Annotated in this window: 44 protein-coding genes and 1 tRNA gene (1 of these 45 running past the window's edge); 27 read left to right on the top strand and 18 right to left on the bottom strand. The window is 66.2% G+C overall.

Annotated features, from left to right (window positions below; translation table 11 throughout):
- Together ACTIFJ_RS02295 and ACTIFJ_RS02290 are read left to right on the top strand one after the other, a co-directional pair.
- Positions 1–1,553, top strand: partial view of a ribonuclease J gene (locus ACTIFJ_RS02295; RefSeq protein ID WP_439532466.1) — the 3' portion only. The gene continues 142 nt to the left of window position 1, outside the view; the window shows 1,553 of its 1,695 coding nt (coding positions 143–1,695); the start codon falls outside the window, past its left edge; it ends in the stop codon at positions 1,551–1,553.
- A 13-nt stretch (positions 1,554–1,566) separates the two neighbouring features.
- Positions 1,567–1,827 (top strand): DUF1467 family protein, encoded by a 261-nt coding sequence (locus ACTIFJ_RS02290; RefSeq protein WP_439532465.1) that lies wholly within the window; start codon positions 1,567–1,569, stop codon positions 1,825–1,827.
- A 6-nt stretch (positions 1,828–1,833) separates the two neighbouring features.
- Here ACTIFJ_RS02290 and ACTIFJ_RS02285 read toward each other — a convergent pair whose 3' ends face one another.
- Positions 1,834–3,969 carry a hypothetical protein gene (locus tag ACTIFJ_RS02285; protein WP_439532464.1) on the bottom strand — a complete coding sequence of 712 codons (2,136 nt, stop codon included), beginning with the start codon at positions 3,967–3,969 and terminating at the stop codon, positions 1,834–1,836.
- Between the two features lie 5 nt (positions 3,970–3,974).
- Entirely contained in the window at positions 3,975–4,814 is an 840-nt protein-coding gene (locus tag ACTIFJ_RS02280; RefSeq protein WP_439532463.1) for a CDP-alcohol phosphatidyltransferase family protein, read from the bottom strand.
- A gap of 100 nt (positions 4,815–4,914) precedes the next feature.
- Here ACTIFJ_RS02280 and ACTIFJ_RS02275 point away from each other — a divergent pair, with 100 nt between their 5' ends.
- The 3 genes from ACTIFJ_RS02275 (at position 4,915) to ACTIFJ_RS02265 (ending at position 8,120) form a co-directional block, all read left to right on the top strand.
- Entirely contained in the window at positions 4,915–6,249 is a 1,335-nt protein-coding gene (locus ACTIFJ_RS02275) for a CDP-alcohol phosphatidyltransferase family protein (RefSeq protein WP_439532462.1), read from the top strand.
- Positions 6,250–6,316: 67 nt separating this feature from the next.
- On the top strand, positions 6,317–7,423 hold the full coding sequence (locus ACTIFJ_RS02270) for an inositol-3-phosphate synthase (RefSeq protein ID WP_439532461.1): 1,107 nt from the start codon (positions 6,317–6,319) through the stop codon (positions 7,421–7,423).
- Positions 7,424–7,436: 13 nt separating this feature from the next.
- Positions 7,437–8,120 (top strand): NTP transferase domain-containing protein, encoded by a 684-nt coding sequence (locus ACTIFJ_RS02265; protein WP_439532460.1) that lies wholly within the window; start codon positions 7,437–7,439, stop codon positions 8,118–8,120.
- A 34-nt stretch (positions 8,121–8,154) separates the two neighbouring features.
- Here the strand turns inward: ACTIFJ_RS02265 and ACTIFJ_RS02260 are convergent, their stop codons facing one another.
- Genes ACTIFJ_RS02260 through gltX form a run of 3 tightly spaced genes read right to left on the bottom strand, consistent with a single transcriptional unit; the run spans position 8,155 to position 12,506 of the window.
- Positions 8,155–9,726: a capsule assembly Wzi family protein gene (locus ACTIFJ_RS02260; protein ID WP_439532459.1), complete on the bottom strand. Its 1,572-nt coding sequence runs from the start codon at positions 9,724–9,726 to the stop codon at positions 8,155–8,157.
- Between the two features lie 17 nt (positions 9,727–9,743).
- Positions 9,744–11,027 (bottom strand): citrate synthase, encoded by a 1,284-nt coding sequence (locus tag ACTIFJ_RS02255; protein ID WP_439532458.1) that lies wholly within the window; start codon positions 11,025–11,027, stop codon positions 9,744–9,746.
- A gap of 24 nt (positions 11,028–11,051) precedes the next feature.
- Positions 11,052–12,506 carry a glutamate--tRNA ligase gene (gene gltX, locus ACTIFJ_RS02250; RefSeq protein WP_439532457.1) on the bottom strand — a complete coding sequence of 485 codons (1,455 nt, stop codon included), beginning with the start codon at positions 12,504–12,506 and terminating at the stop codon, positions 11,052–11,054.
- A gap of 121 nt (positions 12,507–12,627) precedes the next feature.
- Here gltX and ACTIFJ_RS02245 point away from each other — a divergent pair, with 121 nt between their 5' ends.
- Positions 12,628–14,718 carry a ComEC/Rec2 family competence protein gene (locus tag ACTIFJ_RS02245; protein ID WP_439532456.1) on the top strand — a complete coding sequence of 697 codons (2,091 nt, stop codon included), beginning with the start codon at positions 12,628–12,630 and terminating at the stop codon, positions 14,716–14,718.
- Between the two features lie 3 nt (positions 14,719–14,721).
- On the opposite strand, the gene lexA is transcribed toward ACTIFJ_RS02245, so the two are convergent.
- The 9 genes from lexA to ACTIFJ_RS02200 are packed head-to-tail and all read right to left on the bottom strand — an operon-like array spanning position 14,722 to position 23,227.
- Positions 14,722–15,375, bottom strand: coding sequence for a transcriptional repressor LexA (gene lexA / locus ACTIFJ_RS02240; RefSeq protein WP_439532455.1), 654 nt, complete (start codon positions 15,373–15,375; stop codon positions 14,722–14,724).
- 35 nt (positions 15,376–15,410) lie between these two features.
- On the bottom strand, positions 15,411–16,616 hold the full coding sequence (locus tag ACTIFJ_RS02235) for a molybdopterin molybdotransferase MoeA (protein WP_439532454.1): 1,206 nt from the start codon (positions 16,614–16,616) through the stop codon (positions 15,411–15,413).
- On the bottom strand, positions 16,613–17,083 hold the full coding sequence (gene moaC, locus ACTIFJ_RS02230; protein ID WP_439532453.1) for a cyclic pyranopterin monophosphate synthase MoaC: 471 nt from the start codon (positions 17,081–17,083) through the stop codon (positions 16,613–16,615). The genes ACTIFJ_RS02235 and moaC overlap by 4 nt, the downstream gene beginning before the upstream one ends.
- Positions 17,080–17,874 (bottom strand): indole-3-glycerol phosphate synthase TrpC, encoded by a 795-nt coding sequence (gene trpC, locus ACTIFJ_RS02225; RefSeq protein WP_439532452.1) that lies wholly within the window; start codon positions 17,872–17,874, stop codon positions 17,080–17,082. The genes moaC and trpC overlap by 4 nt, the downstream gene beginning before the upstream one ends.
- The gene (trpD, locus tag ACTIFJ_RS02220) at positions 17,871–18,857 is read right to left on the bottom strand and encodes an anthranilate phosphoribosyltransferase (protein ID WP_439532451.1); all 987 of its coding nucleotides are present in this window, start codon (positions 18,855–18,857) and stop codon (positions 17,871–17,873) included. Before trpD ends, trpC begins: the two co-directional genes overlap by 4 nt.
- On the bottom strand, positions 18,854–19,447 hold the full coding sequence (locus ACTIFJ_RS02215; protein WP_439532450.1) for an anthranilate synthase component II: 594 nt from the start codon (positions 19,445–19,447) through the stop codon (positions 18,854–18,856). Before ACTIFJ_RS02215 ends, trpD begins: the two co-directional genes overlap by 4 nt.
- Positions 19,448–19,453: 6 nt before the next feature.
- Entirely contained in the window at positions 19,454–19,738 is a 285-nt protein-coding gene (locus ACTIFJ_RS02210) for a DUF427 domain-containing protein (RefSeq protein WP_439532449.1), read from the bottom strand.
- A 2-nt stretch (positions 19,739–19,740) separates the two neighbouring features.
- Positions 19,741–21,315 carry an anthranilate synthase component I family protein gene (locus tag ACTIFJ_RS02205; protein WP_439532448.1) on the bottom strand — a complete coding sequence of 525 codons (1,575 nt, stop codon included), beginning with the start codon at positions 21,313–21,315 and terminating at the stop codon, positions 19,741–19,743.
- A gap of 1 nt (position 21,316) precedes the next feature.
- Positions 21,317–23,227 (bottom strand): SurA N-terminal domain-containing protein, encoded by a 1,911-nt coding sequence (locus ACTIFJ_RS02200; protein WP_439532447.1) that lies wholly within the window; start codon positions 23,225–23,227, stop codon positions 21,317–21,319.
- Positions 23,228–23,327: 100 nt separating this feature from the next.
- Here ACTIFJ_RS02200 and tpiA point away from each other — a divergent pair, with 100 nt between their 5' ends.
- The 6 genes from tpiA (at position 23,328) to ACTIFJ_RS02170 (ending at position 28,164) form a co-directional block, all read left to right on the top strand.
- Positions 23,328–24,053, top strand: coding sequence for a triose-phosphate isomerase (gene tpiA, locus ACTIFJ_RS02195; RefSeq protein ID WP_439532446.1), 726 nt, complete (start codon positions 23,328–23,330; stop codon positions 24,051–24,053).
- Positions 24,054–24,119: 66 nt separating this feature from the next.
- On the top strand, positions 24,120–24,497 hold the full coding sequence (gene secG / locus ACTIFJ_RS02190) for a preprotein translocase subunit SecG (RefSeq protein WP_439532445.1): 378 nt from the start codon (positions 24,120–24,122) through the stop codon (positions 24,495–24,497).
- 9 nt (positions 24,498–24,506) lie between these two features.
- On the top strand, positions 24,507–25,781 hold the full coding sequence (locus tag ACTIFJ_RS02185; RefSeq protein ID WP_439532444.1) for an MFS transporter: 1,275 nt from the start codon (positions 24,507–24,509) through the stop codon (positions 25,779–25,781).
- A gap of 71 nt (positions 25,782–25,852) precedes the next feature.
- A complete protein-coding gene (locus tag ACTIFJ_RS02180) occupies positions 25,853–27,481 on the top strand; it encodes a CTP synthase (protein WP_439532443.1) in 1,629 nt (542 codons plus the stop codon).
- A gap of 251 nt (positions 27,482–27,732) precedes the next feature.
- Complete coding sequence (locus ACTIFJ_RS02175) at positions 27,733–27,885, top strand: light-harvesting protein (protein ID WP_439532442.1); 153 nt, start codon at positions 27,733–27,735, stop codon at positions 27,883–27,885.
- Between the two features lie 15 nt (positions 27,886–27,900).
- The gene (locus ACTIFJ_RS02170; RefSeq protein WP_439532441.1) at positions 27,901–28,164 is read left to right on the top strand and encodes a light-harvesting protein; all 264 of its coding nucleotides are present in this window, start codon (positions 27,901–27,903) and stop codon (positions 28,162–28,164) included.
- A gap of 61 nt (positions 28,165–28,225) precedes the next feature.
- On the opposite strand, the gene ACTIFJ_RS02165 is transcribed toward ACTIFJ_RS02170, so the two are convergent.
- Positions 28,226–29,632, bottom strand: a complete 1,407-nt coding sequence (locus ACTIFJ_RS02165) for a PucC family protein (protein ID WP_439532440.1) — start codon at positions 29,630–29,632, stop codon at positions 28,226–28,228.
- Between the two features lie 161 nt (positions 29,633–29,793).
- Here ACTIFJ_RS02165 and ACTIFJ_RS02160 point away from each other — a divergent pair.
- Together ACTIFJ_RS02160 and ACTIFJ_RS02155 are read left to right on the top strand one after the other, a co-directional pair.
- Positions 29,794–29,870: transfer RNA gene (locus ACTIFJ_RS02160), tRNA-Pro, on the top strand.
- A 175-nt stretch (positions 29,871–30,045) separates the two neighbouring features.
- Entirely contained in the window at positions 30,046–31,446 is a 1,401-nt protein-coding gene (locus ACTIFJ_RS02155; protein WP_439532439.1) for an MmgE/PrpD family protein, read from the top strand.
- Here the strand turns inward: ACTIFJ_RS02155 and ACTIFJ_RS02150 are convergent.
- Positions 31,385–32,374, bottom strand: a complete 990-nt coding sequence (locus ACTIFJ_RS02150) for a LysR family transcriptional regulator (protein ID WP_439532438.1) — start codon at positions 32,372–32,374, stop codon at positions 31,385–31,387. The two genes, ACTIFJ_RS02155 and ACTIFJ_RS02150, sit on opposite strands and share 62 nt — an antisense overlap.
- Positions 32,375–32,485: 111 nt before the next feature.
- On the opposite strand from ACTIFJ_RS02150, the gene ACTIFJ_RS02145 reads away from it, so the two are divergent.
- From ACTIFJ_RS02145 to ACTIFJ_RS02095, 11 genes are all read left to right on the top strand, one after another.
- A complete protein-coding gene (locus ACTIFJ_RS02145; RefSeq protein ID WP_439532437.1) occupies positions 32,486–33,292 on the top strand; it encodes a cupin domain-containing protein in 807 nt (268 codons plus the stop codon).
- 53 nt (positions 33,293–33,345) lie between these two features.
- Positions 33,346–34,317: a LysR family transcriptional regulator gene (locus tag ACTIFJ_RS02140; protein ID WP_439532436.1), complete on the top strand. Its 972-nt coding sequence runs from the start codon at positions 33,346–33,348 to the stop codon at positions 34,315–34,317.
- Positions 34,318–34,454: 137 nt separating this feature from the next.
- Complete coding sequence (locus ACTIFJ_RS02135; protein ID WP_439532435.1) at positions 34,455–36,875, top strand: TonB-dependent receptor; 2,421 nt, start codon at positions 34,455–34,457, stop codon at positions 36,873–36,875.
- The gene (locus ACTIFJ_RS02130) at positions 36,872–38,230 is read left to right on the top strand and encodes a spinster family MFS transporter (RefSeq protein WP_439532434.1); all 1,359 of its coding nucleotides are present in this window, start codon (positions 36,872–36,874) and stop codon (positions 38,228–38,230) included. The genes ACTIFJ_RS02135 and ACTIFJ_RS02130 overlap by 4 nt, the downstream gene beginning before the upstream one ends.
- Before the next feature lie 76 nt (positions 38,231–38,306).
- Positions 38,307–39,332 carry a zinc-binding dehydrogenase gene (locus tag ACTIFJ_RS02125; RefSeq protein WP_439532433.1) on the top strand — a complete coding sequence of 342 codons (1,026 nt, stop codon included), beginning with the start codon at positions 38,307–38,309 and terminating at the stop codon, positions 39,330–39,332.
- 251 nt (positions 39,333–39,583) lie between these two features.
- A complete protein-coding gene (locus ACTIFJ_RS02120) occupies positions 39,584–42,100 on the top strand; it encodes a TonB-dependent receptor (protein WP_439532432.1) in 2,517 nt (838 codons plus the stop codon).
- Positions 42,097–43,938 carry a phosphodiester glycosidase family protein gene (locus tag ACTIFJ_RS02115; RefSeq protein ID WP_439532431.1) on the top strand — a complete coding sequence of 614 codons (1,842 nt, stop codon included), beginning with the start codon at positions 42,097–42,099 and terminating at the stop codon, positions 43,936–43,938. Before ACTIFJ_RS02120 ends, ACTIFJ_RS02115 begins: the two co-directional genes overlap by 4 nt.
- A gap of 153 nt (positions 43,939–44,091) precedes the next feature.
- Positions 44,092–44,787 (top strand): ImuA family protein, encoded by a 696-nt coding sequence (locus ACTIFJ_RS02110; protein ID WP_439532430.1) that lies wholly within the window; start codon positions 44,092–44,094, stop codon positions 44,785–44,787.
- The gene (locus ACTIFJ_RS02105; RefSeq protein ID WP_439532429.1) at positions 44,681–46,243 is read left to right on the top strand and encodes a Y-family DNA polymerase; all 1,563 of its coding nucleotides are present in this window, start codon (positions 44,681–44,683) and stop codon (positions 46,241–46,243) included. Before ACTIFJ_RS02110 ends, ACTIFJ_RS02105 begins: the two co-directional genes overlap by 107 nt.
- A complete protein-coding gene (locus ACTIFJ_RS02100; protein WP_439532428.1) occupies positions 46,240–49,476 on the top strand; it encodes an error-prone DNA polymerase in 3,237 nt (1,078 codons plus the stop codon). The genes ACTIFJ_RS02105 and ACTIFJ_RS02100 overlap by 4 nt, the downstream gene beginning before the upstream one ends.
- An 82-nt stretch (positions 49,477–49,558) precedes the next feature.
- Positions 49,559–50,251, top strand: a complete 693-nt coding sequence (locus ACTIFJ_RS02095; protein WP_439532427.1) for a hypothetical protein — start codon at positions 49,559–49,561, stop codon at positions 50,249–50,251.
- Here the strand turns inward: ACTIFJ_RS02095 and ACTIFJ_RS02090 are convergent.
- Entirely contained in the window at positions 50,248–51,936 is a 1,689-nt protein-coding gene (locus ACTIFJ_RS02090; RefSeq protein ID WP_439532426.1) for an amidohydrolase, read from the bottom strand. The genes ACTIFJ_RS02095 and ACTIFJ_RS02090 overlap by 4 nt on opposite strands.
- Positions 51,937–52,126: 190 nt before the next feature.
- A complete protein-coding gene (locus ACTIFJ_RS02085) occupies positions 52,127–54,286 on the bottom strand; it encodes a DPP IV N-terminal domain-containing protein (protein ID WP_439532425.1) in 2,160 nt (719 codons plus the stop codon).
- A gap of 171 nt (positions 54,287–54,457) precedes the next feature.
- Between ACTIFJ_RS02085 and ACTIFJ_RS02080 the strand changes: the two genes are divergently transcribed.
- On the top strand, positions 54,458–56,059 hold the full coding sequence (locus ACTIFJ_RS02080) for an MFS transporter (protein WP_439532424.1): 1,602 nt from the start codon (positions 54,458–54,460) through the stop codon (positions 56,057–56,059).
- Between the two features lie 205 nt (positions 56,060–56,264).
- Positions 56,265–57,671, top strand: a 1,407-nt coding sequence (locus ACTIFJ_RS02075; RefSeq protein WP_439532423.1) for an LON peptidase substrate-binding domain-containing protein, incomplete at its 3' end; no start/stop codon positions are given.

The raw sequence follows: 57,671 nt of genomic DNA, 5'->3' as shown, positions 1-57,671 counted from the left end.
TCGATCTGGTACTGCCAGACCTCGCCTTCATCGAGGAGCGTGCCGACGATTTGCTCGGCATCGTCCTCACCCATGGCCATGAAGACCATATCGGCGCGATCCCCTATCTCGCCGCCGACCTCGGCGTGCCGCTCTATGCGACGCCGTTCACCGCCGGCCTGATCCGCAAGAAGCTGGAGGAGGAAGGGCTGACCCGCGAGGTCAAGCTCAACATCGTGCCGCTCGGCGGCAGCCTGCAGCTTGGGCCGTTCGGCTTCCGCTATGTGGCGCTGGCGCATTCGATTCCCGAAGGCAATGCGCTGATCATCGACACCCCCTATGGCCGGGTGTTCCACACCGGCGACTGGAAGCTCGACGACCAGCCGTTGATGGGCACGCCGGCAAGCGCGGCGATGCTGACCGAAATCGGCGATTCGGGCGTGCTGGCGATGGTCGGCGACTCCACCAACGTCTTCAACACCGAGGCCTCGGGCAGCGAAGGCGATGTCCGCGCCGGGCTGCTCCAGGTGGTCAAGAGCCGCAAGCGCGGCCGCGTCGTGGTGACCAGCTTCGCCTCCAATGCGGCGCGCATCGCCACGCTCGGCCATGTCGCCAAGGAGACCGGGCGTCATCTGGTGCTGGCCGGTCGGTCGATGGACCGGATTACCGAAGTCGCCAAGGCCACCGGCTATCTGAAGGACCTTCCGCCTGTCCTGAGTTGGGACCAGGCCAGCGGCATGGCGCCCGAGAAGCTGCTTATCCTGTGCACCGGTGCGCAGGGCGAGCCGGCGGCGGCGCTTTCCCGCATCGCCGATGGCAGTCATCCGGCCCTGAAACTGGAGCCCGGCGATCTCGTCGTCTATTCGTCCAAGCAAATCCCCGGCAACGAGCTGGCGATCGGGCGGGTGCAGAACAAGCTGGCGACGCGCGGCATCGAGGTGGTGACCGAGCGGCAGGCGCATGTCCATGTCTCCGGCCATCCAGGCCGGCCCGAGCTGGAGGCCATGTACGAGTGGATCCGGCCCGAGATCGCCATCCCCGTGCACGGCGAACGCCGGCACATGGAGGAACATGCCCGGATTGCCAAGGCCTGCGGCGTCAAGCGGGCCATGGTGCCGATCAACGGCAGCGCCATCAGGCTGGCACCGAACGGCCCGCACCTGCTCGGCCATGAGAAGGCTGGGCGGCTGCTGCTCGACGGTGATGTCATCTTGCCGGCCGATGGCGCCACCATCGTCGAACGCCGGCGGTTGCTGATGAACGGCGTGATGGCGGTGGCCGTGGTGCTCGACGGGCAGGGTCGGCTGGCGGCGACGCCGGTGGTCAATGCCCAGGGCGTGCCGGTGGAAGCCGACAAGGACGCCTTCCTCGCCGAATGCGCCGAGGCCGCGGCCAAGGCCGTGCGCGGCGCCGGCGCCAATGGCGCGGCCCGGGGCGGCAAGGCCCGCAAGCCCCAGGCCAATGGCGGCGGCGATAAGCTGGAAGATGATGTCCGCGTGGCGGTCCGCCGCGTGGTGCGCGAATGGACCGGCAAGAAGCCGGTCACCGAAGTGCAGATCGTCCGCCTGACCTAGGAGTGTTGCTGCCGTGAAGCCGGTTTCGCTCGCCGCTATCTACCTGCTGTTCTGGACCCTGACCCTGTTCGCGGTGCTGCCCTTCGGGGTTCGTACCAGCCGCGAAGAGGGCCAGGAGCCGGTGCCCGGTGAAGCGGATTCGGCACCGGCCAATCCGCAGCTGGGCAAGAAGCTGCTGTGGACGACATTGATCTCGGCCGTGCTGTTCGGCCTGTTCTGGGCCAATTATGTGTTCGGCTGGCTGGAAGTCGCCGATGTCCCCGGCTGGGGCTGAGCGCCGTCAGGTCGGATCGGGTTGGGCCAGGGCGATGTATAGCTTGCCGGGGTCCGAAGCGAGCAGCGTGGCGGCCAGGGTACGGCCCTGCCGATCCTGCATGACATGGGCGATCAGCGCCTCGAAATCCTCGACATAGCGCGCCGCTTCGGTGCGGAAGGCGCGGTCATGGACGAGATGGCGGCTGATGGCGCGGCCGACGTTGCCAGAGCCATCTTCGCCGATGCCGAGTGCAAGGTGGCGCAAGAAGCGGCTGCGGTCGCCGTCCAGCCAGGCGTCATAGGCCTGGTCCTCGATGTCCAGGGCCAGCAACCGGGCCAGATCGATCGACTGGGATTGCAGGGCGGTGAGCAGGCCGGTGGCGCGCTTGACCAGGTCCATGCGGTCCCGGATGTCCAGCTCGGTCTGGCGCTTGTCGAAATGATGCTCGATGCTGCTGACCGTGCCCGTGAGGCTGAGCAGCCGCTCGCTGACACGTTCGGCTGCGGCCTGGGCGGCAGCGGCTGCCCGCGTCTGCGCCGCCTCCAGCGCCGCCAGCTCGCTGCGGATCGGCATCCCAAAGGCGGTGGCGGCGCGGGTGGTGCCGGCGCGGTCGAGCGCCGCTTCAGCCTCGGCGACGACCCCGGACAGGGTTTCGCGCATCGTCCCGGCCGCCTGGGCAGCAATCTCGCGAACCTGGCCGAAGCTGTCGATCAACTGGGTGGTGGCGGCCAGTGCCTCGTCCTCGGTGGTGCGGGTGATGCCGTTCAGGCTGGCCTCGGCACGGGCGAGATGGTCGGCAAGCTGAGCGGTCGCGGCGTCGAGCGCCGCAGCGGCGATTTCCATCCGGTGCTGCGCCGACGCCAGGGTATCGGCATTCGCTTCGATCGGCGCGGCGAGGGCGGCGGCGTCGTCATGCAGCCGGGCAAGGCGCTGGCCAAGATCATCGAGGCCAGGCTGGGCAGCGGGAAGTTGCTCGTCGAGCCGGCCGAACAACTGGCCGACATGGCTGTCGAGCGTGGCGATACGGTCGGTAATGCCAGCCAGCGCCGTATCATTATGGGCAACCGGGTCAGCGAGGCTGTCGAGCGCGGCGCGGGCATCGGCAAGACCGCCGGTCAGGGCGGTGAGGCTTTCGGTTCCGAGCGTCGTGCTGCCAGCCAGTTGGGTGTCGAACGCCTGGACCCTTTCGGCAAGCTGACCGACGAGATGACCGGCACGCTCCGCCTGACGGTCGAGGCTGGCGGCGAGCGCGGCAAGCGTCTCGGTCAGTTCGGCCAAACGGGCGGCGATGGCGCGGGCCGATTCGCCGCCGATATCGTCGATGCTGACACGGGCTTGATCGACACTGGCCAGCATGGCGCCGGCCTGCGCATTGACCCCGTCACGCGTGGCATCAAGGGCTTCGGCCGTGCGCAGCAACGCCTCGTCGACCCCGTGCCGAAGCGCTGCCAGCGGTGCCCCAAGGGCATTCTGTGCGGCCGTCGTCGCGTCGGTGATCGCCACGATGTGCGTGGCCGCTTCCGAGCCGGCGGCGGCAGCCTGGTTGCGCGCTTCGGCAAGTCGGGCGGCGAGATTAGCCAGCATGGCATCGGCATCGGCGATCTGCCCGGCCAAGGCTTGCCGAGACTGGTCGAGAAGCGCGGTCAGATGTTCGGCGGCATTGGCGGCGGCCGGCGTTTCGCTGCTCAGACGGGCGGTCGCGGCTTCGGTATGGCGGGTGGCGGCGTCGAGGCCGGTGGCGGCGGCTTCCAGACCGGCGATGCTGATCCCAAGCGCCTGGTGCTGCCGCTCCACGGGACGGGCCATGGCAGTCAACTGGCCGGCCAGATCGGCCAGCCTTCTCTCGAGGCTGGCGAGGGCTTCGGCGCCGATGTCGATTCGCTGGGCGGCGAGGCGGCTGTGCTCCTCCAGCAGCGCGGCGCGGGCGCCGCGGCGGGCGCCGGTATCGCGCAGCCGGCTGGCCACCAGCCAGAGAATGGCCAGCGGCGCGACGAAATTGAGCAGAATCCCGGCGCCCAGCGCCAGCGGGTCGAGGATTTCGGGCAGACCTATCGGCAGCAGCGGCGACATCGCGACAAAGGCCAGCACTGCCCACAACAGGCTCGCGACGCCGGCGATGACATAGGGCCAGCGCGGCGGGGTTGTCGGTTCAGGCTCCATTGGTATCAGCGTCCCCCAGATGGACCGTCTAGCATCATCGGCCCGGCCGTGGCGAGGGCGGCTTCGCGGCGGCGGATGCGGACGGCCATGATGATCGCGATCGGGGTGAGGGCGCCCAGTTCCCAATACCAGTAGAGCCGCGGGTCGCCGGCGAGGCATGCCAGGGCAATCAGGATGGTGCGGTTGTTGGCCGACAGAATGCAGAGCTGGCGGACCAGCGGCGCACTCGCCGCGAGATAGGCCGGCAGCAGGGCCGGATCGGCGGCCAGCGCATGGTCGATCTGACGTGGGCCGGCGACCTTGGCCTCGAACCAGTGATAGGGCGCTGCGATCGCCGGGCCGTGTGGCCTTGGGATCGTGACAAAAATGCCAGCCGCGCGACGCTTCCACGCGTCGCGCTCGGCCTCGTAGAATATCGATTGCATGGCGTGAGCCCCGCCGGAGACCAGCGCCAGGCTCAGTACTTCGGGCCAGTTGGGAAAGCTGAGCGCAATCGGCACTAGAACGAGGATGAAAGCGAGATAATCGCAGACCCCGTCAATAACGCGTCCGAGCGGACTGGCCTTGCCGGACGCGCGGGCGAGTTTGCCGTCAAGCCCGTCGAACACATGCCAGGCGACCATCAGCGCAAAGCCGGCGAGCACGAATCCCGGCTCCTGCCAATGCCAATAGCAGAGGCCGGCCAGGGCCCCGCAGCCCATGCCAGCAAAGGAAACCGTGTTGGGATGGATATCCAGCCGCAGTGCCAGGGGCAGTAGCCGCCACGACAGCGGATGCACGAACCACAGGTTGCTGGGATCTTCGATGGCCTCGGGGCGGGCGATATCTATGGCACTTTTATGCACGGTGCTTTTGCTATGCGCTGGCAGGATGATTTGGCAAGCGGCCTTGGCAAGCCGCCGTAACTCGCCATATGAGGCTGCGGCTGTTCGGCCAAGGAGCATAATGCACAAGATTGGCATTCTACTGGCACCGGCGGCTGATGTGGCAGGGTTGGTCGTGGCAGGTCTGTCGCTGGTCGAGCGGCAGGCGCGAACGCTGGTGCGCGCCGGTTGCGCACCTGTGCTGCTGGTCGGCGCCGAGCCGCTGACGCCGATTCCGGATGGGGTCGAAGCGGTGTCGACGCACGCATTGCATGCCCGGCTGGCGCAGGACTCGACGGCGCTGGCCCTGGTCATCGCGCCTGGCCTGGTGATCGATGAGCGCGCCGTCGCCGCCGTCATGGCGGCCGGCGCGCCGGCGATTCTGGTCAGCGATGGCACGCGTGTCACGCCACCGGGCGTCGAGCGGCTCGATGCCCATGACCTTGCCGTGGGCATTATGGCGATTCCGGTGCGGCAGCTGACCGAGGTTGTCGCCACGATCGGCGACTGGGACCTGGGGTCGACGCTGATACGGACGCTGGCCGCCGACACAAATGTGGAGCGGGTCAGGCTGGAATCGATCACGCTCTATGCACGGGATCGCCGCCGCGAAGTGCCCATGCTGTGGATGCGGCCAATGGATAACGCCAGCGCGCGGCAGGCGGGCAATTTCGTGGTTGCGCAGGCGCAGAAGGGCTGCCTCGATTGGCCGGCCCGATTCATCCATCCGTGGGTCGAAGACGCACTTGTGCGCCTGCTGGCGCCGACGCCGATCACGCCGAACATGGTCACTCTGTTCACCGCGATACTGGGGATCGCGGCCGGGGTGGCGCTGGCCACCGGTGCCTTATGGTGGGGGCTGGGGCTGGCGCTATTGTGTGGGCCGCTCGACGGCGTTGACGGCAAGCTGGCGCGGACGCGGCAGGAGTTTTCCCGTTGGGGGGACCTCGAGCATGCGATCGACAAAATTCTCGAATATGGCTGGTATCTGTGCGCAGCCTGGTGGTTCGCGGGCCAGTCGGGCTCGGCGCTGCCCTGGGCGATTGCGGCGCTGATCATCCTGCCGGCGCTGGTAGAGGCGGTTCAGGGCGAATTTTATCGCCGGATGACAGGATCGCAGCTCGATGATGCCGGCCTGTTCGAACGGCGGGCGCGGCTGGTGGCCGGGCGGCGCAACACCTTTCTCTGGACCTGGGCCGGCTTTGCCGCCTTCGGGCTATGGTTTGAAGGCTTTGTTGCGATTGCAGTTTACAGCATCGTGACGACAGGGGTGGCGCAGTGGCGCTTCTACAAGCGGCTCGGGCATTTCGCCCGCGAGGGAGATGCGCGCGTCTCCGCCAATTATGCTGCAACGCGATACGATTTTCTGGTCGTCGCAAGTCGCCCAAGTGAGCGCTTGCCCAAGGCGCGGCTGTAGTATAACCGCAACATTCGCGTCCGCCGGCCAGGCCGCGCGTTGAGGGTCTTGAAAGGATTTTTGGTAGATGTCGCTGATCCCGGTGGCCATCGTCGGCGTTGGCAACTGCGCCTCGTCGCTTGTGCAGGGCCTGTACCATTATGCCAATGGCGGTTCGAATGACGAATTGGGCCTGATGCATTGGGACCTTGGCGGCTATCGCCCCAAGGATATCGGCGTCGTCGCCGCCTGGGACGTCGATGCCCGCAAGGTCGGGCTCGATGTCAGCGATGCGATTTTTGCCAAGCCCAACTGCACCCAGGTATTCTGCGATCACGTCGATCCGACCGGTGCCATCGTCAAGATGGGCAAGGTTCTGGACGGCGTTTCGCCGCACATGGAAAAGCACCCCGAGCATCGCCGCTTCGTCGTCGCCGACGCCCCGCAGCCGACCAAGGCCGACATCGTCGAAGAACTGAAGCGCTCCGGCGCGCAGGTGATGTGCAACTATCTGCCGGTTGGCAGCCAGGAAGCCACTGAATTCTACGCTGACGCCGCGATCACTGCCGGCGTCGCCTTCGTCAACAACATCCCGGTGTTCATCGCCTCCAACCCGGTCTGGGCCGAGCGTTTCCGCGCCGCCGGCGTGCCGATCATCGGTGATGATATCAAGGCCCAGCTCGGCGCCACCATCGTCCACCGTACACTGACGGATCTGTTCGCCAAGCGCGGCGTGACGCTCGACCGGACCTATCAGCTCAATACCGGCGGCAACACCGACTTCCTCAACATGCTTAACCACGAGCGGCTCGCTTCCAAGAAGGAATCGAAGACCGAGGCCGTCCAGTCGGTGGCCCAGCATCGGCTCGACGACGAGAACATCCATGTCGGCCCCAGCGACTATGTCGCTTGGCAGAATGACAACAAGGTCTGCTTTCTGCGCATGGAAGGCCGGATGTTCGGCGGCGTGCCGATGAACCTTGAGATGCGCCTGTCCGTCGAGGACAGCCCGAACTCGGCCGGTGTGGCGATCGACATGATCCGTTGTGCGCGCGTGGCGCTGGACCGCAAGCTGGCCGGCGTCATTCATCCGCCGTCGTCCGCGTTCTGCAAGCATCCGCCGGTGCAGACCACCGACGATGAGGCGCATTCGGCGATGGAAGCCTTCATCACGGGCGACGCCGCGCTGAACTGACCCGCGGGTTCGTATGCAGGCGATCGTTCTGGCGGCCGGCATGGGCACGCGCCTGCGGGCCGTGTCCGACAGCAAGCCGCTGACGCGCGTCGGCGGTCGCCTGCTGCTCCACCGCATTCTCGACAATCTGGCGGCGGCTGGGGTGACCCGGCCCGCCGTGATCACTGGCTATGAGGGCGACCGGGTCGCCGAGGCGGCCCGCGCCTGGGGTGCGGTCGAGATTATCCATAATCCGAACTGGACGGCGCCCAATGGCGTGTCGGTGCGCGCCGCCGGTCCCTGGCTGGACGGCGTCTCGCTCCTGGTGATGGGCGATCATCTGGCGGAGCCGGCGCTCTATGCTGCCGTGGCTCGGGCCTCGCTGGCCGATGCAGGCCTGGTGCTGGGGATCGACCGTCGGCTCGGGCATGGCTGGGTGGATGAGGAAGATGTGACGCGCGTCTCGACGCGGGGCAGGCACATCCTCGCCATCGGCAAACAGATCGCCAGCTATGACTGCTACGACTGCGGGACGTTCCTGGTCACCGCCGAATTGATGGCAGCGCTCGATGGGCTCGACGCCCCGGGGCTGTCGGACGGCGTGCGTGTGCTGGCGGCGCGCGGCCGGGCCCATATCGTCGATGTTTCGGCGCATGAATGGATCGATATCGACGATCCCCGCGCCTTGCGGCTGGCCGAGGCCTGGGTAACGGGCTGACCGTCGGCACCCGGCAGAGATGCCGGAGAATTTATCAAAATCGCTGGCGCAACTGCACTTCGATCGCAGCGCGTGGCGCGCGGCGCCCGGGGGTGCTTGGGCTGTCCGATTGCCAGCGGGTTTCGACACGCACATCGCCGTAGCGGGTTGGCACTTCCGTGCCTGCGGTGAGGATGGCGAATTTTTCGGACGAGGTGGAGACGGGGTTGCTGATCTCCGGGCCCGGCGTTCCATCCGGCCGCGGCAGGATGGCAGCGGGGGGATTGCCCAGGTCGATGGTGTTGAGGTGGACCGAGCGCGCCGAGGCATACCAGCGCCGGTTACGGGTGTCGGTAATGGCGGCGTGAAGCGCGAGATTGCGGCTGTCCCCGGCCGTCCAGTGGCCGATCGGACGCCCGCGATAGGTGAAGCCCGAGGTATACAGGCTGTTGTTGTAGAAGGAGCCCGGATAGCGGGTCTGTCCGCCGGTCAGCCCCTCCAGTGGCGTGCCGTTGAACAGCGACACGGCGAGCGTATCCGAATATTCGAGCGTCGTCGTATAGCTGGCGCCCGTGCCGCCCCAGGGGCCGGCAAGCGTGAAGCCGATCAACCGGCCCCATTGCTCGAGAATGATATTGTCGAAATCCTCTGCCTCGCCCTCGAAATACAGCTTGGCGGCATGGTCGCCGAAGCGATGAGTATAGCTGATGTCGAACCCAGCCAACTGGTTGCCGGCCTGGCGCAGGAAGGCATCCTGATCACCGGGGGTAGGATTATCCAAATTACCGATTCCGATGAACGATTGGGCAATCTGCTTGAGACCGCAAGGCCGGCCCTGCCCGCAGAGCATCTGGGCCCGGTTGAGGCCGATCTCCAGCCCGCGCGCCGGGGTGAAGCCAAGCCGCGTGCCGACCGTGATCGTGTTGCGGAAATCGCGGTCCTCGTTGAGCACGCCGGCGAACAGGTCGAGCCGGACCGGGCCGAGCCAGCGCAGCACCGGGAAATCGATCGGGTCCGGGTTAAGCCGCTTGATGCCGATCTTCGGCATCGGGCGGGCGCTGTTGGAGAACAGCAGGGCGCCGTCGACACCGGGCCCGAACCATTGCTCGGTATTGCCGCCGTACAGTGCCCAATTGCCGAGACGGAGCGTCACCTGGCTTGGCTCCAGATGCCAAGAGCCGCTGTTCTGGTTCGAGCGGTAGCCGGCACCGATAGAGACGCTGAGAACATCGCCATTCGCCTCGGCCCGCAGGCTGGCGTCGCCGCGGCCACGGGCCAGATGGCCGAAATCGCGCGCCACCGACACTTCGTTGGTGGCGGCTATCCGCGCCTCGACAGCCACCGACTGTGCCGCAAAGGCCCCGAGCCGATCAAGCCGATTAACCGCAGCCTGGAGGTGCGCCGGCAATACCCTGCCATTACGGGCGCGGGAAACGCCGGCGTCGATCTGTGCCCAAGGCAGCGGCCAGCTGTCGATCGGCCCGGTGATATAACCGGCGGCGGCAAGCATCGCCACATCCTGCCGAAGCTGGCGGTCACCGACATCGGCAAAGGGCGACGCAACAGCGGAAACCGCCAACCCCAGCGCGATGACGGCGGCAAGCCGTGGAATGAAACGCAATGCCACGGCTGCCTGCCTTCGGCTCAGCGCTGGCCGAACGGCACGTAATCGCGCTGGGCCGGGCCGGTGTAGAGCTGGCGAGGACGACCGATGCGCTGGTCATTGTCCTCCATCATCTCGGTCCACTGAGCAATCCAGCCAGCGGTACGGGCCAGCGCGAACAGCACGGTGAACATCGATGTGGGGAAGCCGATCGCCGACAGGATGATGCCCGAATAGAAATCGACATTCGGATAGAGCTTCTTGTCGACGAAGTACGGGTCGTTGAGCGCGATCTGCTCGAGCTCGCGTGCGACATCAAAGATCGGGTCGTTGATCCCCAGCTTGTCTAGCACGGTCTTGGCCGACGCCTGGAGGACCTTGGCGCGGGGATCGTAATTCTTGTAGACGCGGTGGCCGAAGCCCATCAGCCGGAACGGATCATCCTTGTTCTTGGCGCGGGCGATATATTCGGGGATGCGGTCCGGCGTGCCGATCTCGCGCAGCATGTTGAGCGCCGCCTCGTTGGCGCCGCCATGCGCCGGGCCCCAGAGACATGCAATGCCGGCCGCGATGCAGGCGAACGGATTGGCGCCCGACGAGCCGGCGAGGCGCACGGTCGAGGTGCTGGCGTTCTGCTCATGGTCGGCGTGCAGGATGAAGATCTTGTCGAGCGCGTCCTCGATGACCGGATCGATGACATAGGGCTCGGCCGGCACACCAAAGGTCATCCGCAGGAAGTTGCCGGTGTAGGACAGCGAATTGTCCGGATAAAGGAACGGCTGCCCGACGCTGTACTTATAAGCCATGGCAGCAATCGTCGGCATCTTGGCGATCAGCCGATGCGAGGCGATGACGCGCTGGCGCGGATCATGGATGTCGGTCGAGTCATGGTAGAAGGCCGACAGCGCGCCGACGACGCCGCACATGATCGCCATAGGATGGGCGTCACGGCGGAAGCCGCGATAGAAGGTAGCCAGCTGCTCATGCACCATGGTGTGGCGGGTGATCAGATATTTGAATTCATCGAAATCCGGCTGGGACGGCAGATCGCCGTTGAGCAGCAGATAAGCGACTTCGAGGAAGCTCGACTGGGTGGCCAGCTGGTCGATCGGATAGCCGCGGTGCAGCAGGATGCCTTGGTCGCCATCGATATAGGTGAGCTTGGATTCACACGCCGCTGTGCTGGTGAAGCCCGGATCATAGGTGAAGCGACCCGTCTGGGCGTAAAGTTTGCGGATATCGACGACTTCCGGGCCTACCGTGCCCGGCACCACCGGATATTCCTTTGTCTCGCCATCCAGCGTGATCTTTGCAGTGTCGCTCATCCCTCAAGCCCTTTCGGTTTTTTCTCAATTGGTTGCAGATGATATGGCGTCGTCGAAGCGGTCCAGACTTTCCTGCCGGCCCAGCGTTTCCATGACTTCAAAAAGACCAGGAGACTGGGCGGCGCCGGTCAATGCGGCGCGCAGCGGCTGGGCAATCTGCCCCAGTTTCAGCGCTTCAGCGTCGGCAAGTCCTCTCGCAGCCTGTTCAAGCCCGGCCGCCTGCCAGGGCGAGACGTCAGCAAGCACCGCGCGCGCCCGGGCAAGCAGGCCCGATGGCGCGGACGCTAGCAGCTTTTTCGCCGCATCGTCCATGGGAATTGGGCGACTGCGAAGGTAGAACAGCGCCGATGAGGCCAAACCATTGAGATCAGAGGCCCGTTTTTTGAGTTCGGGCATGCTGCGATGCAGCAGATCACGATCCTGATCCGTCAGAGGACGCTCAAGCAGGACCTCGATGCGCGGGCCAACGAGGCTGACGAGCCGGGCGTCATCGGTGGCGCGCAGATAATGGCCGTTGACCGATTCAAGCTTCTTCTGATCAAATCGCGACGGCGATCGGCCAACCGCCTCGAGCGTGAACCAGTCGATCGCCTGTTCACGGCTGATGAACTCGTCGTCGCCATGCCCCCAGCCAAGGCGCAGCAGATAATTTTCGAGTGCCTCGGGCAGCACCCCCATCTCGTCGCGATAGGCATCGACCCCAAGCGCGCCGTGACGCTTGGAAAGCTTGGCGCCATCTGCGCCATGGATCAGCGGAATATGCGCATAGACCGGCTCCGGCCAGTTGCCCTCGACCGCGTCCATCGCCCGGATCAGCGCCAGCTGGCGGAACGCATTGTTGAGATGATCGTCGCCGCGGATGACATGGGTCACCCCCATGTCATGGTCATCGACGACCACCGCCAGCATATAGGTCGGCGTGCCGTCCGAGCGCAGCAGCACCATGTCGTCGAGCTCGGCATTGGCGACGGTGACCGGGCCCTGAACCTTGTCGTCGATCGTCACCTCGCCGGTCTGCGGCGCCTTGAGACGGATGACATGGGGCTGGTCGGCCGGGCCGTCGGTACGATCTCGCCAGCGGCCGTCATAGCGCATCGGGCGCTTTTCGGCGCGGGCCTTCTCCCGCATCTCGTCCAGCTCTTCGGCGGTCGCATAGCAGCGATAGGCATGGCCGGCGGCGAGCAGCTGATGCGCCACCTCGGCATGGCGGGCAGCGCGGGCGAACTGGTAGACGATCTCGCCATCGGCATCGAGGCCGAGCCAGGACAGGCCATCGAGAATGGCGGCAATCGCCGGCTCGGTGGAGCGGGCGCGGTCGGTGTCCTCGATGCGGAGCAGGAACTTACCGCCATGATGGCGTGCAAACAGGTAGTTGAACAGCGCCGTCCGGGCGCCACCGATATGCAGGAAACCGGTCGGCGAGGGCGCGAAGCGGGTCACGACCTGGGGGTTACGGGCGGAAGGGGAGCTTGCGCCCATGGGCGGAATGTCCAATGCTGCGATACGGTTGTGGGGCAATTTCTCGACGATGGCAGAGCCGGTCGCCGCGCTGACTAGCAGAAGCCTCGGAGCGGTTCAAACCGCACCGGGCACAGGGGATATGGATCGCCTCGCCCAACGGGTGGCCGGCGTGCTCGACGCCGAGCGCGAGAACCTGCCGCTGTGGTTGCCGGTGGCCCTTGGCGCCGGCATCGCTGCCTGGTTCCTGCTGCCCTGGGAGACACAGCGTCTTGGACTGGCCGTGGCACTTGTCGGTGCCGGCCTTTCGCTCGCCCTGCTCGGGCGGCGCTCGCCGGCCGTGCTGGCGCTGGTGATGGCCGGCGGCATGGCAGCGGCGGAGTGGCGGTCCACTCAGGTCGCGCATGTCGTGTTGCCGGCGCGCACCGTCGCCGGGCTGACGGCACAGGTGGTTGCCGTCGAACCGCGCCAGGCAAGAGACCAGCTTCGCCTGATGCTCGATGTCGAGGCGTGGGATGTGCCCGATCCCCGGCTGCCGTCCCGGGTGCGACTGACGCTGCGCGGGGCTGCCGCCGAGCGGACGACCGAGCAGCCGGGGTTCGGGGTCGGGGCGAGGCTGCAGGCGCGGGCGATGCTGTCGCCGCCGGCCGGTCCGGCAATGCCCGGCGGCCATGACATGGCAAGAGCCCTGTGGTTCGAAGGGGTGGGCGCCACCGGGCTGGTCGCGGGCGACCCGCACCTGCTGGCGCCGGCGCGGGCACCCGAGCGACTGATGGCTTGGCTGGCCGAGGCCCGGTTGGCGCTGTCGGCGCGGATTCGCGCGGCCGTGCCCGGAGACGCGGGCGCGGTGGCGGCGGTATTCGTCACCGGCGAGCGCGGCGCGGTGCCGCTCGATACGGCGGAGGCGGTGCGCAATGCCGGGCTGGCGCATTTGCTGTCGATCTCGGGCCTTCATATCGCGGTGGTCGTCGGCGGCGTGATCCTGCTGGTTCGGCGGCTGCTCGGGCTCTGGCCCTGGCTGGCGCTGCGTCTGCCGGTGCGCACGCTGGCGATGGCCGTCGCCGCGCTGGCCGGCCTCGGCTATACATTGCTGGCCGGCAGCGAGGTGCCAACCGTGCGGTCGATGATCGCCACCCTGATCGTGCTGCTTGGGCTGCTGGCGGGGCGCGAGGCAATATCGCTGCGCCTGCTGGCGGCGGCCGCCTTTGCGATCCTGCTGGTCCGGCCCGAGGTACTGCTGGGGCCGAGCTTCCAGATGAGTTTCGCCGCGGTCGGCGGCATCATCGCACTATATGAATCGGCTTGGGGCAAGCGGTTGCTGGCTCCCCGCGAAAACGGCGGCTGGTTTGTGTCGACATTGCCAACAGGCCTGCTGGCACTGCTCGCGACGGGTCTGGTCGCGGAGATGGTGCTGGCGCCGATCGGACTGTTCCATTTCCAGCAGGCTGGCCTCTATGGCGTTGCCGCCAATCTGCTTGCGATCCCGCTCACCAGCTTCGGCATCTTGCCGGCGCTGGGGCTCGGGATGGTCGGCGACGCGTTGGGGCTGGGCGCGGCCGCCTATGCGCCGGCCGGCTGGCTGGTGAGCCTGCTGCTCAAGCTGGCCGCCGCCGTTGCCAATACCCCGGGGGCCGTCGCCCGATTGCCGATCATGCCGGATCTCGGCTTTGCGGCGCTGGTGGCGGGGGGACTGTGGCTGATGCTCTGGCGCACCCGCTTGCGCCTGCTGGGCGTGCCGCTGATCGTGACGGGCATTGTCATCGCGATCGGCAGCCCGCCGGCCGATGTGCTGGTCAGCCGGGATGGCCGCCATGTCGCGCTGCGGCTCCCCGATGGCGAACTGGCGTTCCTGAGGCCGCGTGCGGGGGTATTCCTGCGCGACAGCTGGGGCGGCGCGCTGGCGGCGAAGGGTGAGGGCCGGTCCTTCGACCAGTTGCCAGGCATGCGGTGCAGCCGAGACGCCTGCTTCGGACCGCTGCAAGGCGCGCGCGGCGGCCAGATGACGCTGCTTGCCACCCGGTCGCGGGACTGGCTCGCCCAGGCCGACATGGCGCCGGCCTGCGCGGCGGCCGATATCGTCGTCAGCGAACGCCAGTTGCCGGACTGGTGCCGGCCGCGCTGGCTCCGCCTGGGTCACGACGAGCTTGAGAGACGCGGCGCCGTGGCGATCTGGCTCGATCGCGGCAAGCTTGTCGGTACCCGCGACAAGGCTGGCGATCGGCCCTGGGGTTGAGCGTCAGTGGTAGCGGCGCAGCAGGCCGGCCAGACGACCCTGAACGCGCACCTGATCGGGCCGATAGCGCTGCGGCTCGTGCGTCGGGTTCGCCGGATCGAGCCGGATCATGCCCTTTTCCCGCCGCAGATATTTCAGCGTCGCCTCGCTGTCATCGATCAGTGCCACGACAATGTCGCCGTCCCGCGCGTCCTCGCAGCGGCGGACCAGCGCATAATCGCCGTCGAAAATGCCGGCATCGATCATCGAATCCCCGGACACTTCCAGCGCATAATGGTCGCCCGGGCCGAGCAAGGCGGCAGGCACCGCCAGGGTGCGGTCCGATTCCAGCGCCTCCAACGGCAGGCCGGCGGCAATGCGGCCGTGCAGCGGCACCGAGACACTGTCATTGGCGGGCTCCGGCAAAGCGGGCCGCGGCTTTACAGCCATCGCCGGCGCCATGGCATCGGGCAGCCGCAACACCTCCAGCGCCCGGGCGCGGTTGGGCAAGCGGCGGATGAAATGCCGCTCTTCGAGCGCATTGATCAGGCGGTGGATACCGGACTTGGACCGCAGGCTGAGCGCGTCCTTCATCTCTTCGAAGCTGGGGGAAACACCGTCAGCCTTCAGCCGATTGTCGATGAAGCTGAGAAGCTCCTGCTGCTTGCGCGTCAACATGGCGATCCCCATGAAATGGAACACATGTGGAACGATTAGGCAACATCGGAGAACATGTCAAGCAGGATGCAGCGCACTGTTTCGCCCGGTGCCGCCGCTTCCGATAGCGCATCGCGCACGATCAGCGCATCGGCCTCGGCAAGCCGGGACAGCTGGGCGCTGTCCTGGGTGGTCAGCGGCTCAACGGCGCCATCCGCCCGCAGCCTGGCGCGGACATAATGGCGCCGGGGGCCGGTGGCCAGCATTGGTACCGCGAGCCGGCGATTGACCTCGGCGATGGCGGGATCGCGGCCGCCGAGCTGGCGCAGCAGCGGTGCCGCGAACAGCAGCGTGCAGACATAGGCCGAGACCGGATTGCCCGGCAGCCCGATGATGCGGGTGGCGCCCAGCCGCCCGGCAATAAGCGGCTTGCCCGGCCGTAGCGCGATTTTCCAGAAATCCAGCGTCGCGCCGAGATCCGAGAGCGCCGGAATGATCAGATCATGATCCCCCACCGAGGCACCGCCGATGGTGATCAGCAGGTCGGTCTGGGGCGCCGCGGCGGCGATGGCGTCGGCGATCGCCTGCCGGTCGTCGCGCAGGATGCCGAGATCGGTGACCTCGGCGCCGCTTGCGGCCAGCAAGGCGGAAAGCATCACGCCGTTCGAGCTGACGATCTGGCCGGGGCCGGGCAGCGTGCCGGGCGGCACCAACTCGTCCCCGGTGGCCAGCAGCGTCACGCGTGGCCGCGGATACACCTCGGCGGCGCCATGGCCGGCAGCGGCGGCCAGGCCCAGGTGGCGCGCGTCGAGCCGCGTGCCGGCGGGGATCAGCGTGGCGCCTTCGCCAAAATCCTGCCCACGCGGCCGAATATGGGCGCCCCGCCGCGGCGGTCCTTCGCCTCGCAGCGTCGCATGGGTCTCGGTGGCGCTGATCTCTTCCTGAACGATCACCGTATCGGCACCGTCGGGCAGCGGCGCGCCGGTAAAGATGCGGACCGTCTCGCCGCGTGCCAGCGTGCCGGCAAAGCCATGGCCGGCCGACGCCGCGCCGATGATGCGAAACGGCCCCGGCATGTCGGCCCAGCGCACCGCCCAGCCATCCATGGCACTGGCAGCAAACGGCGGCTGGGTCAGGCGCGCGAGCATCGGGGCGGCAAGCACCCGGCCTGCGGCGGCGGCCAGGGCAATGGTTTCCGCCGGTCCAGGCGCGGCGCCCGCGAGCAGGCGGTCGCGCGCAGTGTCCGGATGCAGCAGCGTCATGGCAGACGCACGTCGCCCGATCGGCCGCCGGTCTTCTCGCGCAATCTGATGTCCGAGATGATCATGCCTTTGTCGATCGCCTTTGCCATGTCGTAGAGCGTCAGCAACGCCGCCGACACCGCCGTCAACGCTTCCATCTCCACGCCGGTTCCATGGGTGGTGATGACGGTCGCCCGGGCGAGCAGCCCGCTGGCCTCGAATTCGAGATCAAGGCTGATCGCGTCGAGCGGCAGCGGATGGCAGAGCGGGATGATCTGGGCGGTCTGCTTGGCCGCCATGATGCCGGCGATCCGCGCGGTGGCGAGCGCGTCTCCCTTGGCGAGGCTCTGGCTGCGGATTGCCTCAAGCGCCTCCGCCTTCATGGTGATCCGGCCCTCGGCAACGGCACGGCGCTTTGTTGCCGCCTTGTCCGAAATATCGACCATATGCGCCGCACCCGAGGCATCGAGATGCGTCAGTTGGCTCACGCCAGCAGCGCCCGTGTGGCGGCGGTGATGTCCGGCTGCCGCATCAGCGATTCCCCGACGAGGAAGGTCCGGATGCCGGCCGCGCGCAGCGCTGCCAGCTCGGCCGGGCCGGACAGCCCCGATTCAGCCACCAGCGTCCGCGCCGCGCCGGCCGGCATGGTGGCGGCGAGATCGAAACTGGTCTGGAGATCGACAGCGAGCGTCTTCAGATTGCGATTGTTGATGCCGAGCAGCGGCGTCTTCAGCGCAAGCGCTCGGTCGCGCTCACCAGCGTCATGAACCTCCACAAGCACATCGAGCCCGAGATCATGGGCATAGGCCTCAAGATCAATCGCCTCGGCGTCAGACAGCGCGGCCATGATCAGCAGGATGCAGTCGGCGCCGATGGCCCGCGCATTGGCGATCTGCCAGCGGGTGACGAAGAAATCCTTGGCCAGCACCGGCAGCGCGCAGGCCGCCCGCGCCTCGACCAGATAGGCGTCGCCGCCCTGGAACCAGCGCTCCTCGGTAAGCACCGAAAGGCAGGTCGCGCCGCCGGCCGCATAGGCGCGGGCGATGTCGGCCGGCACGAAGTCGGCGCGGATCAGCCCCTTGGACGGGCTGGCCTTCTTGACCTCGGCAATCAGCCCGACACGGTCCTGCGCATGGGCAGCATGGAGCGCGGAAATGAACCCCCGCGCCGGCGGCGCCGCATGCGCCGCGGCCTCCCGCTCGACCAGGCTGTGCGCGGCGCTCAGCGCGGCGACGCGGCTGCGCTTGTGGTCGCAGATCAGGGCAAGGGTATCGGTCATCGAAAGGCTTTCCAGCGGGCGAGCGTATCGGCAGCGGCGCTGCTGTCCAGCGCCTCGGCAGCGTGTCGCGAGGCCTCGGCCAGCGTCTGTCCGGGCCGGGCGACGGCCAGCGCCGCCGCGGCGTTGAGCACGACAATATCTCGATAGGCATCCTGCTGCCCGCCGAGCAGCGCCACCAGCCGCGCCGCATTATAGGCTGGATCCCCCCCGACCAGCGCGCTCGCCTGGTGTCGGCCAAGGCCGGCATCTTCGGGCCGGATCGTTCCCGGCGTCAACGCCCCATCGGCTACCAGAATTGTCTCGCTGTCATCGCTCACCGCCAGCTCGTCGAAGCCATCGCCATGGATCACCAGCGCCCGGACACTGCCGAGCGCCGCCAGCGCCCCGGCCATCAGCGGCAGCGCCTGCGGGGCGAACACCCCGACCAGCTGGCGCTCGACACCCGCCGGATTGGCCAGCGGCCCCAGCATGTTGAAGATCGTACGGCGCCCGAGCGCGCGGCGCACGGGAGCCACTCGCGCCATCGCCGGATGGTGGCGCGCCGCATGGAGAAAGGTGATGCCGACTGCATCGAGGCAAGGCCCGAGCCGGTCGACCGGCAGCTCGGGCACCCCCAGCGCGCCAAGTACGTCGGCAGCCCCGCTTGCCGAGGAGGCGGCACGATTGCCATGCTTGGCCACCGGCACGCCGCAGGCGGCAACGACAAGGCTGACCGCGGTACTGACATTGAGGCTGTGCTGGCCGTCGCCGCCGGTGCCGCAGACATCGATGGCCTGCGGCGCCTGCGGGGCATAGCTCTGCCGGGCGCGCAATGCCCGGGCGGCGGCGGTGACCTCGGCAACCGTCTCGCCACGATCGGCCAGTGTTGTCAGGAAAGCCGCCAGCGGCGCATCCTCGACCAACCCGTCAAGGATATGGGCGAAGGCGGCCTCCGCCTCGTCCGGTGCCAGCGGCCGCCGGGCATCGGGCAGCGCCCGGCTCATGCCGGGATCCGATGGGCGATGCCGGCGAGTGCGAGAAAATTGCCGAGCAGCGCATGGCCATGCTCCGTGGCGATGCTCTCGGGATGGAACTGCACGCCGTGCAGCGGCAACGTGGCATGGTGCATGCCCATGATCAGCCCCTCGGGGCTGGTGGCATTGACGACCAGCGTCCCGGGCAGGCTTTCCGCCTCGACGATCAGGCTGTGGTAGCGGGTCGCGAGATAGGGGTTGGGCAGCCCGGCAAAGACGCCGGTGCTGGTGTGGCTGATCGCGCTGGTCTTGCCATGCATCACGGCCGGAGCCCGTATGACACGGCCGCCGAGCGCCTGGCCGAGTGCCTGGTGGCCGAGGCAGACGCCCAACAGCGGCAGCCGCGCCTCGGCGGCGGCGGCGATCAGGTCGAGGCATATCCCCGCCTCATTCGGCGTACAGGGACCGGGCGACAGCAGCAGCGCCTGGGGCCGCATCGCCATCGCGTCGTCGACGCTCAGCGCATCGTTGCGCACGACATGCGTCTCGGCGCCCATCTCCTCGAGATAATGGACGAGATTGAACGTAAAGCTGTCGTAATTGTCGATAACGAGGATCATGGCGACCTATTTGCTGACCGTCACGCCCTTCCAGAAGGCAATCCGGTCCTTGATTTCGGCGGCTTTCGGCTTGGGATCGGCATAATACCAGGCGGCATCGAGGTTCTCGGCGCCGTTGACGGACAGGCTGTGGTAATTGGCCGTGCCCTTCCAGCCGCAATGGGTGGTGCTGCTGCTCGGCCGCAGATAGGCGGCGTTGACGCTGTCACGCGGGAAATAATGATTGCCCTCGACAATCACCGTATCGTCGCTCTGCGCGATAATCACGCCATTCCATTCTGCCGTGGCCATGTTCAGTCTCCTGCTGTTGTCGAGGCGTAGCCGGGTTCGGCTGCGGCTGCCAGTCTCGCCGTTTCGAGCGCATCGCGCGCGGCGGCGATCAACGCCCCGGCCTTCGCCTCGCATTCCCGCTGTTCATAGGCCGGGACGCTGTCGGCGACGATGCCGGCGCCGGCCTGGACGTGCATGACCCCGTCCTTGACGACACCCGTGCGCAGCACGATGCAGCTGTCCATATTGCCGTCCGGGCTGAAATAGCCGACGCCGCCGGCATAGGGTCCGCGCGCCTCGCCCTCCAGCGCCGCGATCAGCTGCATCGCCCGCACCTTGGGCGCGCCCGACACCGTGCCGGCCGGAAAGCCGGCAAGGAAGGCGTCGACCACATCGATGCCCGGCGCCAGCCGGCCCTGGACGTTGGAAACGATGTGCATGACATGGCTGTAGAATTCGACCTGCGCCCGGTCGGTGACGCTCACCGTGCCGGGCACCGAGACGCGCGCCGTGTCATGCCGGCCGAGATCGAGCAGCATCAGATGTTCGGCCTGTTCCTTGGCGTCGGCGAGCAGGCTGGCGCGGTTCTCGGCATCCTCGGCGGCATCCTTGCCACGCGGCCGGGTGCCGGCGATCGGCCGGATGGTGACATCGCCGTCGCGGACGCGAACGAGGATCTCGGGCGACGAGCCGACCAGCGAGAACCCCGGCAGGTCGAGGAAATACAGAAAGGGCGAGGGGTTGATCCGCCGCAGCGCCCGATAGAGTTCGAACGCCGGCAGCGGAAAATCGAGGCTGAAGCGCTGCGCCAGCACAATCTGGAAGATGTCCCCGGCGAGGATATAGTCGCGCGCCGTCTCGACCATCTCGGCATAGCGATCGGGCGCAACATGCGCGGTGACAGTGTCCGAAGCCGGCAGGGACGGGGCAGGGGGCGGCACCGGCAGCGCCTGTCCGAGCCGCTGGACCGCCGCCTCGATCCGGTCCACCGCCGCAGCATGCCGCGCCTCGGGCGTGCCCGGCTGGTCCGGGAACAGCGGCGCCACGACGAACAGCTCATCGGCCAGCCGGTCGAACACCAGCAGCAGCGTCGGCCGGACGAACACCATGTCCGGCAGCCCGAGCGGGGAGGGGGCCGGCGCCGGCACGGCGGGCTCGACGAGCCGCACCGCCTCATAGCCCATATAGCCGACAAGGCAGGCCAGCGCCCGGGGCAGCCACTCGGGCACCTCGGCGCGCGCCTCGCCGACCAGCTGGCGCAGCGCCGCCAGCGGCTCGGCGTCCATGGCTTCGAAAGCGGTGCGGTCCTGCTGCCAGCGGCGGTTGATCCGGCAGTCGGCGCCGCGCGCTTCCCAGACCAGGTCAGGATCGAGCCCGATCAGCGAATGGCGGCCGCGCACCTGCCCGCCTTCGACCGATTCGAGCAGGAAAGCGCCTGATCCGGTGGCGCCAAGCTTGAGCATCGCCGACACCGGGGTCTCGGTGTCGGCGAGGATGCGCGTGTATACCAGCTGGGCCCGTCCTGCCGCGAGCGCCGCGCAGACGTCGGCCGCGGCCGGCGCGATCCGGCCCCTTGGTGCCGCCGTTCCGGCCGCCATCTCAGTCGCCGTCGGCGTCGGCCGGCGGGCTGCCCAGACGGCGCGTTAGGGCCTCGATGGTCTTGTCGTTGCGCTCGACTTTGAGGGCGCGCTGCGACGCGGCGGCGACGGCGGCGGCAAATTCGGTCGGCAGCTGCGCGGCGACTTCGCGGCGCATCGCGTCGACAATGCCCGGCACCTGTGCCAGATCGCCGGCAACGACGCTGTCGACATGGATCAGCGCCCAGCCTTCGAGCCCGGCCAGCACCCGCGTCTTGCCGGCTGCAGTTGTCAGAAACGCCTGGATAATCGGCGGCACCGCCTCCATCTGCATCGCATCGACCCGGCGGCCGGACAGCGGCTGCGGCGCCGGCAGCCCTGCGTCGGTGACGGCCTTGGTGAAGTCTGTGCCCTTGGAGACGGCGGCGACGATCGCATCGGCCTTGGCCCGCGCCGCCTGCACGGCCTTGTCCCGCGCCGCCAGCGCCGCGACCAGCGGCTTGATCTCGGCCAGCGGCCGTATGCTGGACGGGACCACCTGCGTGGTTTCGAGCACGATCACCGCGCCGTCCTCGAGCGTCTGCACGGTAATGCCATCGTCGGGCAGCTGCTGGAAAGCACGCGGCGCCAGCGTCGCCGGCCGGCCGGTCAGCGGCCCGGCGTCGAGCTGGGCGCCGTCGCTGGCGACCGGCGTCTGGCTGTTGATCGTCAGGCCCTCGGCGGCGGCGATATCGGCAAAGCTCTTGCCATCTTCGGCCGAGTCCTCGATCCGGGCCACGAGATCGGACAGCGCATCGGCCGAGGCGCGTTCGGCAAGGTCGGCAATGATCGCCGGACGCGCCTGGTCGAGCGTCTTCGCCGGCGCGCCCATCGCTTCCAGCGACAGCACATGCCAGCCGAAATCGGATTTGACCGGCGCCGAAACGGCGCCCGGCGCCGGCAGTGCAAAGGCCGCGCGGGCGACAGCGGCGCTGGTTTCGCGGGCCAGATCGGCCTCGCTCTTCTCGCCGATGGCAATGTCGGCGGCGCCGAAGCCCGCGAGCCGCTGGGCCGCCTTGGCAAAGCCCTCCCTGGGCGCCGCCGCGGTGATCGCCCGCGCCGTCGCCTCCTCAGGCACCACCACCTGCAACAGTTTACGCGTCCCCGCCGCGCCGTAGCGCGCTGGGTTCTTGGCATAAGCATCGGCGATCGCCGCATCGTTCACCTTGGCCGCTTCTGCCAGCTTGGCGCGGTCGATCTCCGCCCAGCGGAAGGCGCGCCGCTCGGGCACGCTGAACCGGTTGCGGTTGGCCTCGTAGAATCGGGTGACTTCCGCCTCGCTGGCCGGCGTTTCGGCACCCGGCGGCACCAGCGCGACACGGCCGCGATGAATGTCGACCAGCTGCTGTGCCAGCGGCGTCGCCATGCCGGCGGGCACGCCGAGCGAGGCGGTCAGCGGGGTCAGCAACTGCTTGCGCAGGATGTCACCGGCGATTTCCTCGCGCAGCTGCTTGTCCGACAGCCGTTGTTCGGAAAGCAGCCGGTCATAGGTCGCCTGGTCGAACTTGCCGCCGATCTGGAAGGCCGGGATGCCGGCGATGACGGCACCGATGGCGCGGTCGCTGGCGCCAAGCCCCAATGTGCTGGCATATTCCTCGATCGCGGCCTGGCCGATCAGCTGGTCGGCAACCAGCGGCACCGCGCCGTCGCGGGCGATGTCGCCGAGCGTGGCGCTCGGGTTCTGTTCACGAGCATTCTGCAGCACCCGGTCGAGCGCGCGCTGGAGATCGGCCTCCACCAGCGTCCTGTCGCCGACCACGGCCACCGTGCCCTGCCGGCCGGCGCTGCCGGCAAAAGGATCGCCGACGCCGGTGATAATGAAGGCGATGATCACCAGCCCCAGCACGCCGAGTGCGATCGGGCTGGCCATGGCCTTGCGGAAAAATTGCAACATCGGAACGCCCGCATCATTGAGGAATGCCGCGGCTTGTAACCATGCGACGGGGTTGCCACAAGCGCAGCCAACCAATCTCAATTCGGCCGGAGCACAAGACATGAAGCTGATCGTGGGCAACTGGAAGATGAACGGCCGCCGTGCCGCGCTGGCGGAGGTCGAAGCCGTGGCGGCTGCAGCGGATACCGCCGGTGCCCGGCTCTGGCTGGCGCCCCCGGCGACACTGGTGATGGCGGCGGCCGACTCTGCTGGCGACCGTATCGCCATCGGCGGCCAGGATTGCCACCATGCCGAGGACGGCGCCCATACCGGCTGCATTTCCGCCGCCCAGCTCGTCGATGCCGGGGCCCGCTTCGTCATCCTCGGCCATAGCGAGCGCCGCGCCAACCAGGACGAGAGCGACGCGCTGATCAGCGCCAAGGCCAATGCCGCCCGCGCCGCCGGGCTCGACGTCATCGTCTGCGTCGGCGAGACCGAGGCCGAACGCGATGGTGGCCAGGCAGAAGCCGTCGTCGGCGGCCAGCTACAGGGTTCGTTGCCTAGCGGCGCCGACGGGCTGATCGTCGCCTATGAACCTGTATGGGCGATCGGCACCGGTCGGGTGCCGGCGGAGGCCGATGTGGCGGCGATGCACGGCTTCATCCGTGCCCGCCTCGTCGCCCGCTACGGCCCAGCCGGCGGTGAGGTGATCATTCTCTATGGCGGCTCGGTGAAGCCGGACAATGCCGCGACGCTGATGGCGGTGCCCGAGGTCGGCGGTGCGCTGGTCGGCGGCGCCAGCCTGAAGGCCGACAGCCTGCTGGCCATTGCGGCCGCCTCGGCCTGATCGGCTTGCCGCGCGGCCGTCAAGCCGCTAGGAGGCGCGTTCATCCCCAAACGCGCGGATATTGATGTGACCACCTTCCTGCTTGTCGTACATGCCCTGATTGCGCTGGCGCTCGTCGTTGTGATCCTGTTGCAGCGCTCGGAGGGCGGTGGCCTCGGCATCGGCGGCGGCACCGGTGGCGGCATGGTCTCGGTGCGCGGTGCGGCCAATCTGCTGACCCGCTCGACAACGGTGCTGGCGGTGCTGTTCATCAGCACCTCGATCCTGCTGGCGGTTCTCGCCGCCGGCACCAGCAAGCCGCGCACGGTCGATACCAGCCTGGTGCCGGTCGCCGGAACCGCACCTGCCGCGCCCCCGGCCGGCGATACTGTCCCCGGCCAGCCACCGCTGCTGCCGGCGACGCCCGCAGCCCCGACAAACGGCGGCGTGCCGCTGGCCCGCTGATCGCCGCACATGGCGCCGGTTGCCCCATCGCGCGGCCGGCAGATCTTCGGCGGCGCCGCCGGCAATCTCATCGAATGGTATGACTGGTACGCCTATTCGGCGTTCGCGCTCTATTTCGCACCGCGCTTTTTCCCGGACGGCGACGCCCTTGCCCAGCTGCTGAACACCGCCGGCATCTTCGCCATCGGCTTCCTGATGCGCCCGGTCGGCGGCTGGCTGCTCGGCGTCTATGCCGACAGGCACGGCCGCAAGGCGGCGCTGACACTGTCGGTGACGCTGATGTGCTTCGGGTCGCTGATAATCGCCGTCGCTCCGACGCACGACCAGGTCGGGCTGGCGGCGCCGGTGATCCTGCTGGTCGCCAGGCTGGTGCAGGGGCTGAGCGTCGGCGGCGAATATGGCGCCTCCGCCACCTTCATGGCCGAAATTTCCGATGTCCGGCGGAGAGGCTTTTTCGCTAGCTTTCAGTACGTTACATTGATCGCCGGCCAGCTGCTGGCACTCGGTCTGTTGGTGGTGATGCAGTCGACGCTGGACGATGCGGCGCTGGCCGACTGGGGCTGGCGGGTGCCTTTTGTCATCGGCGCCCTGGGGGCGGTTGGCGTCTTCTGGCTGCGCCGCGGCCTTGTCGAGACCGAGGCCTTCAAGGCCGTGCAGAACGATGCCCATATCGGCCCGACGCGGCGGCTGCTTGCCCACCCCCGCGCCCTGCTGACGGTGCTGGCATTGACGGCCGGCGGCAGCCTCACTTTCTACACTTTCACCACCTATATGCAGAAGTATCTGGTCCTCTCCGCCGGCTGGACCAAGCCGCAGGCGACGGGCACCAGCGCCGTTGCCCTGCTCCTCTACATGGCGATGCAACCGCTGTTCGGGGCGCTCTCGGACCGGATCGGCCGCCGCCCGCTGCTGATCGGCTTCGGCGTGCTCGGCATGCTGCTCAGCGTGCCGGCGCTCACCGCCATCGGCACCGCGAGCTATCCGGTCGAGGGCTTCCTGCTGATGCTGGCGGCACTGACCGTGCTCAGCGGCTATTCGTCGATCACCGGACTGGTCAAGGCCGAGATGTTCCCCGCCAATGTCCGGGCGCTCGGTGTCGGCCTGCCCTATGCGGTCGGAGTGGCGGTGTTCGGCGGGTCGGCTGAATATGTGGCGCTCGCCTTCAAGAGCGCCGGGTTTGAATCAGGCTATTTCTGGTATGTCGCGGCGATGTGCGGGGTGGCGCTGGTCGCCGCGATCAGCCTGCCCGATACCCGCCGCCATTCGCTGATCGAGACCGACTGAGCATTAATCCACAGCCAAATTTCTTTGCCCTCTGGCGCTCTGGCGCGGCTTCGGTCTAAGGCTCTTCTCCCATGACGCGGTTTATCTTCATCACCGGCGGCGTGGTCTCATCGCTTGGCAAGGGCTTGATGGCGGCCAGTCTCGCTGCCCTTCTGCAGGCGCGTGGCTACAGCGTCCGCATCCGGAAGTTCGATCCCTATCTGAACGTCGATCCGGGCACGATGAGCCCCTATCAGCATGGCGAAGTGTTCGTCACCGACGATGGCGCCGAGACCGATCTCGACCTCGGCCATTACGAACGCTTCACCGGCGTACCCTCTCGGCAGACCGACAACATAACGTCGGGCCGGGTCTATTCGGATATCATCGCCAAGGAGCGGCGCGGCGATTTCCTCGGCGCCACGGTCCAGGTCATCCCGCACGTCACCGATGCGATCAAGGCCTTCGCCCGTGCCGACACCCAGGGCCTCGATTTCGTGCTCTGCGAGATCGGCGGCACGGTGGGCGACATCGAGGGGCTGCCGTTCCTCGAGGCGATCCGCCAGCTTTCGATCGATGTCGGCAAGGCCAATGCCGTCTATATCCACTGCACATTGGTGCCCTATCTGGCCGCCGCGGGCGAACTGAAGACCAAGCCGACCCAGCACAGCGTTGCCGAGCTGCGTGGCATCGGCATCCAGCCCGATGTGCTGGTCTGCCGTTCCGAGCATCCGCTTCCGGCGAGCGACCGCGCCAAGATCGCGCTGTTCTGCAATGTCGAGACCAGCGCCGTGATCGCCGCGCTCGATGCGCCGAGTATCTATGACGTGCCCCTCCAATATCACGCCGAGGGGCTTGATGTGGAAGTGCTGAAGGCCTTCGGCATCGACGATGCGCCGGCGCCCGACCTGTCGCGCTGGCAGGGCATCACCGAAGCGCTGCATAACCCCGAGGGCGAAGTGACGATCGGCGTCGTCGGCAAGTACACGGGCATGAAAGATGCCTATAAGTCGCTGACCGAGGCGCTGGTCCATGGCGGCATCGCCAACCGGGTAAAGGTCAATATCCGCTGGCTCGATGCCGAGGAGTTCGAACGCGAGGATGTCGCCGTCGCCCTCGAGCCGATGCACGCCATCCTCGTTCCCGGCGGCTTCGGCGAGCGCGGAAGCGAAGGCAAGATCGCCAGCGTCCGCTTTGCCCGGGAGCGCGGCGTACCGTTCTTCGGCATCTGCCTCGGCATGCAGCTCGCCTGTATCGAGGCGGCGCGCCACCAGGCCGGCGTGACTGGTGCCTCCACCACCGAATTCGGGCCGACCGCCGAGCCGATCGTCGGGCTGATCAACGAATGGATGAGCGCCGAGGGCCGCCAGGTCCGCGAGGCCGGCGGCGACATGGGCGGCACGATGCGCCTGGGCGCCTATCCAGCCCGCCTGTCCGGGAACAGCCTCGCCGCGGCGATTTATGGCGCCCCCCTCATCGAGGAGCGGCACCGGCATCGGTACGAGGTCAATGTCCATTATCGGGAGCGGCTGGAGGCACAGGGGTTGGTGTTCAGCGGCATGTCGCCGGACGGCCTGTTGCCCGAGATTGTCGAGCGGCCGGACCATCCGTGGTTCGTCGGCGTGCAGTTTCACCCGGAGCTGAAGTCCAAGCCGTTCGAGCCCCATCCGCTGTTTGCGGATTTCATTGGCGCGGCCGTGCGCAAGAGCCGGCTGGTCTGAATATTCGTTTTTAAAGCGGCAGTTGAAGGCTGATCGCGACGAATTGACACGTATGTCATTCGCGGTAAAATGACGCACGCACGGAATCGCGTCGGAGCGGCTTTTTGGCTCTGGTTTGCTCGATGGCCTTCGCGCTTGATGGCAGATGAGATGAGGTGCGGCAGCAGATGATCATCGGTCGGTGATTTATCTGCTCATGTCGGGCGTTCGCTCGGACATGGTCGCAAATGCTGTTCTTGAAGGGGATTGTAATGGCTGAAGACAGTGATCGGATTTATCCGACGGGGCTGACCGCCAAGGAGGCGGAAGAAATCAATGAGGGCCTGAAGTGGGGCACGCGCATCTTCGCTGCGATTGCCGTCTTCGCGCATATCCTGGCGTACATGCTGACGCCTTGGCTCTGATTGGGAGATCGTACCATGAATGAAGGTCGTATTTTTCTTTACGTGAGCCCGACCATCCTGATCCCGCTCATGTTCGTGGCCCTCGTGCTGGCAGCGTTGCTGGTGCATGCGGCGATCCTCACCAACACCACCTGGTTTGCCGGCTACTGGCAGGGTGCTGCGGCCGTTGAAGCGCCCGCAGCCGCGCCGGCTGCGCCTGCCGCTGAAGCTGCGGCCATGGAAGCGCCTGCCGCGGAAGCGCCTGCCGCTCCGATGGAAGAAGCCGCCCCGGCCCAATAAGCCGCTCGGCATGAGCCATTGATGGGCCGGGGCCGAAAGGCTCCGGCCCTTCTTTTTGCGTTTACTGCAGCAGGGTCGCGGACAGGTCCCTTCTGCGCAACAGCGGCGCCATGGCCGCGAGCGTAACCAAAAGAAGCAATATTTCGAGCGCGTAGACGGTGACATAGCCGTTGGCCACTTCAGGCCATGGCCCATCGAGCGACAGCGTGCCGACGATGTCGCGCAGTGCGCCGCCGGATGCCGCGCCCAACCCGGCTGCCGTCGCCTGCACCGCGCCCCAGGCGCCGAGCGCCATGCCGATCTGGTTTGCCGGCGCGTTCTGCATCGTCGCTGTCAGCGTACCATGGCCGAACAGCCCGGCCCCCAATCCCATGATCAGCACACCGACGCTGAACATCTGCGGCGCCTGCATCGAGGCCGAGGCGATGATCATGGCAAGGGCCGGCAGGCCGATCAATGCGCCGCTCCCGGCCATCCGGAATGGATCACCGCCGCGGCTGAGGATCTGCGACGCGAGGGTGAAGCCGACCAGGCTGCCGCCCGCAAAAGTTGCCGTCAGCTTGGTGGTGGCACCGACGCCAAGCCCCAGCACCTCGCCCCCATAGGGTTCCAGCAGGATGTCGGCCATGGTGAAGGCCAGCGTCCCGGCGCCGATGACGCACAGGCGCCGCAGTGCCTGGTTCTGGACGATGAATGCGTCCCAGCTCTCGCGGAAGGTCGGTTCGGGCGGTGGCGAACTGGCCAGCAGCCGGGCCGGGCGGCGAGCCTCCTGCTTCCAGGTCGCGACGAAATTTAGGACGACCGTGATGACGGCCGACGCCTGGATGACCTGGATCAGCCGTCCGGGGCTGAAATCGCTGAGGAAAGCGCCAAATGCCAGCGCCGAAACGATCGAGCCGACCAGCAGACTGACATACATCAGCCCGACAACATTGGCCTGCTGGTTCTCGGGGGCAAGGTCGGTGGCCAGGGCCAGGCCAACGGTCTGGGTGATATGGATGCCGGCCCCGACCAGCAGAATCGCCACGGCGGCGCTGATCTGCCCGACCCAGGGCGGTGCCAGCGTGGCATTGAGCGCACCCGCCAGCACCAGCAGCGCGAACGGCATCACCGCCAGCCCGCCGAACTGCACCATCGTGCCCCGGTAGATGAATGGCACACGCCGCCACCCCAGCGCCGAGCGGTGCGTATCGGACCGATGGCCGATCAGCGCCCTAAACGGCGCGAAAAGCAGTGGCAAAGCCAGCATGACGCCGACCAGCGTCGACGGCACGGCAAGCTCGACGATCATCACCCGATTGAGCGTGCCGACCAGCAGTGTCAGCGATATTCCCACCGAGACCTGAATCAACGACAGGCGCAGCAGCTTGGACAACGGCAGGTCGTCACTGGCCACATCGGCAAACGGCAGGACACGGGTGCCCCAGCGCATCCAGATGCTCATGATCTTGCGATCGAAGCTTTTCACGCTCGTGGCCCCCCGCGATATTGTATTGGTCGCCTATCGGAACATCGGCCGCGCTGGCAAGCACCGAGTGGCGCGAATGGCCGGCTTGCGCCCGTCGGGACCTGCGTCTATGCGATACCCACGGTCCCGTTGCAGAAATTCCGGGGCAACGGCCATGATGTCGGGGAGTGGCGCAGCCTGGTAGCGCATCTGCTTTGGGAGCAGAGGGTCGCAGGTTCGAATCCTGTCTCCCCGACCATGTAACGAAACATCGGCGAGCAAGAAACATGTTGTGACATCATGTGGATGTTACGCCCGATCATGCAAATTTGTATGCATCGCCGATGATACCTGGCAACCTGTCAAATCCTGTTTGACGGTCGACGAACATATTCGCACGGTCCTTCGTCAATCCCTTATTCTGAAATGAGTCAATGGATGCGGTAAAAGGGATGCTCGTGACAGCGGAAAACCAGCACCGTGAGACGTGTGGATATAAGGATAGCGTAACGACCAAGCTTGCTGCGTTCACTCTTGGCACCACATTCGAAGACATTCCTGCAAATGTCGTCGAGGCCCTGCACATGTTGGCGATCGACGCAGTCGGCGCCACATTGCGGGGCGCTGCCTTGTTCGGAAACGAACTGCACGGCTATGCGAAAGACATCGCAGGTGCGCGCGACGCTTCGCTGATCGGCGGCGCGGGCGTAATGGCGCCGGCCGAGCTGGCCGCCGCCGTCAACGCCCAGCTTTGCCAGCTGTCTGGCTTCGAGAGCACCGGACCGGGCCTGCATCCCGGCCCCCTCGTTGCGATGACAGCGCTTGCTGTCGGGCAAAAGACTGGTGCCAGCGGCCGGGACATCCTGTCAGCCATGGCGGTCGGCTACGAGGCGATGTGCCGCTTTCACTTCAGCTATCTGCGCGAAGCAAACGTCACCCAGAACAACGCCGTGGCCGCCATCATTTCAGCGCGCCTGCTGAAGCTGGACGCGGCGCAGACCGCGAACGCGATCAGCCTGGCGTTCGAGTTTCCGACGCGTGAGATCACCTACCTGCGTCCCAAATTTCCCAAGCGCGTCTCGGCGATCCCAATGGGTTTTCTCTTCTCGGCCCGTGCGGGCGTTCAGGCTGCAATGCTGGCGGCGCGCGGCTTCGCCAGCCTGCACGATGAACTCGACGCCCGTGGCGACACCTATGATCTGGTTGCGCTTGCCGAATGGCCGAAGACATTTGCGATGACGGCGAAGGGGATTGCGCTGAAGCCGTACCCGGCCGGACATGCGTCACACATGGTGCTCCAACTCGCCGGGGAATTGCGCGATGCTCACCAGATCGACCCCGCCGCCATCTCGCGCATACGGGTCGGGGTCGCAGACCTCTATACGGTTCCCCACCAGAGCGACCCGGCACCCGATACCCACCTTCAAGCCGTTGTAAGCGTGCCATGGACGATTGCGATGCAGATGTACGGGGTAGTGCCGGGGCCACTCTGGTCTGATTCCGAAACGCTTGAAGTGCCCGCCTATCGACAGCTCGCGGCGCGGGTCGAACTTGTCGAACATGCGCCGGCCAGCATTGCGCTGAAGGAGATGCGGCTCGACGATGTCGAGGGCTGGGTCGAGATCACGACGCCGGCGGGCGTCGTTGCCGGGCAGAAGCGGATGGCTGAAACCTCGGGCAGCAGTGCCCGGCCCCTCAGCCGCGCGATGCTCTTCGACAAGTTTCGCACGCTTGCCAGCCCGCAACTCGGACCGGATGGCGCCGAGCGCCTGTTCAACGCCCTTCAATCCCTGCCTGGGATGCCTGATGTGCGGGCGCTGGCGCCGCTGCTGTGAAATCGGTCGTCGCGCCCAGCTGCGGCTCGTCCTGTGCCCAGATCTTCAGCACAGTGTCGAGCAGGAGGCTGGAGGCGAGGGGCAGCCGCGTGTCCCGGCGCTTGGTGCAAACGCCGAAGCGCCGGCTGGTAAACTGCGGCAGATCGATCGGTACGATGCGCAGATCAGGAAAGCAGCGGCGGAGCTGCCAGCGTCCGCTGACGTGAACGAATTCGCCGGTTCGCAGCAGCTCGCGCACGACCGGCATCGAATCAGTCAGCACCATGCGCGTCGGCGGCGGTAGATCGGCGGAGAGGCAGGCGTCGATAACGCGCTGTTTTTCGCCGGCAAACCGCGTCGAGAATATCCACGGATGCTTCACCAGGTCGGCAAGTGTCGGCGATGCCAGCTGGGCCACAGGATGGTCCGCCGACACCAGCGGCGCGTCCGAGTCCTCGTAAAGGATATCCTGCGTGATTTCAGGGTGAATATCGAGCATGGCGCCGGGTGTACTCAGGCCGAAATCGATCTCGCCGCGCAACAGCATCTGCACGATCTGGTCAGTCGGCGCCTCGATCGCGCGGACGATGATCCCAGGCCGACTGATCGACAGCGCGACGATCGCCGCCGGTATGATGTGCTGGGCGAAGAACGGCCCGACGCCGACTGCCGCCACGCCCGATTCCCCGGCGTCGAGGGACTGGATCTCGGCGCGGGCCAGGCGCGTCTGGCCCAATATGCGCCGCGCATGCTCGGCCAGCGCCAGCCCGGCGGCGGTCGGGCGAGCACCGAACCGTCCACGCTCGAGCAAAATGGTACCAAGGCTAAGTTCCAGCGCCTTGATGCTGGCGCTCATCCCCTGCTGCGACACGTTGGCGAGTTCGCTGGCACGGCCGAGGCTGCCGCCGTCGACGACCGCCAAAAAATGCTCGAGCTGCCGCAGGTCCACCGATGACCCTCCTGAAACGATGCTGGTCAACGGTTAGGGCAACCATTGCTTGTGACAAGTCCACAATTTCGAGTGGAACTTGCGGGCGCCAGACATGCCACCATCACTGTCATGGAACGGAAGCATATCGAATTCATCCAAAGTCAGAGCCTCTACTGGACGCGTGGCCCGGACGGTATCGAACTCAAGGTCTTGAGCGAGGAAGCCGCAACTGGCGACCGCGCTGCGCTCATCCGCTATCCAGCTGGTTGGCAGGATAATCGCGAGGACAGCTTGTCGGCCGAGGAATTTTTCGTCCTCGACGGCCAGCTGGATATCGGCGGCGAAAGCTTCAGGCGCAATTACTTCGGCTTCCTGCCGGAGCGCACAGGCGAAGCGCGTACGAGCGAGTCCGGCGCGCTAGTCCTCAGCTTTCGTTTCGCCTCCGGTGATCCCGATGGCCGGTCGGAACCGCTCAGGATCGATACTGCGGCGATGCCATGGGATGTCACCGTTCTTGACGGCAAGCTGACGCATCTGCGCCTGGCGAGAAAGATCCTGCGCCTCGGACCAAACGACAGTGGCCGCACCTATCTGCTCGCCGGCCTGCCCCATGGCGTGCCCCAAGTGCCTGACATGCCGCAAGAAACGCATCCTCACGCCGAGGAGATGTTCATGATCCATGGCGAGATGAAATCGCCTCAGGGGATCATGACGACCGGGGCCTATTTCTACCGTCCTGGTGGCATCCTCCACGGCCCGCACGTCAGTGAGTTCGGCTTCCTGATGTTCATGCGCCAGCCTGGATCGAACCGCGTCATCACCGAATGGAGCGAGCGGCGCGCGCCCTTGCCGATAGACGCCGCCTTCGCACCGCGAAGCGCCTTCGAATTGCCGGAAGCCTGGCGGACCCCCCATCCCGTACGGCCCGTCTACTGATGCTGGCTCGGGAGGTCATGAGCACGGGTTCGCCCCGTGATTTTACTTCCCCCATGCCGCTTTCCGCGGATGCGACAGCAAATGCCCCGACCCTTGACCTGAACCAGCTCCGGTCGGTCGTTGCCGTCTCGAACACCAGGCATTACGGCCGTGCCGCCGGCCAACTGGGCGTCTCCAAGCAGGTGCTTAGCCGTCGCATACTGACCGTGGAGAAGGCACTTGGCACAGCCCTGTTCGACAGGTCGCATGCCGGCGTGAGCGAAACCCTCGCCGGCCAGGCGTTCTGCCGATATGCGCGGCGTGTCGTGGGCGACCTGAACGAGGCATCGGGGGCGCTGCACTCGATCGACGATGCCCAGCGCGGTCGACTCAGGGTCGGCGCCGGGCTGTCCAGCAACCAGCTTATCCTGCCCGACGTCATCCGCCAGCTCCATGACGAGGGACATGCCGGCAATCTGAGCTTCTACGCCCGTGATACCAACGAGATGCTTGAAATGCTCCAGCGCCAGGAGCTTGACTGCGTGCTGTCGACCCGTGCGGACTGCATGGACGGATACCCCGATGTGCGCGGCCACAGGATCTTCACCAGCCGCGATCGCGTCGTGCACGCGACCTCGCATCCGTTGAGCAAGCGTGTCGAGGTCACGCTGGCGAACCTGGTGGGCTATCCCTGGATCCTCTACCCGAGTTTCCCCGTCTATCGGCAGATGGTGGTCACGACCTTTCGTCGTCGAGGATTGCCCGAACCCACCGAATTCCTCATGGCCGACGATCCGATGGTCACGAAGTCGCTGCTGTCGCTGGCACCCTATGTGGCCGTCTGGCCCGGCGCCGCACTGATCCGCGAAGTGCGTGAAGGATCGCTCTTTGCTCGAGACATCCCTGATCTTCGAACTGGCCGGGACGTTTATTTGTTCATCAACATAACTTGTCAACAAAGTCATGAATTACAGAACTTTATGAATAAAGTCGCGAATGTTTCAATATTAGCGCAGATTACTCTTAAAAAGTACGGACTTAACTGAAAAAATTTTCATAATTTAAACAGACAATTCAATTTCAGTAAGGGCGCTGAAAGACATTTGATATCAACAGGGGAATTATCATGATCTCAAGGAAATCTTTTCTTCATTGCACGGCGACTTCTGGCTTCGTCGGATTGATGGCCCTTGGCGCTGTCCCGGTCTATGCTCAGACCGGCGATGCCTTGGCCAACAGCGACGAGTCTTCAGCGTCTGTCGGCGAAATCGTCGTCACCGCACGCAAGCGCGGTGAGTCGCTCACCGATGTCCCGCTGGCGATCTCGGCGTTCACCGAAGAGCAGCTCAGCCAGGCCGGCGTTCGCACGATCGAGGAACTGTCGACCAAGACACCGGGCTTCTTCTTCAGCGACCAGGCCGGACAGTCGCCCGGGCGATACAATTCGGCGCTGCGCTTCCGCGGTATGGCCAGCAATATCGAAGTCGCTTCCCAGCAACTGGGGACCGCCTTTCTGGACGGCGTTTACATCTCGGCGGGCGTCTCCAGCCTCGGCATGGACAATATCGAGCGTGTCGAAGTGGTAAAAGGTCCGCAATCGGCGCAATTCGGTCGCAGCACCTTTTCGGGCGCGGTCAATTTCATCACCAGAACGCCGTCCTTTACCCAGCGGACAACCGTCAACGCGTCGATCGAAACCTATGACCGGCGCGAGCTGATCGTCTCAAACGAGGGCGCGCTGATCGGCGACAAGATCGCCTATCGCATCTCGGGGCGCTACTATCACACCGACGGTCAGTATCGCAGCACCGACGGGGGACGCCTCGGCGAGGAAATGACCCGCACCGTCCAGGGTGTCCTGTATGGCGACTTCGGGCCGCTGACCGTCAAGGCCAAGGCGTTTTACTCGCAGGATCGGGACGGGGCTCCCGCCGGCTTCTTCCTCGGCGGCGCCAATTCGCGGCGTGGCGCCGGACCGAACCTCCATAATTGCTATACAGCCCGGCCCGAGGTGCTGGCAGGCGGCTTTTCCAACTTCTTCTGCGGCGCACTTCCCAAGGTCGACGCGAACACCTTCGCCGACATCAATACCACATTGCCGCCCGGCCTCGCCGCCGTGTTCCAGCAGACGTCGGCACGTGATGGCCTGTCGGGCATCCTCCACCAGCGCGCGGTGCCGCTGGCCATCGACGAGGTCGGCTTGAAGCGCAATTCCCTTCGGCTGTCGCTCTCGGCTGATTACACCTTCGAGTCCGGACTACTGGCCGACCACACGCTGACATCGGTCACCGGCTACAACAAGATGGACGCCAACTGGATCCGGGATTTCGACCAGACCGGTGCCACCAATTTCTTCTCGTCCGATCCGCAGGCGCATAGTGACTTTTCGCAGGAGATACGCTTCGCCTCACCCGGCAACCGCCGGGTCCGCTATCTGGTGGGCGCCAGCTATTTCAAGGTCCGCTACCTGCAGGACACCAACGGCGGGTTGAACATCTACAATTGGGACGGCACGGCCGCACCGTATAACGGGATCACGACGCCGATCAATTTCATCAATGCGCTCTCACGCGAGGAAGGCCGCACCCTGGGCGTCTTCGGCTCGCTCGGCATCGACATCCTGGACAATCTTACCCTCGATCTGGAAGGGCGCTACCAGAAGGACACCGTGTCGTCCCAGAATCTTGAGGCGCCGAGCGGAACCGGCTTCTTTACGCAAGATTTCAAAAGCTTCCTGCCGCGTGCCACGCTGTCGTTCAAGCCGGCGCAGCGCATGACCATGTGGATCACCTATTCGGAAGGCAATTTGCCCGGCTTCTTCAACACCCAGCTGGTCGGAAAGTCCGCTGCCGAGCTCGCCCAGGTCGAGTCCATTGTCGGATCGGCCGGCGTCTTCAACACGGAAGAAAAAGTCCGAAACTATGAAGCCGGGATCAAGGGGGAGCTGTTCGACCGCCATGTCAGCTTCTCGCTGAATGGCTATTTCATGCAGTGGCTCAACCAGAAGACCCGGCGGTCGGTGCCGTTGCTGCTCGATAGCGGTCAGACAACGATCCTGACCCTGCAGACCAACAGCGGCAGCTCTGACCTGTGGGGCGTCGAGTTCGAAACCAGCGCCAATATCTCCGATAATCTCTCGGCCGGGGCGACGTTCAATTGGGCCCGCAGCAAGTACAAGCAGTTCTTCTGCGGGTTCGCGCCCTTCTATGCCGTCCCTAACAAGGACTGTTCGGGCAATCGCAATCCTCGCTTCCCCGAGTTCAGCGGCAGCGCCGATGTCACCTGGAATGCGCCGCTCAACGATCGGTGGGATTATTTCATCCGTCTCGATGGCCGCTATTTCGGCAAGGCCTTTACCGACGAGACCAACTACGCTTGGACCTCGCCCTATTTCATCACCAACCTTCGCGCCGGTATCTCGCGGGACGGCTGGCGGCTGACCGCCTATGTCAACAACCTGTTCAACAACGATGACTACATCGCGGCCGCGCGCTTCTCGGATTACTCGACCAATGCGTTGTTGGGCTTTGCGTCGCAACAGGGCGTCGCCGTCACCCCGGCGCGCAAGCGCAGTGTCGGTCTCCAGGCGGTCGTCGAGTTTTGAGCGGCACCGTCCTGCCTGCCGGCGAAACGATCGCCAGCCGTCACCGGCCAGATCGGCCGCGTGACGGCGACGACCATATCGTGAGCCGACGCTACTATATCCTGTTCTGCCTGACCGCGGCCTATTGCCTGAACTTCGTCGATCGTCAGATTTTTTCGGTGCTCGTGCCGCTGATCAAGGCCGAATTCATGCTCTCGGACACGCAGGTCGGGCTACTGTCCGGCTTCGCGTTCGTGGCGCTGTATTCGATACTGGCGGTGCCGATCGCGCGCTTCTCCGACCGGTCGTCACCTCGGGGCGTCATCGTGGCAGCGCTGCTTTGCTGGAGCGCCATGACCATTCTTACCGGCCTGGCGCGCAGCATTCCCGCGCTGGTCCTATGCCGCATCGGCGTGGGCGTGGGAGAAGCCGGGTGCACGCCGCCCGCCCACGCCATCATCGCCCGCACCTTCCCCCAAGGCCAAAGATCAACCGCCATGTCGGTCTATTATTTCGGCGCGACGATCGGCATGGCCTTTGCGTTCCTGGGCGGCGGCTGGCTGGGCGACGCCTATGGCTGGCGTGCCGCCTTCATGATCGTCGGCATCCCCGGGATCGTGCTGGCCGTTCTGATCCGTTTCACCATACCCGCCATGGACCATCCTGTTACGCCCGGCGGCGGATCGACGAGCCTGCCGCTGCATCAAACGGTCCGGCAGTTGTTCGCATGCCCGTCCTATCGCGCTGTCGTTCTGGGGTCATGTTTCACCTGCCTGGCGTTCATCGGGTCGATGCAATGGGCACCGTCCTTCTTCTTGCGGACGTTCGACATGCCGATGGCGCAGATCGGCGTAGGCCTCGCCATCGCGGCGGGCGGCATGGGCGGCCTGGGCTCGCTGGTCGGCGGCGTGCTCGCCGACCGCCTGTCGGCGCGCGACATGCGCTGGCAGCTGTGGATCTGCGCGGCGGCCTGTTTCCTCGCCATCCCGGCAGGGTACGCCACCTATCTGGCGCGCGATGCCATGACCGCGTTCGTCTGCCTTGGTGCCACCACCTTCCTCGTGGCATTGACCACCGGGCCTACCTTCTCTCTGGCGCAGACACTGGCGCCGGTTGGCGGCCGTGCCGTGGCTTCGGCGGTCCTGCTGCTGTCGACAAACATGCTCGGAATGGGCGTGGGACCTCTGCTGATCGGCACGGCCAGCGATCATCTGGAAGCGGCAACGGGCACGGGTAGTCTGCATCATGCGATTTTGATCGTGTTGACCGCAGGCAGCCTGCTCGGGGGCCTCATTTTCCTGAACGGCGGACGCCATCTTCGCGCCGATCTTGCTGCACGACCGTCGGCAGACACCGGACAGTCAAAAGATGTTTGATGCGAACTACATCCTTTTCGCCGGCCGATATTCGGCATCGTAGAAGCCAGCATAGTCATTGCACGGGAGAATAATGATGAGGCAGCAAAAGATCGTCCTGGCGAAGCATCCGGTGAATCTGCCCGTCGCTGACGACTTTTCAGTCATCAACGAAGAGCTTCCCGCCATCGCCGATGGTGAATTCCTGGCGCGCGTTCTTTACCTTGGCATCGAGCCACGGCTGCGCCTTATGCTCAATCCGACCACCGAATGGAACAAGGACATGCGACCCCATGGCGGCATGGCCGGCATCGGCCGCGTCATCCCCGGATCGGCCGTGGCGACCGTCGTCGAATCGCGCAATGACAGATATCCGGTCGGCGCCCTCGTCGAGGGCATGCTCGGCTGGCAGCGCTTTGCCGTAACCACCGGCGCGCCGCATCCGACCAACAATCCCGAAGGCATAGCCGTCTGCGACACGTCCCTCAGTGCCGAACCACGCGATTTTCTGGCCGTGCTCGGTACGCCGGGTCTGACCGCCTATCTGGCGCTGAAGTATGAAGGCAAGTTGCAGCCTGGCGACACCGTGGTCATCACAAGCGCCGCCGGTCTCGTCGGCTCGATTGCCGGCCAGCTCGCCAAGATGCAGGGCGCGCGCGTGATCGGCATCACGAGCACCAGGGACAAGATGGACTATCTGTCGGACACGCTGGGTTTCGATGCCGTCATCAGCTACCGCGACACGCCCGATCTGGGCGCGGCGGTCGCGGCGGTCGCGCCGGACGGTGTCGATTATTATTTCGATAATGTCGGCGGTGACATGGCCGAGCAGATCAAGTCCCATCTGTCGCCGGCCGGTCGCGTCACGCGCTGCGGCATCGTTTCGGCCTATACCAAGCAGGAATGGGCGCAGAGCAAAGCCTTCGCCGGGCAATTCTCGGTCCATAATCACGTTGAAGACTATCCCGAGGCCCGGCGCGAACTCGCGCGATACCTGAAAGAAGGCAAGCTAAGCTACGAAAGCCGGACGTTCGAAAGCCTTGAACACGCGCCAGAGGCGCTGAAGGGCGTGCTGGAAAGCAAGAATATCGGCAAATGGTTCGTCCGAGTCAGCGATCTGTAAGACGGCCGTTGCCACTGCCGCCACCAGATCGGAGAGCCAGTTCACAGCCGGCCGCTTCTGGCTCTCCGGGATCATTGAACACCCCCTCGAACAAGCCCGTCGTGGTGGTATTGTCATCAAAACGTTGCTGAAAGTTCATCACGGTTTCATGGCGGTGACATAGTCCGTCCGTACCCACCCTTTTGCAATTCAACCGCAAAAGGCACGGTGCGATGTCAATTTCTTCAGTTAGAGCAGCGCGTTATGCTCTTATGACCGGGGGGGCTTTGCTGGCGCTGGTCAGCCATGGCGCCGCGCGGGCACAAGCTACCGCTGATGCAGGCGAAGACGCTATCGTCGTCACCGGCTTCCGGGCGCAGAATCGGCTGGCGGTAGAGGCTAAGCGCGATTCCGACATCATCGCCGAATTCCTAAAATCCGACGATATCGGCCAGCAGCCCGACTATAACATCGCCGACAGCTTCCGCCGCCTGCCGGGCGTGCAGACCGTGTTCGACGAGGACGAAGGTCGCTACGTCTCGATCCGCGGCCTTAATCCCAGCTTCACCATCGGCAGTTTCGACGGTGCCACCATGGCGACCGCCGAGCGCGGCAACCGCCAGCTTAACATGGAGGCAATTCCATCTACGGCCGTCGCCAGTCTCGAAGTGCTCAAGTCCCGCACGCCGGACATTGAGGGCAATGCGATCGGCGGGTCCATCAACCTCGTCACCCGCTCGGCCTTCGACAAGCCGGGCACCTTCTTGATCGGCAATGCCTTTCTCGGCATCTCGGATTCGCAGGCCATCCCCGGCACCGGCTTCGGCCGCAGCAGCGACGACGGGCTGAACTTCCGCGCCGACGGCACCTTCTCGACGCGGTTCGGGCCCGACGGCAATTATGGCATTGTGCTGACCGGCTCGTTCAGCCGCAAGCGCCGCGACCAGGAGCGGCTGCTGCCGCAGGCCGTGCCGACGACGACTGGCACCACGCCTGCGCCCGCCGGCGCCAACACCAATCTGCTCTGGTCGACCTACCCCAATTCGGTCGATCGCTACGGCGGCACTGCCAAGTTCGAGGCCCGACCAGCGCCGGGGCTGGAGGCGTCGATCGCCTATACCTATTTCTCCCAGGACGACACCGAGATCCGCCATTCGCAGCAGCTGCTCAACACCGCCGGCGGCAGCTTCGTGCGTTTCAACGATTTCCCGATCCGCAAGCCGCTCCACGTCGGCCAGGGCAAGATCAACTATGACAGCGACAACGGCCATCATTTCGCCCTGCGCGGTTCCTATTCGCAGGCGACGTTCCTCGAGCCGTCCAACCAGGTCCGTTTCAACCTGATCGGCGCGGCGCCGACATTCGATCTCGAACTGGACGGTCCCTATCCGGTGGCGACCAACATCGATCCGCGCTTTGACGATCCGGCCCAATATCGTTTCGCGCTTTACGATCCCTATGAGGACAATTCGACCGACAAGGTAACCGAGGGCCAGTTCGATTACGGATGGAACAACCAGCGCGGCGACGAGGGCTTCGGCATCGGCGCCGGTGCCAAGTACCGCAAGACCGTGCGCGACAACGACCGCACCCAGGACATCTATGCCCCCGCCACCGGGATCGACCTGCGGCTCTCCCAGTTCAACCAAGCCGAAAACTACCAGCCGATTTTTGGCAATTTCAACCACCTTTTCGTCGATTTCCAGGGCTTTCTGGACTATTTCAACGCCAATCCCGGCGTGTTTGTCCGCAATGCTCGCGACAGCGACCGCCAGAACATCGGCGGCGACTGGCGCTTCGAGGAAAAGGTCTCGGCTGGCTACGGCCTGCTGCGCCACAAGGGCGAGCGCCACACCATCATCGTCGGCGCCCGGTACGAGAAGACCGAAGTGGCCGCGACCAGCGTCTCGCGAGCCACGGTCGCTGGCGCCGACGTATTCACGCCGATCACCCGGACCAACAATTATGACGATTTCCTGCCCTCTATCACCGGTCTCTATGACCTGACCGACAATGTCCGGCTGCGGGCCGCCTGGTTCAAGGCGGTGGGGCGCCCCAATCCAAACCAGATATCGGGTCAGGAATTGATCAACGCCGATGACTCGATCAGCCGGCCGAACTTCGCCCTGCAGCCGCGGCGGGGTGACAGCTATGAAGCGAGCTTCGAATATTACATGCCGGAAGGCCTCGGGATCATCGCGCTCGGCGTCTTCCACAAGAAGATCCGCGACGAGATCTACACCTTCTCGACCATTGAGACGATCGATGGCGTGCAGCGCAACGTCAGCCAGCCACGCAATGCCGAGAGCGCCAAGGTCACCGGCTTCGAGGCCAATGTCATCCTCAACCGGCTGGATTTCCTGCCTGGCTTCCTCTCCAATTTCGGCGTTTCCGGCAACATGACCTTCCTCGATGGCCGCATCGTCATCCGCGACCAGACCACGCGCCGCCCGCTTGATCAGCTGCCGGGACAGGCCGAGTTCCTCGCCAATGCGGCCGTCTTCTATGAGCAGGGGCCGGTGCGTGCCCGCGTCAGCTATTCCCATGTCGGGGCCCTGCTGTCTTCGGTCAACGCCAGCAACCCGGCGGCGGACCAGACGGCGGCGGCGTTCGACACCTTCGATGGCCAGATCCGCATCAAGGCCAACAGCGCCATCGAGATCATTGGCGAGGTCCGCAACCTGACCAACGCCGAGCGGCTGACCTTCACCGGCCCGAACCAGGACATCGCCCGCGACATCAACCGTTTCGGCCGCCAGTTCTGGATCGGCGCGGCGTTCACGCTGTGAGCCGCTGGTTGATTCTGGCGCTGCTGGCCGGCAGCGCGGCTTCTGCCCAACCGGCCGATCCGCATCTTTCCGGGCCGGTCGGTGCGGAGCTGTGCATGGCCAGCGACGGCAACCGTTGCGCGATCGCGCCGGGCGTCACCTACCGCCGTATCGTCCGCACCGGCAGCACCCCGCTGGTCATGCATGTCGCCGAGATCGATCTGGCGGCGCCGGGCGTGCGGCTAGCAGTGACGCCGGCGGACCGTTCGGCCGGGCTCGAATATCGCGCCACCACTGCCAGCCGCTATCTCGCCCAGAGCGGGGCGGTGCTGGCGGTGAATGCCAGCTACTTCCTGCCGTTCGTCGGCGGGTCCAGGGGCAGCGACGATTTTGTGCCGCGCGCCGGCCAGGCGGCAGCGGCATCGGGCGCTGTCATCTCGAAGGGCGAGGCGGTGTCGCCGGTCGAGGGGATCGATGCGCGCGTCGACAGCATGATCTGTTTCGCCCCGGGCCGGGCGGTGATCGTCGAGGGTCAGGTCTGCCCGCAGGGCTTCCCCGAAGGCGTGTCGGCGGGTCCGCGCATCCTCAAGTCCGGTGAATTCGTGCCGCGCCGCCGGCTGGGGCGCGACGGCGTGTTTCAGGGTGCCACCGAGCTCTCGCCCGAGGAAGCGGCAAAGCCGGTGCCGGCTTCGACCGGGCCGGGCGGGGGGCCGCGCACGGTCGCCGGCCTCAATGCTGAAGGCACGAAACTGTGGCTGGTGGTGTCCGATGGGCGTCAGCCGGACTGGAGCATGGGGGCGACGAACGACGACATCCTCGCGCTGTTCCGCGACGTCGGCGCCGTTGAGGCGATGAGCATGGATGGCGGCGGCTCGGCGACGATGGTGGCGCGCGGCCCCGGCGGCCCGCTGGTGCTCAGCCGTCCAATCCATACCGGCGTGCCGGGGCGCGAGCGGCCGCTCGGCAACCACATCGGCGTCTTCGTCGATGGCGTGGCGGGACCCGAGCGCGGGCTGGCGGCAATGCTTCCGCCGCTGGAAAAGCGCGAGGTGCCGCGCCTCAAGGCGTTGATGGAGCGTGTCTATGGCGCGCCCGAGGCCAGGCAGGGCGTCGCGGTAGACGCGGCCCATATCTATGCGCTGGTCAACACCGCGATCGGCAAATATGCGCGCGATACCGGTCGGCTGGTGGCGCGCTGGGCGGCACCGCGGGGCGGGCTGATCCGGCATCTCAACAGCTGCACGGTCGTGGCGTCCGACCTGGTTTGCGCCCATTCCAATCACCCCGAGGTGCCGATGGGCAGCTCGGTCGAGATCTTCGATACCGCCACGCTGGCCCACAAGGACAGCCACAGCCTCGGCAACATGGACGAAGGTTCCTTGACCTTTGTCGAGCCGATGGCCGGGGGTTGGCTGCTCGGCTTCGCCCATTATTCGGACGAGACCGGCGTGCCGTTCAAATCGTCCGACTATTCCTCGCTGATCAGCGTCGACAGCGAATGGCGGCGCACCGGCGGCTGGCTGATCCCGCCGGCGATCCGCAAGCGCATGGCGCCGCAGGCGGCATCGGGCGGCGCCATCGGCGCGGACGGGCTTCTCTATCTGTTCGGCCATACGCTGCCCGAGATGTATGTTCTGGCGAAGCCGGCAATGGGAGCGGAGCTGATCCATCTCGCCACCATCGATCTCGATGCCGGCGGCCAAGCCTTCGCCTTCGATCCGCTCGACGCGCGGCGGATCTTCGCCATCGAGCGCAGTCTCGGCGAGGTACGCGCCTTCCGCCTGCCGGAGATCGGCGCGCTGCCGGCTGATGCGCGGCGCTTCGCTCGGCCGGCGGCGGTTACCAAAACCCGGCGCTGACAGCGGGAGTACCGGCCAGGAATTCTTGACTCGAGGAGCCTGCTCATACAGAACAAAATAAGAACATGTATGAGCGATTCGGCCCCCTCCCTTGATGCCCTGCGGCGACATATCTCCCTTATCGAGGGCCGCAGGGATGCGCGCGCCCGGCCGATGGCCAGCACCGGCCTCCTGAATAATGCCGGGGTGCCGCGTGGCAGCCTCAACGAGATTGTCTCTGGCAGCGAGCGGCAATTTGCAGGGGCTGCCGGTTTTACCGCGATGCTGTCGATGGGTCCGGAGCAGGCCGGGAAGACCTGTCTGTGGCTGCGGACGGAACGCGCCGAACGCGGATCGGGCCGGCTCCACGCCCCCGGCCTCGCCGATCTCGGCCTTGATCCCCACCATGTGCTGCTCGGCATCATGCCCGATGACACCGCGCTTCTTCAGGCATCGGCTGAAGCGGCGCGCTGCCCCGCGCTCGGCGTGCTGATCGTCGAATGCTGGGGCAATCCGCGCCGGCTCGACATGACGATGAGCCGACGGCTGTCGCTGGCGGCCGAGGCCTCCGGGGTGACCGTGCTGCTGCTGCGCATTGGCTCCGAAATCATGCCGAGTACGGCGGCCACGCGCTGGCTTGTAGCCAGCGCCCCCTCGGCGGCCTTGCCGCAGCGGGCGCCCGGCCATCCTTCGCTGGCCCTCGATCTGCTGCGCCAGCGCAACGGCCCGTCTGACCGGCGCTGGCGGCTGGAGTGGCGACGCGATGACAGACAATTTCGTGAAACGACGATATCTGGCGCTGGTCTTCCCCAGCCTGTCGGCAGATCGCTGGCTCCGGCAGCAAGCGAAGCGCGCCGGCGCAGCGGCTGAAGGCCCGCTGGTCTTCACCCAAAAGGCGGGCAACCGGGTGACGCTGGCCGCGGTCGATGACGCAGCGTTGCGGCTGGGGCTGCTGCCCGGCCTGTCGCTGGCCGATGCGCGAGCCCGGGTGCCGGTGCTGGCCGAACAGCCGCACGACGCCGCCGCCGACCGTCACTGGCTCGATCAGCTGGCGGCCGGCTGCCTGCGCTACACGCCGTCGCTGTCCTGCGATCCGCCCGATGCGCTGCTGCTCGACATCTTCGGCGTGACCCCGCTGTTCGGCGACGAGGCGGGCCTCGCCGAGGCCATATCCGCCTGGCTGGCCCGGCTCGGCATGAGCCATCGGCACGCTTTTGCCGATGATCCCGATGCGGCACTTGCGCTGGCCCGGATCCATGGCCGGCCGGTGGCTGACGAGGCCGCCGCCGTCCGCCGGCTGCCGGTCGCCGTCCTGCGCCTGCCGCCGGAAAGCGAGCTCGCCCTGCGCCGGGCCGGGCTGAAGACGGTCGGCGAGGTTGCCACCAGGCCGATGGCGGCCATTGCCGCGCGTTTCGGCGCGGCTGCGGTCACCGCGGTGCGCCGGATGATGGGGGAAGCGCCCAGCCCGCGTGCGCCGCTTGTCGAGCCGCGCCGGGTCGAGGCCGAGCGCCGCTTTGCCGAGCCGGTGGCGAGGACGGACTATATGCTCGGCGAGTTGGCGCGGCTGTGTGCCAAAGTCGCTTCCCAGCTGGAGCAGTCCGGTTCGGGCGGCCGGCGGTTCGAGGCGCGGCTGTTCCGCACCGACGGGCTCGTGCAGCCGCTGATCGTCGAAACCAGTCGCCCGAGCCGCGATCCGGCGCTGCTGATGCGGCTTTTCGATGAGCGGATCGAGGCACTGGCCGACCCGCTCGATCCCGGCTTCGGCTATGATCTGCTGCGGCTGTCGGTGCCGGTAATCGAGCCGCTCGACACCGTGCAACAGCCGCTCGATGGCCGGACCCCCGAATCCGAGGCGCTCGCCGAGCTGATCGACCGGCTGTCGGCCCGCCATGGCGCCGGGCGCGTGCGTCGCTTCCTCGCCCATGACAGCCACGTGCCCGAGAAGGCGCAGTCGACGGTGCCGGCGCTCCATGCCGCCGCCATCGAAGGCGCCTGGGCGACGGCACCGCCCGGTGAGCCGCCGCTCCGCCCGTTGCTGCTGTTCGATCCGCCGCAGCGCATCGAGGTGCTGGCCGAGGTGCCTGAAGGGCCGCCGCGGCGGTTCCGGTGGCGGCGCGTGCTTCACAGCGTGGCGCTGGCCGAAGGCCCGGAGCGGATCGCGCCGGAATGGTGGCGCCGCAAGGATGGCCACCTCGCTGGCGGACTGACCCGCGACTATTACCGGGTCGAGGACGCCGAGGGCTGTCGCTTCTGGATCTTCCGCCACGGACTGTACGGCACCGAGAAGAACGTGCCGGAATGGTATCTGCACGGACTGTTCGCATGACCGGCTTTGCCGAGCTGGCGGCGGCCACCAATTACAGCTTTCTGCACGGCGCCTCGCATCCGGGCGACATTGTGGCGCGTGCCCTCGACCTCGGGCTGGCCGGCATCGGCATTGCCGATCGCAACAGCGTGGCCGGCGTCGTCCGCGCCCATGTCGCCCTGCGCGACGCGGCCGGGGGCACCGGCGATTTCCGGCTACTGGTCGGCGCGCGGCTGGTGTTCGCCGATGGCACGCCGGACATTGTCGCCTATCCCGCCAGCCGTGTCGGCTGGGGACGGCTCACCCGCTTGCTGACGCTGGGCAATCTGCGCAGTGAAAAGGGCGGCTGCACGCTGGGGCTAGAAGACCTGCTGGCGCACCAGCAGGACCTGCTGCTGATCGTCATGGCCGATGCTGCCGGCGAGGCCCCGCTGCGCCTGTTGTCCGAGGCCGTGCCGGGCCGGGTCTGGCTCGGCGCGGCGCCGCTGTATCGCGGGTCGGACCGGCGGCGGCTGGCCGGGCTGGCGGCGCTGGCCGGCCACTGCCGCGTGCCGATGATCGCCAGCAACGATCCGCTCTATGCGCGGCCCGAGGACCGGCCGCTGCACGACATCCTGACCTGCATCCGCGAGAAGACCAGCATCGCCGAGGCCGGCCGCCGGCTGCTCGCCAATGCCGAGCGTCACCTGAAATCACCGGCCGAAATGCACCATCTGTTCCGCGACCATCCCGGCGCGCTGAAAGAGACCCGGCATTTCCTGCGCCGGATCGATTTCACCCTCGACGCGCTGCGCTATGAATATCCGCATGAGCCGGTGCCCGAAGGCTGGACGCCGCAGGGCTGGCTCGAGCATCTGGTGCTGGAGGCAGCGCGGGTCCGTCACCCGAAGGGCATTCCCGACACACTGATGCGGCTGGTCCGGAACGAGCTGGGGCTGATCGACCAGCTCGGCTACGCGCCCTATTTCCTCACCGTCCATGATATCGTCGCCTTTGCCCGCGGCCGGGGCATCCTTTGCCAGGGGCGCGGCTCGGCAGCCAATTCGGCGGTCTGTTTCCTGCTCGGCATCACAGCTGTCGATCCGGAGAAGCACGACCTGCTGTTCTCGCGCTTCATCTCCGCAGAGCGCGCCGAGCCGCCGGACATCGATGTCGATTTCGAGCATGAGCGTCGCGAGGAGGTGATGCAGTATATCTATCGACGCTATGGCCGCGACCGGGCCGGCATCGCCGCCACGGTCATCCATTATCGTCCGCGCAGCGCGGTGCGCGAGGTCGGCAAGGCGCTCGGCTTCTCGGAGGATGTCACCGCGCGCCTGACCAGCACCATCTGGGGCAGCTTCTCCCGCGCCATGGACAATGGCCGGATCGAGGAAACCGGCTACAGTCTCGACAATCCCGATATCGCCCGCATGAAGGCGCTGGTCGACCAGATCCTCAACTTTCCGCGCCATCTTTCGCAGCATGTCGGCGGTTTCGTGCTCACCGAGGGCCGGCTGGACGAGATGGTGCCCATCCACAATGCCGCCATGGCCGACCGCACCTTCATCGAATGGGACAAGGACGACATCGATGCACTCGGGCTGATGAAGGTGGATGTGCTGGCGCTGGGCATGCTGACCTGTATCCGCAAGAGCTTCGACCTGCTGCGCGCCCAGGGCCTGGCCGACCTCGCGCTGCACAGCGTCCCGCACGAGGACGCCGAAACCTATGCGATGCTCTGCCGGGGGGACAGCATCGGCGTCTTCCAGGTCGAAAGCCGCGCCCAGATCAACATGCTGCCGCGTCTGAAGCCGCGCGAATTCTACGATCTCGTCATCCAGGTCGCCATCGTCCGCCCCGGCCCCATCGAGGGCGAAATGGTTCACCCCTATCTGCGCCGGCGCAGCGGGCAGGAGGTGATCAAACTTCCGTCGCCAGCGCCGCCGCATGATCCGGACGAGCTTAAGACGGTGCTCGGCAAGACCTTCGGCGTGCCGCTGTTTCAGGAGCAGGCGATGAAGCTCGCCATCGTCGCCGCTGATTTCAGCCCCGAGGACGCCAACCGCCTGCGGCGGGCCATGGCGACGTTCCGCAATGTCGGCACCATTCACCATATGGAGCGCAAGATGATCGAGGGGATGGTGGCGCGCGGCTATCAGCGGGACTTTGCCGAGCGCTGTTTCCGGCAGATCGAGGGCTTCGGCAGCTATGGCTTTCCGGAGAGCCATGCCCTGGCTTTCGCCCGCCTCGTCTATGTCTCCAGCTGGATCAAATGCCACCATCCGGCGGTGTTCGCCTGTGCGCTGCTCAACAGCCAGCCGATGGGCTTTTATGCGCCGGCGCAGCTGGTCCGCGATGCGCGCGAGCATGGCGTGGAAGTGCGGGCCATCGACGTCAACCACAGCGACTGGGACAACAGTCTCGAACGCGGCAATACAGGCCTCGCACTGCGGCTGGGCTTCCGCCAGATCGACGGGTTCCGCGCCCAATGGGCCGAGGCGCTGGTGGCGGCGAGGCGGGCAGGGCCCTTTGACAGCCTCGAGGCGTTGTCCCGCCGGGCCGTGCTGCCGCAGGCGGCGCTGCGCCTGCTGTCCGATGCCGACGGCTTCCGCTCGCTGGGGCTCGACCGGCGCGCCGCGCTGTGGGAGGCGCGGCGCACGCCCTCGGAGCAGCTACCGCTGTTCGCCGCCGCCGAGGCGGCCGAGCTGGGCGCCGAGGCCGATGCGCGCCTGCCCGCCATGTCGGCGTCCGAGCATGTCGCGGCTGATTACCAGACCGTCCGTTTGTCCCTGAAGAATCATCCGATGGCCTTCCTCCGTGCGCTGTTCAGTGCCGAGGGCGTGGCGAGCTGCGCGCAGACCAGCGCCACGCCCGATGGCCGCCGTGTCCGCACCGCCGGCGTGGTGCTGGTCCGCCAGCGGCCGGGCAAGGGCAATGCGGTTTTCATCACGCTCGAGGATGAAACCGGCATCACCAATGTGCTGCTCTGGGCGCGGGATTTCGAGCGCCAGCGCCGGGCGGTGATGGCGGCCCGGCTGATGGTCGTCGAGGGCCGGGTGCAGAAGAGTCCGGAAGGCGTCGTCCATCTGATGGCCAGCCGCGTCATCGACCGCAGCGAGGAACTCGAGCGGCTTTCGGACACCGCCGTCACCGAGCCGGCCTTGTCCCGCGCCGACGAGGTGCTCCATCCCCAGCCACCGCGCCGCCCCGGCCCGTCGGCGCGCCACCCGCGCGATGTCCGCATCCTGCCGGCGTCACGGGACTTCCATTGACGCCCGATTTCTACCAGCGACAAGCCGATCGGGCTTGATCAGGATCAAAACACCATCTCGGGCAGGCTGACACGCTCGGCCCATGATCGACTTCATCTCCGAGCATGAGCTCGCCATTCTCCGCTGGCTCCATATCATTGCGGTCGTCTACTGGCTGGGCGGCGAGTGGGGCGTCTTCCAGACCAGCTTCAAGGTCCTCGATACCAGGCTGTCGATGGCCGAACGCCGCCGGCACATGGACACCGCATACAAGATCGACATCATGGCCCGCACCGGCATCATCTCGCTGCTGCCGCTGGGGCTGCACATGGGCTATCTCTGGGGCGTGCAGCCGCTCGGCGGCGCCTGGCTCTGGGGCATGTGGGCCGTCTGGGCGGCGTGGATGGCCCTCACCTGGAGCGCCTTCTTCGCCCGCGGCACCCCGCGCTTCAAGCCGCTCTCCGACGCCGAGGACTGGACCCGCTACCTGCTGATCCCGACGCTGATCCTGGTCTCCACCGCCAGCCTGTTCGGCGATGGCCCGATCGCCGCCGGGGACGGCGAGCGCTGGTACGCCGCCAAGATGCTGACCTTCGGGCTGGCGCTGATCATCGGCGTGGTGCTGCGGCTCTTCATGCACGAATGGCAGGCGCTCTTCCCCATCCTCGAGGCCGGCCCCGATCCGGCGGCCGAAGCCAAGCTGACACGGTCTTTCGACAATGCCCGCCGGCTGGCCTATCTCTACTGGGTGCTGATCCTGAGCACCGCCTTCTTCGGCGCCGTGAAGCCCTTCTAGGCCGAATAGACCTCATTGCCATCGGTGAAGGTCTTCAAGGTCTTGATGGTAATGATCGATTCCGGATCGACGGTGTGGGGGTCCTTCTCGAGCATGACGAAGTCGGCATATTTGCCCGGAGTGATCGATCCCTTCACCTTGTCCTCGTCGCCGCAATAGGCGCCGTTGAGCGTGTGGATGCGAATCGCCTCGGCCACGCTGACGCGCTGGTTGAGCCCCCAGATCTTGCCGTCCCAGCCCTTGCGGGTGACGATTCCCTGAACGCCCATCAGCGGCGCGAACGGCCCCGGCGCGAAGTCCGAGCCGGCAGCCGCGGGAATGCCCATGTCGAGGAATGCGCGGAAAGGCAGGGCCCGCTTCATGATCTCCTCGCCGTAATAGCCGAACTTGTCGGAATTGTAGAAGGCATAGGTGGTAAAAGTGGCGGGCACCGCGTCCATCGCCTTCATCCGCTTCAGGATATCGGGGTTGACAATGGCACAGTGGGTGATCTTCGGCCGCGCGCCCTTGACCGGATAGGCCTTCAGCGCCTTTTCATAGGCCATCAGCGTCGATTCCACCCCGGCCTCACCATTGGCATGGCAATTGAGGCGGATGCCGGCGCGGTGCACGCGCTCCGCCCAGGCATCGAGCACGTCCTGCGGCTGGGTCATGATGCCATAATAGGGCGGGCTGATGCCGGGATAGGCGACGCCCAGCCGGGCCGTCCGCTCCGAAAACGAGCCATCGACGACATTTTCAGAGGTCGCGCCCAGCCGCACCCAGTCATCGCCGAAGCCCGAGCGGATGCCGTTGGCGATCATCGCTTCCAGCAGATCGCCCGCCACTTCGAAGCTCACCCGGTGCTTGAGCAGGCCCTCGGGCCGGATCTGCTGCAGCGCCTGAAGATCGGCAAACTGGCGCGTGCTCGATTGCACGCTGGTGATGCCGTAGCGGACGAGTTCATTGGAGAAATGCGCAGCCCCCTTGCGCGCACGCTCGGCGTCTTCGGCGGGCGTGAAGCTGGGGTAGGTGCCGCCCTTCTGGATCACCGCATTGGCGCGCTCGGCCACCCGGCCGGACAGGCCGCTGGCATCATGGAAGAACTCGCCGCCCGCCGGATCGGGCGAATCCTTGGTGATGCCAGCCAACTCGAAAGCCTTGCTGTTGTAGAAGCTGGTATGGCCGCCGCGATGCCCGACCCGCACCGGATGTTCGGTGGAGACCTTGTCCAAGTCGAGCCGGGTGATCAGCCGACCATCCTTGACCTTGGTGTCATCGTAGAAATAGCCGCGCACCCACTCGCCCTTGGGCGTCTGGGCGGCGCGCTTGCGCAATTTCTCGATGATGCTGTCGATGGTGACGAACTCGACCTCGAACGGGTTTCCGACCAGCACTTCATAGAGCAAAGTCTGGCCATCCGCATGGATATGCGCGTCGTGAAATCCCGGCACGATGGTGGCGCCGCCCGCGTCGAGCCGGCGTGTCGCCGGCCCGCCATACCCCTTCATCTCGTCGTTCGAGCCGACGGCAACAAAGCGTCCGTTCTTCACCGCAAAGGCCTGGGCCGTCGGCTGGGCATCGTCGACCGTATAGACCTTGGCATTATAAACGATCAGGTCCGGTTGCGCAGACCCGGCCGCCAACGCGGCACCGGACGAGCCCGTCCCGGCAATGCCGGCCAGTCCGAGCCCGGTCATGCTCATGAATTCACGACGATTGGATGATTTCGATGCCATGATGTGCCCCCGCCTGCCCGTCGCCCACCGCAATGGCCTTTGCCTCAGGCACAGCTTGCCCGCCCAGCCATCACAGGGGATAGTATTGACCAGTTTCGTTTCGACGGCAGGTGCTAAAAAGGCTGCATCGGTGCTTCACAAGCACCGAACAAGACACCTAATCGCGGCGTGACGCAGGCGGCGCCAGCGGCGCCAGCACCTCTTCGATCGTCCGCCACAGATGCGTGCGCAGCGCCGGATCGCCGATACCATGGGTCTCGCCCGGATAGGGCATCACCCGGAACGGCCGGCCGGCCTTCTGCAACGCCGCGATCATCCGGGCGCTGTGATCGAAGATAACATTGTCGTCGGCCAACCCGTGCACGATCAGCAGCGGCCGGGCGAGCGCACCCGCATCGGGCGTCACGTCGGACGCGGTGTAGGGCGTCTTGTCGGTCGCCGGATTGCCGAGATAGCGCTCGGTGTAATGGGTGTCGTACAGCGTCCAGTCGGTCACCGGCGCGCCGGCAATGCCCGCGGCGAACGCGTCCGGATATTTGGTCATCAGCCGCAGCACCATATAGCCGCCATAGGACCACCCATAGACCGCCACCCGCCCGGGATCGACAAAGGGCTGGGCCTTCAGCCACGCCAGCCCCGCCATCTGGTCCTCGGGCTCGACCGTGCCCAGCCCCTTGTAGATCGCATCCCGAAAGGCGGTGCCGCGCCCCGGCGTGCCGCGATTGTCGAGCGTGAAGACGATCCAGCCCTGCCGCACCAGCCATTGGTGCATCATTGGCCCCCAGGCGTTGCGCACCTGCTGATGGCCCGGACCGCCATAGACCTCGAAGAATACCGGTGCCCGGGCGCCGCGCTTTAGCCCCTTGGGCACCAGCAGGCTGTAGTACAGGTCGGTCTTCCCATCGGCGGCTTTGAGCGTGCCGAAGCGCGGTACGACATGGTCGGCGGCATAAGACGCATAGGGAATATCGGCCATCGTCGGCGCGGCAATGACGGTGCTGGTGCCGCTGCGCGTGTCGATCAGGTCGATCCGCGGCGGCTGCCCCGGCGCGCTGCTCGTCACCAGCGCCTTGCGGCCGGTCCGGTCTGCCACCGCCTCGGCCCAGTGCCCGGGCAGGGACAGCCGCACCGGCGCCGCGCTGCCATCGAGCGGCACCCGATACAGCGCTTTTTCCAGCGGCGTATCGGCGAAACCGGTGAACAGCAGTTGGCCGTCGCCGATCGCCAGCATCTCGCTGACCGACCAGTCGCCCCGGGTAATCGGCGTTAGCCGCTCGCCCTGCGCCCGATAGAGGTGCCGATGGCCGCTCTCCTCCGAGAGCCAGACCAGGTCGGTCGAGCCCGGGATCGCCGCCAGGCTGTCGTGCAGGTCCACCCAGGTCTTCGATCGGGTCGAGAGGATCAGCCGCGTCGCCCCGGTCTTTACATCGACATCGAGCAGGTCGAGTCGGGACTGGTCGCGCGGTTGGCGCACGACAACCAGCCGGTCAGCTGCCAACCACCTTACCCGCGCCAGATAAATGTCTTCGTCCGGGCCGAGATCGACATTTACCGGCGGCCGCTTGCCTTCGGGATCGAGGATCGCCAGCGATATCCGCACGTTCGCCGTGCCGGCAAAGGGATACCGCTGCTCGGTGACCTTGGTGCTGGTCGCGCCGATGGCAGCACGCACGGCGACCGCCACCCTGGTTTCGTCGATCCGCGCCACGGCGATCCGCGCATCATCGGGCGACCACCAATGGCCACTGCTCCGCCCCATTTCCTCCTGGGCGATGAACTCGGCGAGGCCGTAGCTGACCAGGCCGCCGCCATCCTGCGTCAGCGCGCGCGTGGCACCGGTCGCCAGTTCGAGCACATGGAGGTTCTGGTTGCGGACCATGCTGAGGTAGCGACCCTTGCGGCTGAGCCGCGCCTCGAGCTCGGTTTCGGGCGTGTCGGTCAGCCGCCGGGGCTCGCCCTTGAGCGGCGCCAGCCAGATGTCGCCGTCGAGCGGCACCAGCACCGACTGGCCATCGGGCGCCCATTGATAGTCGACGATGCCGCGGCTGCCGCGCAGCCGGGCCCGCTCGCGCCGCATCAGCTCGGCCTCGGAGAGTTCGGCCGGAGCCGGGGACAGGGCCGTGCTGTCGACCAGCATCCGTTCGGCCCCAGTCGCGGTGTCGCGCAGCCACAGGTCGTAGCGTTGGAGATCGTCGGCGCGCGGCTTCAGCCAAGCCAGGTGGGTACCGTCCGGGGCGATGGTCAGCAGGCGCGGGACGCTGCCGGACAGCGCCGGCGAGGCGAACACCCGTTCGAGGGTCAGCGGCTGGCTTTTCATTGCTTCTGTCTTGGCTTGGGCGACCGGCGCGGTCAACAACAGGGCAAGGGCGATCAGGCAGCGCATCGCCGATTGGTGGCCGATACGCGGCAGCGACGCAACGGGCTGATTTTTTCCTTGCTTTCGCCCGCGCGGCTCGGACTTTAGGCGCGCAACATGGGGAGACACGGATTGGCCAGCGGGGCAGGGGTGGACGGCGGTGTTTCGGCAGGGGTGCCGCTCGATCCCAGGCGTGACCGGCTGGTGATCCTCGCCTCGGCACTGGGCACCGTGTTCGAATGGTATGACTTCTTCATCTACGGCATTCTCGCCTCGCTGCTGGGTAAGCTGTTCTTCACCACCGGCAACCCCACCACCGAACTGCTGTTTTCGCTGGGCGCCTTCGCCATCGGCTTCCTGTTCCGCCCGCTCGGCGCCGTGCTGTTCGGCTATTTCGGGGACCGTGTCGGGCGGAAATACACTTTTCTCGTCACCATCTCGCTGATGGGCGCCGCCACCGCCGCCATCGGCATGCTGCCGACCCAGGCCAGTATCGGCATCGCCGCGCCGCTGCTGCTGCTCGGGCTGCGGACGCTGCAAGGTCTGGCGCTCGGTGGTGAATATGGCGGCGCCGCCATCTATGTCGCCGAGCATGCGCCGCCTAACAAGCGCGGCCAATATACCAGCTGGATCCAGGCCTCGGTGGCCGGCGGCTTCCTGCTGTCGATCACCGTCGTGCTCGGCACAAGGGCGCTGATCAGCGAGGCCGATTTCGCTGCCTGGGGCTGGCGAGTGCCGTTCCTGATCTCGATCCTGCTGCTGGCGATGTCGCTCTATATCCGCCTGAAACTGTCCGAGAGCCCGGTGTTCCAGGCGATGAAGGCGGCCGGCACCACGTCGAAGAACCCCATCGTCGACAGCTTTTCCGACCGCGCCAACATCGGCAACATCTTCGTCGCGCTGTTCGGCGTCGCCGCCGGGCTGACGGTGATCTATTACACCTCGCAGTTCGGCACGCTCTATTTCCTCCAGGGCACCTCGCGCATTCCCGAGACCCAGGCGCTGACCTACATGGCCATCGGCGCCCTGATCGCGGCGCCTTTCTATGTCATATTCGGCTGGGTTTCCGATCATATCGGCCGCAAGAAGCTGCTGCTGATCGGCTATGGGCTGACGCTGATCCTGATCTTCCCGCTGTTCCGGATGATGGGCGATGCCGCCAACCCGGCGCTCGGCGAGGCCACCCGGGCCAGCCCGGTGGTCATCGAGCTGCCGGCCTGCGATTACAGCGTCTTCGGCAAGCCGGCGACCGACTGTGCGCGCGGCCTCGAATATCTGTCCAAGCGCGGCGTCAGCCATGAAAAGCGCGAGTCCGAAACCCTCGCGCTGATCGTCGGCGACAGCCGGATTGAGGGCTTTGACGCCGCCGCCTGGACAGCGGCGCTGCTCGCCGCCGGCTATCCCGACAAGGCGGACCCCGAGCGCGTCAACGGCGCCATCGTCGTCTTCGCGGTGGCGTTGATGGTCGCCCTGTCGGCAATGACTTATGGCCAGGTCGCGGCCATCCTCGTCGAGCTGTTCCCGGCGCGCGTCCGCTACACCTCGATGTCGATCCCCTATCATATCGGCACCGGCTATTTCGGCGGCTTCCTGCCGGTCATCTCGCAATATATCGTGGTCAGGACCGGTGACGCCTATTCCGGCCTCTGGTACACCTTCGGCGTCGTGCTGATGGCCTTCATCGTCAGCGCCATCTGGCTGCCGGAGACACGCGGCCGCGATATCAACGGCTGATTGGTCCGGAATTCCATTGCCGGGTCGTAGTGATCCCGCCCAAGGTGCAACGCCATAACGGTGCAATGCTGGCTGGCGAGGCCTCGTCCGAAAAGCCATAGTGCGTCGGATTCGGTAATGTTCGACGGGATGTTGATGCAGCGATGGATGCTTCCCATATCAGGCTGCGAGAGAAGCCCGCGTCAGCGCGGGCAGGAGCATGACAATGAACGAAGAGACCATGACGCCGCCCACTGAAGACGAAGCCCGCACCCTGCCGGTGCTGCCCTTGCGCGACATCGTCGTTTTCCCGCAGATGATCGTGCCGCTGTTCGTCGGCCGCGACAAGTCGGTGGCGGCGCTGGAAGCCGCGATGCAGGCCGATAAGACCGTTTTTCTGCTCAGCCAGAAGAACCCCGCCGATGAAGACCCCGGCGCCGAGGAACTCTATGACGTCGGCACGCTGGCGACCGTGCTGCAGCTGCTCAAGCTCCCCGATGGCACCGTCAAGGTCCTCGTCGAGGGCATCCGCCGTGCCACGCTGGAGCGCCTGATCGTCGCCGATGGCTGGCTGGAGGCGGACGTTAGCCCGCGCCCCGACATCGACGGCCCGGCCGCCGAGCAGGAAGCACTTCTGCGCTCGGCTGCCAAGCAGTTCGAATCCTACGTCAAGCTCAACCGCAAGACCGCGCCCGAGATCGCCGCCCAGATCGGCGCGATCGAGGATGCGGCGCGCTTTGCCGACACCGTCGCCGCCAATCTCGGCCTCAAGATCGCCGACAAGCAGGCGCTGCTTGCCGAGCCGCACGTCCAGAAGCGGCTGGAGTCCATCTTCGGCCACATGGAAGGCGAGATGGGCGTGCTTCAGGTCGAGAAGAAGATCCGCAGCCGCGTCAAGCGGCAGATGGAGAAGACCCAGCGCGAATATTACCTCAACGAGCAGATGAAGGCGATCCAGCGCGAGCTGGGCGAAGGCGAGGAAGGCAAGGACGAAGCCACCGAGCTTGAGGAGAAGATCGCCAAGACCCGGCTCTCCAAGGAAGCGCGCGAAAAGGCCACCGCCGAACTGAAGAAGTTCAAGGCGATGGCGCCGCAATCGGCGGAAGCGACCGTTGTCCGCAACTATCTCGACGTGCTGCTCGGCCTGCCCTGGGGCAAGAAGAGCAAGGTCAAGAAGGACATCGTCGCCGCGCAGGCCGTGCTCGACAATGACCATTATGGCCTCGAGAAGGTCAAGGACCGGATCATCGAGTATCTGGCTGTCCAGGCGCGCACCTCGAAGCTGAAGGGGCCGATCCTCTGCCTCGTCGGCCCGCCGGGCGTCGGCAAGACTTCGCTCGGGCGTTCGATCGCCAAGGCCACCGGCCGGCAGTTCATCCGCCAGTCGCTGGGCGGCGTGCGTGACGAGGCCGAGATCCGCGGCCATCGCCGGACCTATATCGGCTCGATGCCCGGCAAGATCGTCCAGAACCTCAAAAAGGCCGGCACCAGCAACCCGCTGTTCCTGCTCGACGAGATCGACAAGCTCGGCCAGGATTTCCGCGGCGATCCGTCCTCGGCCCTGCTCGAGGTGCTCGATCCGGAGCAGAACAAGGCGTTCAACGACCATTATCTTGAGGTCGATTACGATCTC

This window comes from Polymorphobacter sp. (assembly GCF_051860865.1).
Lineage (GTDB): Bacteria > Pseudomonadota > Alphaproteobacteria > Sphingomonadales > Sphingomonadaceae > Sandarakinorhabdus.
Note: the sequence above shows the minus strand (reverse complement) of the source record. Positions and strands in the feature narration are given on the sequence as shown.

What these genes read in the sequence shown, in the direction of transcription:
- ACTIFJ_RS02105 (WP_439532429.1), top strand. Translation starts at nt 44,681, where the DNA reads ATGACAGACAATTTCGTGAAACGACGATATCTGGCGCTGGTCTTCCCC.
- ACTIFJ_RS02185 (WP_439532444.1), top strand. Translation starts at nt 24,507, where the DNA reads ATGGCGCCGGTTGCCCCATCGCGCGGCCGGCAGATCTTCGGCGGCGCC.
- ACTIFJ_RS02090 (WP_439532426.1), bottom strand. Translation starts at nt 51,936, where the DNA reads ATGAGCATGACCGGGCTCGGACTGGCCGGCATTGCCGGGACGGGCTCG.
- ACTIFJ_RS02285 (WP_439532464.1), bottom strand. Translation starts at nt 3,969, where the DNA reads ATGGAGCCTGAACCGACAACCCCGCCGCGCTGGCCCTATGTCATCGCC.
- ACTIFJ_RS02235 (WP_439532454.1), bottom strand. Translation starts at nt 16,616, where the DNA reads ATGACGCTGCTGCATCCGGACACTGCGCGCGACCGCCTGCTCGCGGGC.
- ACTIFJ_RS02275 (WP_439532462.1), top strand. Translation starts at nt 4,915, where the DNA reads ATGCACAAGATTGGCATTCTACTGGCACCGGCGGCTGATGTGGCAGGG.
- ACTIFJ_RS02170 (WP_439532441.1), top strand. Translation starts at nt 27,901, where the DNA reads ATGAATGAAGGTCGTATTTTTCTTTACGTGAGCCCGACCATCCTGATC.
- gltX (WP_439532457.1), bottom strand. Translation starts at nt 12,506, where the DNA reads ATGGGCGCAAGCTCCCCTTCCGCCCGTAACCCCCAGGTCGTGACCCGC.
- ACTIFJ_RS02120 (WP_439532432.1), top strand. Translation starts at nt 39,584, where the DNA reads ATGACCGGGGGGGCTTTGCTGGCGCTGGTCAGCCATGGCGCCGCGCGG.
- ACTIFJ_RS02255 (WP_439532458.1), bottom strand. Translation starts at nt 11,027, where the DNA reads ATGAGCGACACTGCAAAGATCACGCTGGATGGCGAGACAAAGGAATAT.
- ACTIFJ_RS02245 (WP_439532456.1), top strand. Translation starts at nt 12,628, where the DNA reads ATGGATCGCCTCGCCCAACGGGTGGCCGGCGTGCTCGACGCCGAGCGC.
- ACTIFJ_RS02095 (WP_439532427.1), top strand. Translation starts at nt 49,559, where the DNA reads ATGATCGACTTCATCTCCGAGCATGAGCTCGCCATTCTCCGCTGGCTC.
- trpC (WP_439532452.1), bottom strand. Translation starts at nt 17,874, where the DNA reads ATGACCGATACCCTTGCCCTGATCTGCGACCACAAGCGCAGCCGCGTC.
- ACTIFJ_RS02085 (WP_439532425.1), bottom strand. Translation starts at nt 54,286, where the DNA reads ATGAAAAGCCAGCCGCTGACCCTCGAACGGGTGTTCGCCTCGCCGGCG.
- ACTIFJ_RS02135 (WP_439532435.1), top strand. Translation starts at nt 34,455, where the DNA reads ATGGCCCTTGGCGCTGTCCCGGTCTATGCTCAGACCGGCGATGCCTTG.
- ACTIFJ_RS02270 (WP_439532461.1), top strand. Translation starts at nt 6,317, where the DNA reads ATGTCGCTGATCCCGGTGGCCATCGTCGGCGTTGGCAACTGCGCCTCG.
- ACTIFJ_RS02155 (WP_439532439.1), top strand. Translation starts at nt 30,046, where the DNA reads ATGGATGCGGTAAAAGGGATGCTCGTGACAGCGGAAAACCAGCACCGT.
- ACTIFJ_RS02205 (WP_439532448.1), bottom strand. Translation starts at nt 21,315, where the DNA reads ATGGCGGCCGGAACGGCGGCACCAAGGGGCCGGATCGCGCCGGCCGCG.
- lexA (WP_439532455.1), bottom strand. Translation starts at nt 15,375, where the DNA reads ATGTTGACGCGCAAGCAGCAGGAGCTTCTCAGCTTCATCGACAATCGG.
- ACTIFJ_RS02145 (WP_439532437.1), top strand. Translation starts at nt 32,486, where the DNA reads ATGGAACGGAAGCATATCGAATTCATCCAAAGTCAGAGCCTCTACTGG.
- ACTIFJ_RS02210 (WP_439532449.1), bottom strand. Translation starts at nt 19,738, where the DNA reads ATGGCCACGGCAGAATGGAATGGCGTGATTATCGCGCAGAGCGACGAT.
- ACTIFJ_RS02125 (WP_439532433.1), top strand. Translation starts at nt 38,307, where the DNA reads ATGAGGCAGCAAAAGATCGTCCTGGCGAAGCATCCGGTGAATCTGCCC.
- ACTIFJ_RS02100 (WP_439532428.1), top strand. Translation starts at nt 46,240, where the DNA reads ATGACCGGCTTTGCCGAGCTGGCGGCGGCCACCAATTACAGCTTTCTG.
- ACTIFJ_RS02265 (WP_439532460.1), top strand. Translation starts at nt 7,437, where the DNA reads ATGCAGGCGATCGTTCTGGCGGCCGGCATGGGCACGCGCCTGCGGGCC.
- ACTIFJ_RS02215 (WP_439532450.1), bottom strand. Translation starts at nt 19,447, where the DNA reads ATGATCCTCGTTATCGACAATTACGACAGCTTTACGTTCAATCTCGTC.
- tpiA (WP_439532446.1), top strand. Translation starts at nt 23,328, where the DNA reads ATGAAGCTGATCGTGGGCAACTGGAAGATGAACGGCCGCCGTGCCGCG.
- ACTIFJ_RS02110 (WP_439532430.1), top strand. Translation starts at nt 44,092, where the DNA reads ATGGCCAGCACCGGCCTCCTGAATAATGCCGGGGTGCCGCGTGGCAGC.
- ACTIFJ_RS02200 (WP_439532447.1), bottom strand. Translation starts at nt 23,227, where the DNA reads ATGTTGCAATTTTTCCGCAAGGCCATGGCCAGCCCGATCGCACTCGGC.
- trpD (WP_439532451.1), bottom strand. Translation starts at nt 18,857, where the DNA reads ATGAGCCGGGCGCTGCCCGATGCCCGGCGGCCGCTGGCACCGGACGAG.
- ACTIFJ_RS02175 (WP_439532442.1), top strand. Translation starts at nt 27,733, where the DNA reads ATGGCTGAAGACAGTGATCGGATTTATCCGACGGGGCTGACCGCCAAG.
- ACTIFJ_RS02140 (WP_439532436.1), top strand. Translation starts at nt 33,346, where the DNA reads ATGCCGCTTTCCGCGGATGCGACAGCAAATGCCCCGACCCTTGACCTG.
- ACTIFJ_RS02180 (WP_439532443.1), top strand. Translation starts at nt 25,853, where the DNA reads ATGACGCGGTTTATCTTCATCACCGGCGGCGTGGTCTCATCGCTTGGC.